At 71.9% G+C, this 55,973-nt stretch carries 53 protein-coding genes (2 of these 53 only partly in view); 24 read left to right on the top strand and 29 right to left on the bottom strand.

What is annotated here, in order from left to right; genetic code table 11:
• From ABZ826_RS11730 to ABZ826_RS11720, 3 genes are all read left to right on the top strand, one after another.
• Window positions 1-440: the 3' end of a helix-turn-helix domain-containing protein gene (locus ABZ826_RS11730; protein ID WP_361445934.1), read on the top strand. The gene continues 544 nt to the left of window position 1, outside the view; 440 of the gene's 984 nt are visible here — the last part of the coding sequence; the start codon falls outside the window, past its left edge; it ends in the stop codon at window positions 438-440.
• A 274-nt stretch (window positions 441-714) separates the two neighbouring features.
• On the top strand, window positions 715-966 hold the full coding sequence (locus ABZ826_RS11725) for a DUF6400 family protein (protein ID WP_361445931.1): 252 nt from the start codon (window positions 715-717) through the stop codon (window positions 964-966).
• Window positions 950-1,195 (top strand): hypothetical protein, encoded by a 246-nt coding sequence (locus tag ABZ826_RS11720; protein ID WP_351072496.1) that lies wholly within the window; start codon window positions 950-952, stop codon window positions 1,193-1,195. The genes ABZ826_RS11725 and ABZ826_RS11720 overlap by 17 nt, the downstream gene beginning before the upstream one ends.
• Window positions 1,196-1,275: 80 nt before the next feature.
• On the opposite strand, the gene ABZ826_RS11715 is transcribed toward ABZ826_RS11720, so the two are convergent.
• Window positions 1,276-2,325: a Zn-dependent alcohol dehydrogenase gene (locus ABZ826_RS11715; RefSeq protein ID WP_361445928.1), complete on the bottom strand. Its 1,050-nt coding sequence runs from the start codon at window positions 2,323-2,325 to the stop codon at window positions 1,276-1,278.
• 43 nt (window positions 2,326-2,368) lie between these two features.
• Window positions 2,369-3,283, bottom strand: a complete 915-nt coding sequence (locus tag ABZ826_RS11710; protein ID WP_361445925.1) for an SDR family oxidoreductase — start codon at window positions 3,281-3,283, stop codon at window positions 2,369-2,371.
• An 84-nt stretch (window positions 3,284-3,367) separates the two neighbouring features.
• Between ABZ826_RS11710 and ABZ826_RS11705 the strand changes: the two genes are divergently transcribed.
• Window positions 3,368-4,294, top strand: a complete 927-nt coding sequence (locus ABZ826_RS11705) for a cyclase family protein (RefSeq protein WP_361445922.1) — start codon at window positions 3,368-3,370, stop codon at window positions 4,292-4,294.
• Window positions 4,295-4,344: 50 nt separating this feature from the next.
• On the opposite strand, the gene ABZ826_RS11700 is transcribed toward ABZ826_RS11705, so the two are convergent.
• The 4 genes from ABZ826_RS11700 to ABZ826_RS11685 all read right to left on the bottom strand — a co-directional run bounded on the left by ABZ826_RS11700 (window position 4,345) and on the right by ABZ826_RS11685 (window position 8,740).
• A complete protein-coding gene (locus ABZ826_RS11700; RefSeq protein WP_361445919.1) occupies window positions 4,345-4,899 on the bottom strand; it encodes an ATP-binding protein in 555 nt (184 codons plus the stop codon).
• 517 nt (window positions 4,900-5,416) lie between these two features.
• Window positions 5,417-6,370, bottom strand: coding sequence for an acyl-CoA dehydrogenase family protein (locus ABZ826_RS11695; protein WP_361445916.1), 954 nt, complete (start codon window positions 6,368-6,370; stop codon window positions 5,417-5,419).
• 8 nt (window positions 6,371-6,378) lie between these two features.
• On the bottom strand, window positions 6,379-7,533 hold the full coding sequence (locus ABZ826_RS11690) for an acyl-CoA dehydrogenase (RefSeq protein WP_361445913.1): 1,155 nt from the start codon (window positions 7,531-7,533) through the stop codon (window positions 6,379-6,381).
• 7 nt (window positions 7,534-7,540) lie between these two features.
• Complete coding sequence (locus ABZ826_RS11685; protein WP_361445910.1) at window positions 7,541-8,740, bottom strand: amidohydrolase family protein; 1,200 nt, start codon at window positions 8,738-8,740, stop codon at window positions 7,541-7,543.
• A gap of 191 nt (window positions 8,741-8,931) precedes the next feature.
• Here ABZ826_RS11685 and ABZ826_RS11680 point away from each other — a divergent pair, with 191 nt between their 5' ends.
• Window positions 8,932-10,476, top strand: a complete 1,545-nt coding sequence (locus tag ABZ826_RS11680; protein WP_361445907.1) for an AMP-binding protein — start codon at window positions 8,932-8,934, stop codon at window positions 10,474-10,476.
• Window positions 10,477-10,678: 202 nt separating this feature from the next.
• Complete coding sequence (locus ABZ826_RS11675) at window positions 10,679-11,206, top strand: GNAT family protein (protein WP_361445904.1); 528 nt, start codon at window positions 10,679-10,681, stop codon at window positions 11,204-11,206.
• Between the two features lie 239 nt (window positions 11,207-11,445).
• Here ABZ826_RS11675 and ABZ826_RS11670 read toward each other — a convergent pair whose 3' ends face one another.
• Together ABZ826_RS11670 and ABZ826_RS11665 are read right to left on the bottom strand one after the other, a co-directional pair.
• Entirely contained in the window at window positions 11,446-11,967 is a 522-nt protein-coding gene (locus ABZ826_RS11670; RefSeq protein ID WP_361445901.1) for an EF-hand domain-containing protein, read from the bottom strand.
• 104 nt (window positions 11,968-12,071) lie between these two features.
• Window positions 12,072-12,446 (bottom strand): STAS domain-containing protein, encoded by a 375-nt coding sequence (locus ABZ826_RS11665; RefSeq protein ID WP_361445898.1) that lies wholly within the window; start codon window positions 12,444-12,446, stop codon window positions 12,072-12,074.
• A 279-nt stretch (window positions 12,447-12,725) separates the two neighbouring features.
• Between ABZ826_RS11665 and ABZ826_RS11660 the strand changes: the two genes are divergently transcribed.
• Window positions 12,726-13,307, top strand: coding sequence for a sigma-70 family RNA polymerase sigma factor (locus ABZ826_RS11660; RefSeq protein WP_361445895.1), 582 nt, complete (start codon window positions 12,726-12,728; stop codon window positions 13,305-13,307).
• Window positions 13,304-14,671, top strand: coding sequence for a zf-HC2 domain-containing protein (locus ABZ826_RS11655; protein ID WP_361445892.1), 1,368 nt, complete (start codon window positions 13,304-13,306; stop codon window positions 14,669-14,671). Before ABZ826_RS11660 ends, ABZ826_RS11655 begins: the two co-directional genes overlap by 4 nt.
• A gap of 57 nt (window positions 14,672-14,728) precedes the next feature.
• Here ABZ826_RS11655 and purU read toward each other — a convergent pair whose 3' ends face one another.
• Entirely contained in the window at window positions 14,729-15,607 is an 879-nt protein-coding gene (purU, locus tag ABZ826_RS11650; protein WP_361445889.1) for a formyltetrahydrofolate deformylase, read from the bottom strand.
• A gap of 28 nt (window positions 15,608-15,635) precedes the next feature.
• A complete protein-coding gene (locus ABZ826_RS11645; protein WP_361445887.1) occupies window positions 15,636-16,073 on the bottom strand; it encodes a hypothetical protein in 438 nt (145 codons plus the stop codon).
• Window positions 16,074-16,256: 183 nt separating this feature from the next.
• On the opposite strand from ABZ826_RS11645, the gene ABZ826_RS11640 reads away from it, so the two are divergent.
• Window positions 16,257-17,537, top strand: coding sequence for an ABC transporter substrate-binding protein (locus ABZ826_RS11640; RefSeq protein ID WP_361445885.1), 1,281 nt, complete (start codon window positions 16,257-16,259; stop codon window positions 17,535-17,537).
• A gap of 67 nt (window positions 17,538-17,604) precedes the next feature.
• Here ABZ826_RS11640 and ABZ826_RS11635 read toward each other — a convergent pair whose 3' ends face one another.
• Together ABZ826_RS11635 and ABZ826_RS11630 are read right to left on the bottom strand one after the other, a co-directional pair.
• A complete protein-coding gene (locus ABZ826_RS11635; protein ID WP_361445882.1) occupies window positions 17,605-19,059 on the bottom strand; it encodes a hypothetical protein in 1,455 nt (484 codons plus the stop codon).
• A 174-nt stretch (window positions 19,060-19,233) separates the two neighbouring features.
• Window positions 19,234-20,616, bottom strand: coding sequence for a transcriptional regulator (locus ABZ826_RS11630; protein WP_361445879.1), 1,383 nt, complete (start codon window positions 20,614-20,616; stop codon window positions 19,234-19,236).
• A 268-nt stretch (window positions 20,617-20,884) separates the two neighbouring features.
• Between ABZ826_RS11630 and ABZ826_RS11625 the strand changes: the two genes are divergently transcribed.
• The 3 genes from ABZ826_RS11625 (at window position 20,885) to ABZ826_RS11615 (ending at window position 24,138) form a co-directional block, all read left to right on the top strand.
• Window positions 20,885-21,604: a bifunctional DNA primase/polymerase gene (locus ABZ826_RS11625; protein ID WP_361445876.1), complete on the top strand. Its 720-nt coding sequence runs from the start codon at window positions 20,885-20,887 to the stop codon at window positions 21,602-21,604.
• Window positions 21,605-21,688: 84 nt separating this feature from the next.
• Window positions 21,689-22,498 carry an ABC transporter ATP-binding protein gene (locus ABZ826_RS11620; RefSeq protein WP_361446038.1) on the top strand — a complete coding sequence of 270 codons (810 nt, stop codon included), beginning with the start codon at window positions 21,689-21,691 and terminating at the stop codon, window positions 22,496-22,498.
• Entirely contained in the window at window positions 22,495-24,138 is a 1,644-nt protein-coding gene (locus ABZ826_RS11615; RefSeq protein WP_361445873.1) for a transporter, read from the top strand. The genes ABZ826_RS11620 and ABZ826_RS11615 overlap by 4 nt, the downstream gene beginning before the upstream one ends.
• 82 nt (window positions 24,139-24,220) lie before the next feature.
• Here the strand turns inward: ABZ826_RS11615 and ABZ826_RS11610 are convergent, their stop codons facing one another.
• Entirely contained in the window at window positions 24,221-25,114 is an 894-nt protein-coding gene (locus ABZ826_RS11610; protein ID WP_361446036.1) for an alpha/beta hydrolase, read from the bottom strand.
• Between the two features lie 728 nt (window positions 25,115-25,842).
• Window positions 25,843-26,535, bottom strand: coding sequence for a metal-dependent transcriptional regulator (locus ABZ826_RS11605; RefSeq protein ID WP_351072457.1), 693 nt, complete (start codon window positions 26,533-26,535; stop codon window positions 25,843-25,845).
• Window positions 26,536-26,730: 195 nt separating this feature from the next.
• On the opposite strand from ABZ826_RS11605, the gene ABZ826_RS11600 reads away from it, so the two are divergent.
• Entirely contained in the window at window positions 26,731-27,492 is a 762-nt protein-coding gene (locus ABZ826_RS11600) for an SIS domain-containing protein (RefSeq protein ID WP_361445869.1), read from the top strand.
• 165 nt (window positions 27,493-27,657) lie between these two features.
• Here the strand turns inward: ABZ826_RS11600 and ABZ826_RS11595 are convergent, their stop codons facing one another.
• Window positions 27,658-29,016 (bottom strand): PAS domain-containing protein, encoded by a 1,359-nt coding sequence (locus ABZ826_RS11595; RefSeq protein WP_361445866.1) that lies wholly within the window; start codon window positions 29,014-29,016, stop codon window positions 27,658-27,660.
• Between the two features lie 478 nt (window positions 29,017-29,494).
• Window positions 29,495-30,121, bottom strand: a complete 627-nt coding sequence (gene pdxH / locus ABZ826_RS11590; protein WP_361446034.1) for a pyridoxamine 5'-phosphate oxidase — start codon at window positions 30,119-30,121, stop codon at window positions 29,495-29,497.
• Window positions 30,122-30,341: 220 nt separating this feature from the next.
• On the opposite strand from pdxH, the gene ABZ826_RS11585 reads away from it, so the two are divergent.
• Entirely contained in the window at window positions 30,342-31,451 is a 1,110-nt protein-coding gene (locus tag ABZ826_RS11585; RefSeq protein ID WP_361445863.1) for a citrate synthase 2, read from the top strand.
• A gap of 60 nt (window positions 31,452-31,511) precedes the next feature.
• Here the strand turns inward: ABZ826_RS11585 and ABZ826_RS11580 are convergent, their stop codons facing one another.
• The 8 genes from ABZ826_RS11580 to ABZ826_RS11545 form a co-directional block, all read right to left on the bottom strand.
• A complete protein-coding gene (locus ABZ826_RS11580) occupies window positions 31,512-32,105 on the bottom strand; it encodes a TetR/AcrR family transcriptional regulator (RefSeq protein ID WP_361445860.1) in 594 nt (197 codons plus the stop codon).
• Window positions 32,093-32,839: an enoyl-CoA hydratase family protein gene (locus ABZ826_RS11575; protein ID WP_361445857.1), complete on the bottom strand. Its 747-nt coding sequence runs from the start codon at window positions 32,837-32,839 to the stop codon at window positions 32,093-32,095. Before ABZ826_RS11575 ends, ABZ826_RS11580 begins: the two co-directional genes overlap by 13 nt.
• Before the next feature lie 353 nt (window positions 32,840-33,192).
• The gene (locus ABZ826_RS11570; RefSeq protein ID WP_361445854.1) at window positions 33,193-34,353 is read right to left on the bottom strand and encodes an acyl-CoA dehydrogenase family protein; all 1,161 of its coding nucleotides are present in this window, start codon (window positions 34,351-34,353) and stop codon (window positions 33,193-33,195) included.
• Window positions 34,350-36,299 (bottom strand): biotin carboxylase N-terminal domain-containing protein, encoded by a 1,950-nt coding sequence (locus ABZ826_RS11565; RefSeq protein WP_361445851.1) that lies wholly within the window; start codon window positions 36,297-36,299, stop codon window positions 34,350-34,352. The genes ABZ826_RS11570 and ABZ826_RS11565 overlap by 4 nt, the downstream gene beginning before the upstream one ends.
• A 117-nt stretch (window positions 36,300-36,416) precedes the next feature.
• Window positions 36,417-38,015 carry a carboxyl transferase domain-containing protein gene (locus ABZ826_RS11560; RefSeq protein ID WP_361445848.1) on the bottom strand — a complete coding sequence of 533 codons (1,599 nt, stop codon included), beginning with the start codon at window positions 38,013-38,015 and terminating at the stop codon, window positions 36,417-36,419.
• A complete protein-coding gene (locus tag ABZ826_RS11555; RefSeq protein ID WP_361445845.1) occupies window positions 38,012-39,733 on the bottom strand; it encodes an acyclic terpene utilization AtuA family protein in 1,722 nt (573 codons plus the stop codon). Before ABZ826_RS11555 ends, ABZ826_RS11560 begins: the two co-directional genes overlap by 4 nt.
• Window positions 39,730-40,524: a TIGR03084 family metal-binding protein gene (locus ABZ826_RS11550; protein ID WP_361445842.1), complete on the bottom strand. Its 795-nt coding sequence runs from the start codon at window positions 40,522-40,524 to the stop codon at window positions 39,730-39,732. The genes ABZ826_RS11555 and ABZ826_RS11550 overlap by 4 nt, the downstream gene beginning before the upstream one ends.
• A 263-nt stretch (window positions 40,525-40,787) precedes the next feature.
• Window positions 40,788-41,384 carry a TetR family transcriptional regulator gene (locus ABZ826_RS11545; protein WP_361446032.1) on the bottom strand — a complete coding sequence of 199 codons (597 nt, stop codon included), beginning with the start codon at window positions 41,382-41,384 and terminating at the stop codon, window positions 40,788-40,790.
• 124 nt (window positions 41,385-41,508) lie between these two features.
• Between ABZ826_RS11545 and ABZ826_RS11540 the strand changes: the two genes are divergently transcribed.
• Together ABZ826_RS11540 and ABZ826_RS11535 are read left to right on the top strand one after the other, a co-directional pair.
• The gene (locus ABZ826_RS11540; protein ID WP_361445839.1) at window positions 41,509-42,285 is read left to right on the top strand and encodes an SDR family oxidoreductase; all 777 of its coding nucleotides are present in this window, start codon (window positions 41,509-41,511) and stop codon (window positions 42,283-42,285) included.
• Window positions 42,286-42,309: 24 nt separating this feature from the next.
• Window positions 42,310-42,738, top strand: coding sequence for an SRPBCC family protein (locus tag ABZ826_RS11535; RefSeq protein WP_361445836.1), 429 nt, complete (start codon window positions 42,310-42,312; stop codon window positions 42,736-42,738).
• Window positions 42,739-42,795: 57 nt separating this feature from the next.
• Here ABZ826_RS11535 and ABZ826_RS11530 read toward each other — a convergent pair whose 3' ends face one another.
• Both ABZ826_RS11530 and ABZ826_RS11525 read right to left on the bottom strand, forming a co-directional pair.
• Window positions 42,796-43,221 (bottom strand): hypothetical protein, encoded by a 426-nt coding sequence (locus tag ABZ826_RS11530; protein WP_361445833.1) that lies wholly within the window; start codon window positions 43,219-43,221, stop codon window positions 42,796-42,798.
• A gap of 131 nt (window positions 43,222-43,352) precedes the next feature.
• Window positions 43,353-44,330: an EamA family transporter gene (locus ABZ826_RS11525; protein ID WP_361445830.1), complete on the bottom strand. Its 978-nt coding sequence runs from the start codon at window positions 44,328-44,330 to the stop codon at window positions 43,353-43,355.
• Between the two features lie 171 nt (window positions 44,331-44,501).
• Between ABZ826_RS11525 and ABZ826_RS11520 the strand changes: the two genes are divergently transcribed.
• Complete coding sequence (locus ABZ826_RS11520) at window positions 44,502-45,437, top strand: LysR family transcriptional regulator (RefSeq protein ID WP_361445827.1); 936 nt, start codon at window positions 44,502-44,504, stop codon at window positions 45,435-45,437.
• A gap of 18 nt (window positions 45,438-45,455) precedes the next feature.
• Here the strand turns inward: ABZ826_RS11520 and ABZ826_RS11515 are convergent, their stop codons facing one another.
• Together ABZ826_RS11515 and ABZ826_RS11510 are read right to left on the bottom strand one after the other, a co-directional pair.
• Window positions 45,456-45,860: a RidA family protein gene (locus ABZ826_RS11515; RefSeq protein ID WP_361445824.1), complete on the bottom strand. Its 405-nt coding sequence runs from the start codon at window positions 45,858-45,860 to the stop codon at window positions 45,456-45,458.
• Window positions 45,861-45,927: 67 nt separating this feature from the next.
• Entirely contained in the window at window positions 45,928-48,762 is a 2,835-nt protein-coding gene (locus tag ABZ826_RS11510; protein WP_361445821.1) for an FAD-binding and (Fe-S)-binding domain-containing protein, read from the bottom strand.
• 278 nt (window positions 48,763-49,040) lie between these two features.
• On the opposite strand from ABZ826_RS11510, the gene ABZ826_RS11505 reads away from it, so the two are divergent.
• From ABZ826_RS11505 to serC, 7 genes are all read left to right on the top strand, one after another.
• A complete protein-coding gene (locus tag ABZ826_RS11505) occupies window positions 49,041-50,546 on the top strand; it encodes an ATP-binding protein (protein ID WP_361445818.1) in 1,506 nt (501 codons plus the stop codon).
• Entirely contained in the window at window positions 50,543-50,989 is a 447-nt protein-coding gene (locus ABZ826_RS11500) for a roadblock/LC7 domain-containing protein (RefSeq protein WP_361445815.1), read from the top strand. Before ABZ826_RS11505 ends, ABZ826_RS11500 begins: the two co-directional genes overlap by 4 nt.
• Window positions 50,986-51,348 carry a DUF742 domain-containing protein gene (locus ABZ826_RS11495; protein WP_266415876.1) on the top strand — a complete coding sequence of 121 codons (363 nt, stop codon included), beginning with the start codon at window positions 50,986-50,988 and terminating at the stop codon, window positions 51,346-51,348. The genes ABZ826_RS11500 and ABZ826_RS11495 overlap by 4 nt, the downstream gene beginning before the upstream one ends.
• Window positions 51,329-51,979, top strand: coding sequence for an ATP/GTP-binding protein (locus tag ABZ826_RS11490; protein ID WP_361445812.1), 651 nt, complete (start codon window positions 51,329-51,331; stop codon window positions 51,977-51,979). Before ABZ826_RS11495 ends, ABZ826_RS11490 begins: the two co-directional genes overlap by 20 nt.
• Window positions 51,976-53,244 carry a cytochrome P450 gene (locus ABZ826_RS11485; RefSeq protein ID WP_361445809.1) on the top strand — a complete coding sequence of 423 codons (1,269 nt, stop codon included), beginning with the start codon at window positions 51,976-51,978 and terminating at the stop codon, window positions 53,242-53,244. Before ABZ826_RS11490 ends, ABZ826_RS11485 begins: the two co-directional genes overlap by 4 nt.
• Window positions 53,241-54,449: a cytochrome P450 gene (locus ABZ826_RS11480; protein ID WP_361445806.1), complete on the top strand. Its 1,209-nt coding sequence runs from the start codon at window positions 53,241-53,243 to the stop codon at window positions 54,447-54,449. Before ABZ826_RS11485 ends, ABZ826_RS11480 begins: the two co-directional genes overlap by 4 nt.
• 120 nt (window positions 54,450-54,569) lie before the next feature.
• Window positions 54,570-55,688 (top strand): phosphoserine transaminase, encoded by a 1,119-nt coding sequence (gene serC, locus ABZ826_RS11475; protein ID WP_361445803.1) that lies wholly within the window; start codon window positions 54,570-54,572, stop codon window positions 55,686-55,688.
• 65 nt (window positions 55,689-55,753) lie between these two features.
• On the opposite strand, the gene ABZ826_RS11470 is transcribed toward serC, so the two are convergent.
• Window positions 55,754-55,973, bottom strand: the 3' portion of a protein-coding gene (locus tag ABZ826_RS11470) for a DUF4259 domain-containing protein (protein WP_361445800.1). It continues 191 nt past the right edge of the window; the window shows 220 of its 411 coding nt (coding positions 192-411); its start codon lies beyond the right edge, outside the window — the gene reads right to left on this strand; it ends in the stop codon at window positions 55,754-55,756.

Here is a 55,973-nt window from a genome sequence, read left to right as displayed (position 1 = left end):
GCGACCACGGCACCGCCGTCGCCAATGACGTCGCCCGCCGCACGGTCGTGCCCCCGCATCGGGACGGCGGGCAGGCCCAGTACATCCAGCGCCCCGTGCCCGAGGCGCAGTTCGCGACCACCACCTCGGCACGGGCGTGGGCGCTCGGCCGGCTGGAGCGCCCGATCCTGCTGCGCGACATGACGCAGCAGGAGTCGATGAGCGTGCGGACGTTCACCCGCCGGTTCCGGGAGGAGGTCGGGGTCAGTCCCGTGCAGTGGCTGACCCGGCAGCGGGTCGAGCGGGCCCGGCAGCTGCTGGAGTCGACGGACCTGTCGATCGACCAGGTGGCCAGGGACGCGGGCTTCGGGACGCCCACGTCGCTGCGGCAGCATCTGCAGGCGGCGCTGGGGGCGTCCCCCACGGTGTACCGGCGCACATTTCGCGCGGGGAAGGCCTGACCGGGCGCGCCGACCGTCCCCCTCCGCACAGCTCGGACCGCCCGCCCCACGCCCTGGACGACCCCATGAAGTACGTCACAGTGCCGCCCGTGGGCCGCGTCCGCCGTCGGGGCCCCGTCGCCGGCAACGCCCCACCCCCGCCGACCGATCCGAGGGTTCCTCCCTCCAGGGACCGGGGGCCGCTCCGCCCCAGAGCGACTTAGGTCACCCTTCCCTGCCACTGCTTCCGCCTGATAGGCATGTGAAGCACCACCGGCACTTCGGAAGTTTCGCCATGAATAAGGGAAATCCAGACAGCCTCATACCCTTCACCATCGATCTGACGTTCGAGGAAGCGCGGCGCCGGGCCGAGGTCGTGACCGCACTCGGGCCCGACTGGGACCCGATCGCCGCCCTCCAGGGCGAGGAAGAGGCGTACGCGCTCCTCTACTCGGGCCTGGACGCCGAACAGCAGCGCACCTACGACCTGCTGGTGGCGACCGGCGTCCTGCCGGGAAGGGGACCAGGTCGTGCGACTGCCCATTGATCCGCAGGCGGACGTGGCCCGACGCGCCTGGATGCCCTGCCCCGTCTGCGACGACGCCCGTCACTGCGAGAACTGCGCCGACCTCCGTACCTGCCGTGAGCACTGGCGCTACCTGATCTCCAACAACGGACCGGTCGTTCACCTCCAGTGTCCGCAGTGCACCCACATGTGGTCCGTGAACACGCGCCCCGACGTCACTCCGCGCGACAGCGGCGCCTTCGGCGACTGACCGACGACAACGCGGCCGGGCGCGGTGCCGGGAAACGCGAGCCCGGCGTGGTCCGAACGATGCCGGTTCGAAGACACGGCCTAGAACACCAGCACACCCCGCGCCACCCGGCCGTGGTGGGCGTCGTCCGCCGCCTTGGCGAAGTCCTCCACCGGGTAGGTCTCGGTGACGAGTTCGTCCAGCAGCAGCCTGCCCTCCCGGTACAGGTCCGCGTAGAGCGCGATGTCCCGCTGCGGGCGTGAGGAACCGTACCGGCAGCCCAGGATGGACTTGTCCAGGAACAACGACGAGACCAGGAACGACGCCTCGGCCGTCGCCGCGGGGACGCCCAGCAGGACCGCCTGACCGTGCCGGTCCAGCAGGTCGATCGCGGTACGGATCAGCTCCGTACGGCCCACACACTCGAAGACGTGGTCGGCGCCGCTCGGCAGGATCTCCCGCACGGCCTTCGCCGACGTCAGGAAGTGCGTCGCGCCGAACTGCCGCGCCATCGCCTCCTTCGCCGGGTTGGCGTCGACGGCGACGATCGTCAGGGCGCCCGCGATCCGGGCCCCCTGGATGACGTTGAGCCCGATGCCACCGGTGCCGATGACCACGACGGTGTCACCCCGGTCGACCTTCGCCCGGTTCAGTACGGCTCCGACTCCCGTCACCACCCCGCAGCCGATCAGCGCGGCCGAGGTGAGCGGCAGATCGGGGGGGATCTTCACCGCTTGCACGGCCTTGACCAGGGTCCGTTCGGCGAAGGCCGAGTTGGACGCGAACTGGTACAGCGGCTTTCCGCGCCGCGAGAAGGGCTGCCCCGGCATCCCGATCGCCTTGCGGCACATCGTCGGCCGGCCCCGGTCGCACTGCGCGCACGCCCCGCAGCTGGCCAGCGTGGACAGCGACACATGGTCGCCGGGCACCACATGGCCGACGCCCGCGCCGACCGCCGCCACCACGCCCGCGCCCTCGTGCCCGAGCACCACCGGCGACGGGAACGGGATCGTCCCGTCGATCACCGACAGGTCGCTGTGGCACAGCCCGGCCGCGGCCACCGCCACCAGCACCTCGCCGGGGCCCGGATCGTGTATCTCCAGATCGTCGACGACCTCGGTCCGCTTGCCGTCGAAGACGACGCCTCTCATCTCGGCTCCCTCGGTAGGCCGAGCACCCGCTCGGCGATGGTGTTCACGCGTTCGGTCGTGCCTTCGCCGCCGCCGCCGCGGCCATCTCCTCCAGCTGGGCCAGCATCGGCATCGGGTCCGTGCCCACCGTCCCCGGCAGGAAGTCGGCGATCCGCTCCGGGGTCCAGGCCCCGTCCGCGTACCCCGCCCGCAGCTCCCTCGGCTGGGCCCAGACCGCGATCTTCGGGCCGGCGATCGTGTAGACCTGGCCGGTGATCCTCTCCTTGCGGGCCCGTTCGCTGAGCAGGTAGACGACGAGCGCCGCCACGTCCTCCGGCTCGCCGATCTCCTTGAGTTCCATGGGCACATTGGCGGACATCCGGGTGCGGGCGACCGGGGCGACGGCGTTCGCCGTGACGCCGTACTTGTGCAGGCCGAGCGCCGCGCTCCGCACCAGCGAGATGATTCCGCCCTTCGCGGCGCTGTAGTTGGCCTGGGCGACGCTGCCCTGGTGGTTGCCGCTGGTGAAGCCGATCAGCGTGCCGCCGCCCTCCTGCTTGCGCATCACCGCCGACGCGGCCCTGAAGACGGTGAAGGTGCCCTTGAGGTGGGTGGCCACCACCGGATCCCACTCCTCCTCGGACATGTTGAACAGCATCCGTTCCCGCAGGATGCCGGCCACGCACACGACCCCGTCGATCCGCCCGTACCGTGCGAGGGCCGTGTCCACGATCCGCTGCCCGCCCGCCATCGTGGAGATGTCGTCGGCGACGGCCACCGCCTCGCCGCCCGCCGCCCCGATCTCCTTGACGACGGACTCGGCTATCTCGCTGCTCGGCTCGCCGCCCTCGATGGAGACGCCGTAGTCGTTGACGACGACTCTCGCCCCCTCGGCCGCCGCCGCGAGCGCGACCGCCCTCCCGATGCCGCGTCCGGCACCCGTCACGGCCACCACTTTGCCTGCCAAGAAGTTCCCCATGCCCGGCCCCTTCCCGCGGTTTCTGACGGACCGTTAGATTTTATGGGCCATCGGGTTCACGAACACAAGCCCCAGGAGGTACCCATGTCACTGCCTGCCGAGTTCCACGACATCGCCAAGCGGGTCAACAACTGGGGCCGTTGGGGCGCCGACGACGAGATCGGCACACTCAACCTGATCACCGACGCCGTCGTGCGGGAGGCCGCCGCCACCGTCCGCACGGGGCTGCGCGTCCCGCTCGCGCTTCCCCTCCAGCAGGACGGCGTCCAGAGCGGACTGATCCCCGGGCGGATCAATCCGCTGCACACCATGGTCCAGATCAACCAGGAGCTCTTCGGACCCGGCACCGTCGCCACCAGCGACGACACGGCGGTCCTGAGCCTGCAGACGGCCACCCACTGGGACGCCCTCACCCACGCCTCGCACTCGGGGAGGATCTACAACGGCCGCCCGGCCGACACGATCACCGCGCACGACGGCGCGCTGTTCAGCGGGATCGACAAGGCGCCGCACATCGTCTCGCGCGGGGTGCTGCTCGACGTGGCCCGCGCGCACGGCGTGGACCGGCTGCCCGGCGACCACGCCGTCACCCCCGAGGACCTGGACGCGGCCGAGGAACTGGCGGGAGTCCGGGTCCGGGCCGGCGACATCGTGCTCGTACGGACGGGGCAGGTGCGGGTGTACCTGGCGGGCGACAAGCAGGCGTACGGCTATCCGTCGCCCGGTCTCTCGATCCGGACGCCCGAGTGGTTCCGTGCGCGCGATGTGGCGGCGGTGGCCGATGACACCCTGACCTTCGAGATCTTCCCGCCCGAGATCGAGGACCTGTGGCTGGGCGTGCACGCGCTGGACCTGGTCGAAATGGGCATGCCGCAGGGCCAGAACTGGAACCTGGAAGGCTTGTCCACAGCCTGTGCGGAAGAGAAGCGGTACGGCTTCCTGCTCTCCGCGATGCCGGAGCCGTTCGTCGGTGCCACGGGCACCCCGGTCGCCCCGGTCGCCATCCTGTGAAGGGGTACGGGCCGGCGCCGGAACACGGCCCGGACCGACTGCTTTAACCTTTATGCACGATGCGTGACGGCGGGCGAGGGCTTGTAGGCCCCACGGTCCTCGTCATCCGCGCCCGGCGCGCCGTGGAGCCCTTGCACGCCATGGGACCCTTGGGTGCCGGGGACACCCGTGCCGCCCGGGTGCACCGGCACCGCCCGGACCGGCGGGACCTCCCGGTCGATCTCGCACCAGATGCGCTTCCCGGCGCCCTCCGGCTGCCAGCCCCAGCGGTCGGCGAGGCCGTCGACGAGCTCCAGGCCCCGGCCGCCGGTGTCCTCGCCCCGTGCGTGGCGCTGCTGCGGCGGGCGGCAGCTGGTGTCGGCCACCTCGACCCGTACGGTCCCGGCCGCGCCCGTCGAGCCGAACAGCATGCACAGCACGGCCGGACAGCCGGTGTGCACCACCGCGTTGGTGACCAGCTCCGAGATCAGCAGGATGAGCGTCTCGGCCAGCGGCTCGTCGTCCCTTATCCCGGATCCGACCAGTCTCGACCGCGCCCACCTGCGGGCCCGCCCGACCTCCGCGGGATCCGGCCCGACCTCCAGCTGAACCTGAAGCACCTGCACCGCTCACACCATCCAGACCGGCGGACACATCGCCTCGCGCCTCCTCAGGGTCACGGAACGTGATTCCCTTGCGAGACAGCATGGTTGACGTACAGTCACCGCAACAAGCGCTTCGGGCATATTCCAGCGCGAAGGAGTACGCGTGGTGCATACTGTGCGACGCACGTTGCGGGGAGTCGAACAGAGGCGCAGCGAGGCCGCGGGAGCCGTCTCCCGAGCAGGCCCGGCGCTTCTGCGTGGAATGCGACCAGGGCACCTCTTCCGGACCGGAGTCGCCGCACCGGCAACACCCGGATCACCCGGTTCCAGAACCTCTCGCATCCCACGGAGCGTACCCGAGCCCGGCGCCGACTCCACCCCGTGACGAATCACGCAAAGGACACAAGCCGACATCGACCCCGACCGACTGCACTGCGTAACTCCGCAGCGTGAGGCTCAGACACCGGCCTGTCACCTCCGCGCACCCGGCGTCAGCCCGTCGCCACGCCGCAGAAGCCTGCACGGAACCCGTCCGGCTTCAGCACAGGTCCGCCGCAAGCGCCTCCTCCGCCGCCGCCGCCGCGATCCACTGCCCGGACCGCAGCCACGCCCGCTTGAGGTGCAGATGAACGTCCGCCTCCCAGGTGAAGCCCATGCCGCCGTACACCTGGAGGCAGTCCCGCGCGTTGCGGACCGCCGCCTCGTCGGCGAGCAGTTTGGCGCCCGCGATCTCGGCCCGGTCCTCGGTCAGGGCCGCGGCGTAGACGGCGGCGCGGGCCAGTTCGGCGCGGACCAGCATCCCGGCGCACAGATGTTTGACCGCCTGGAAGGACCCGATCGGCGAACCGAACTGTTCACGTTCACCGGCGTGTTGGACGGCCATCTCGGTCGTGCGCGAGGCGCTGCCGAGTTGCTCGGCGGCGGCGAGCAGGGCGCCCTCCTCGCGCAGCCGCTCCCCGCCGGGCAGGGGCTCAGCCGGCCCGACCGGTCCGGTGACCCGCCACAGGGGCGTGAACGGGTCGAGCGACCGCACGGGCCGGGCGGACTCCCGTATCCGTGCGACGTCCCGCGCCGTCCCGCCGGTCAGCGCCCGCCCCTCCCCCGGCCCCAGGACCAGCAGTCCGTCCGCGTCCTCCAGGTGTCCCACCGGCTGCCCCGCGTCCAGCACGGCGACCACCGCCGCGCCCTCCGCCGCCCCCTTCACCGCGCCCGCGGCAAGGTGGGTGGCGATCAGTGGTCCCGGCAGCAGCGAGCGCCCCACCTCCTCGAAGAGAAGGACCGATTCGGGCAGCCCGAGCCCGACACCGCCCCGCGCCTCCGGCAGCCGCAGCGCGAAGAAGCCGGACTCGCCGAGCTCCCGCCACAGCGCCCGGTCGACGCCCGTGCCGCCGTCGAGAGCCGCCCGCATCCGGTCCCTGCCGAAACGCCCGGCCAGAATTTCCCGTATCCCCGCCCCGAGGGCCCGCTGGTCGTCCGAGAGCTGGAAGTCCATGAGTGGCGTCAGCGCCCCTTCGGCAGGCCGAGGATCCGCTCGGCGACGATGTTCCGCTGGATCTGCGAGGTGCCCGCGGCGATGGTGTACGAGAGCGAGGAGAGCCGGTCCAGGACCCACTCCCGGTCCAGGTCCCCGCTGTCCGCGCCGAGCACCTCGGCGGCCGCCTCGTACAGCTCCTGGCGGGCGTGCGAGTAGCGCAGTTTGAAGACCGAGCCGCCGGTGCCGGGGACGCCCCCGGTGCGCTGGGCCTCGCCGACGTTCCACTGGGTGAGCCGCCACAGCGCCCGGAATTCGGCGTTCAGCCTGCCCAGCCTGCGGCGCAGCACCGGGTCGTCCCAGCGCCCGTTCGTCCGCGCCTCGGCGGCCAGGGCGTCCAGCGTGCGACGGCAGGCGACGACCTCGCCCACGAACGCCGTACCGCGCTCGAAGGAAAGGGTGACCATGGTGACGCGCCAGCCGTCGTTCTCCGCGCCGACGCGGTGCGAGACCGGCACCCGCACCTCGTCGAGGAACATCTCGGCGAACTCGGTGGACCCGGCCAGGGTGCGCAACGGCCGGACGGTGACGCCGGGCGCGTCCATCTCCATCGCGAGCCAGCTGATGCCGCGGTGCTTGGGCGCCGCGGGGTCCGTCCGCACCAGCAGTTCGCACCAGTCGGCGACCTCCGCGTGCGAGGTCCAGATCTTGCTCCCGCTCACCACGTAGTGGTCGCCGTCGCGCACCGCCCGGGTCCGCAGCGAGGCGAGGTCCGAGCCCGCGTCGGGCTCGGAGAACCCCTGGCACCAGATCTCGTCGCCGCGCAGCACCGGCGGCAGCCAGCGCGCCCGCTGTCCGGCGGTGCCCTCGGCCGCGATCGTCGGCCCGGCGTGCAGCAGCCCGACGAAGTTGGCGCCGACGTACGGGGCGCCGGCCTTCTCCGTCTCCTCCAGGAAGATCAGGTGCTGGGTCGGGGTGGCGCCCCGCCCGCCCGCGTCGACGGGCCAGTGCAGGCCCGCGTAGCCCGCGTCGTACAGCATCCGCTGCCAGGCGGTGTCGTACGCGCGCCGCCCCGGCCAGTCGTCCGGGCCGGGCTTCGCGGGCAGGGTGGGCAGCACGGACGCCAGCCACTCGCGCAGCCGCGCCCGGAACTCCTCCTCGGCCTCCGTGTACGCGAGATCCATCGCGTGCCTACTTGTCCCGGTCCAGGTCCAGACCGAGCATCCGGATCGCGTTTCCGCGCATCAGTTTGTAGACGGTCTCGTCGTCCAGTCCCTTGACGTGGTCGAGGGCGACCTCCTTCGTGTGCGGGAAGGTCGAGTCGACGTGCGGGTAGTCGGTCTCGAAGGTGGCGTTGTCCCGTCCGACGACGTCGAGCGAGGCCACCCCGTGCTTGTCGCGGAAGAAGCAGCAGAACATCTGCCGGTAGTAGTACGTGGACGGCGGCTCGGGGATCAGGTCGCGCACCCCGCCCCAGGCCCGGTGCTCCTCCCAGACGTCGTCGGCGCGCTCCAGGGCGTACGGGATCCAGCCCATCTGGCCCTCGCTGTAGGCGAGCTTGAGCCGGGGGAACCGCACCAGGACGCCGCTGAACAGGAAGTCCATCATCGAGGCCATGGCGTTGTTGAAGGAGAGGCTGGCCTGGACGGCGGGCGGGGCGTCGGGGGAGGCCGCGGGCATCTGGGAGCTGGACCCGATGTGCATGTTGACGACCGTGCCGGTCTCCTGGCAGGCCGCGAAGAACGGATCCCAGTAACCGGTGTGGATCGACGGCAGGCCGAGGTACGTGGGGATCTCCGAGAAGGTCACCGCACGCACCCCGCGCGCCGCGTTCCGCCTGATCTCCGCCACCGCGAGGTCGATGTCCCAGAGCGGGATGATGCAGAGCGGGATGAGCCGGCCGCCGCTGTCGCCGCACCACTCCTCCACCATCCAGTCGTTGTAGGCGCGCACGCAGGCGAGGGCGACCTCCTTGTCCTGGGCCTCGGCGAACGTCTGGCCGCAGAAGCGCGGGAAGGTGGGGAAGCAGAGGCTCGCCTCGACGTGGTTGAGGTCCATGTCCTTGAGGCGCTCGGCCGGGTCCCAGCAGCCGGGCCGCATCTCGGCCCGGGTGATCCCCTCCAACGTCATGTCGTCGCGGTCGAAGCCGACGGCGGCGATGTTCCGCTTGTACGGGAACTTCAGGTCCTCGTAGATCCACCAGTCGGTGGGCGGCCCGTCCGGGTCCATCGTGATGACGTACTTGCCCCCGGTGTACGCCAGCTCGCCGATGCCCGCAGTGAGCGGCTGCGGGCCGCGCTCGCGGTATTGGGCGGGCAGCCAGGTCGAGAAGAGGTGCGGCGGCTCGATCACATGGTCGTCGACGCTGACGATCCGAGGCAGTTCCGTCATGGTGTCCCCTTCGGCGCACGCTTGAGGTCTTCCGGCCGTGGTTCCGACGGGCCGTGTCCGTACGGGTGTTTCTGATGGTCCGTCAGATCCACTTCGATCCTCAGGCTAGCTCCGCGCCTCTGGACCGACAAGGCGCAGCGCTCTACGCTCTGCGCACGATCTGACTGCCCGTCAGCTGTGAGGGGTTCGCCGTGAACGAGACCGCACACGCGCTGAGCGCATCGGGCACCTTCTGGGAGCTCGTCGAACGCCGGGCCGCCCTGACGCCGGACCGCCCGTTCCTGATCCAGGACGACCGCAGCCTCACCTTCGGTGAGCTGCGCGCCCGCGGCGAACGGGTCGCGGCCGGGCTGTGGGGCATGGGCGTCCGCCCCGGCGGGGTCGTCGCCTGGCAGCTGCCGACCCGTCTGGAGACGGTGCTGCTGTCCTTCGCACTGACCCGGATCGGGGCCGTGCAGTCGCCCGTCATCCCCTTCTACCGGGACCGCGAGGCGGGGTTCGCGGTGCGCGAGTCGAAGGCCGGCTTCTTCGCGGTGCCGGGCACCTGGCGCGGCTTCGACCACACGGCGATGGCGCACCGGCTGACGGCGGGGGCCGAGCACCCACCGCTGGTCTTCGAGGCGTACGCGTCGCTGCCGGACGGCGACCCGTCCGTGCTGCCTCCCCCGCCCTCCGACGGGACGGCGGTGCGCTGGATCTACTGGACCTCGGGCACCACCTCCGACCCGAAAGGGGTCCTGCACACCGACCGCAGCCTGATCGCGGGCGGATCCTGCCTGGCCCACGCGCTGCGCCTGTCGGCGGACGACATCGGCTCGGTGGCCTTCCCGTTCGCCCATGTCGGCGGGCCGGACTACGCGGTGATGCTGCTGCTGTACGGCTTCCCGGCGGTCCTCTTCGAACACTTCGCGATGCCGGACGCGCTGGAGGGCTACCGGCGCCACGGGGTGACGGTCGCGGGCGGGTCCACCGCGTTCTACTCGATGTTCCTGACCGAACAGCGCAGGACCCCGGACCGGAAGCTGATCCCCACCCTGCGGCTGCTGGCGGGCGGCGGTGCGCCGAAACCGCCGGAGCTCTACCACGCGGTGGTGCGGGAGATGGGCGTCCAGCTCACCCACGGGTACGGCATGACCGAGGTCCCCATGATCACGATGGGCGCCCCCGACGACACCGCGGAGCATCTCGCCGGTACGGAGGGGCGTCCGCCCAGGGGCATGGAGATACGCGTCACGGACGAGGACGGCAAGCCGCTGCCGCACGGCACGGAGGGCGAAGTACGGCTCCGCGGGGAGGTCGTCTGCGAGGGCTATCTGAGCCCGGAGGCGACGGCGGCGGCCTTCGACGCGGAGGGATTCCTGGTCACCGGTGATGTCGGCCGGGTCGAGCCGAGCGGGCATCTGGTGCTCACCGGGCGGCTCAAGGACATCATCATCCGCAAGGGCGAGAACATCTCCGCCAAGGAGATAGAGGACCTGCTGCACCGGCACCCGGACGTCGGGGACGTGGCGGTGATCGGGCTGCCGGACCCGGAGCGCGGCGAACGCGTCTGCGCGGTCGTGGAACAGCCCGCGGGCGCCGCGCCGCTGACCCTGCCGGGGATCACCGGCCATCTGCGGGCGGCGGGCCTCTCCGTGCACAAGCTGCCGGAACAGCTGGAGGTGGTGGCGGAGCTGCCGCGCAACGAGACGCTGCGGAAGGTGCTGAAGTACCGGCTGCGGGAGCGGTTCTCCTGACGGTATGCCCGGGGCGCGGCGCGGGCTGAGAGCCGCGCCAGGCCCCTTCTTGAGAAGGCCCGCCTGCGCCCGAGGTGCTGGCGCGGCCGCTCGCCCGGCTCGACACGAACACCCCCGGCCGATCTTGCCGCCCGGACAAGTGCCCGTGCCCATCTGCATAGGCTGGCCGTCTCATCCGACGCACCGCGACGAGGATCAGCCCATGCGCAGCAGCACCAGGATCCGCCTGATCGAGCCCACCGACGCCGCCCCGATCGCCGCGCATCGGGTGCGGGACTTCGAGGCTTTCCGGCCGTGGGAACCGGCCCAGCCGGCCGACTTCTTCACCCCGGAGGGCCAGGCGGAGCGGATCGACAGCCTGCTGGCCGGATACCGGGCCGGCGCGGTCTGGCCGGGCGTGGTGCTCGCCGACGACCAGGTGATCGGGCAGGTCACCGTCGGAGGCATCCTGCCGCAGCCGCACCTGCGCCGCGGCTCCGTCGGATACTGGATCGCCAGCGTCGCCCAGAATCAAGGGCACGCCGGGCACGCCGTCGGGCTTGCACTCCGGGTGATGACGGACGAACTCGGGTTGCACCGTGCCGAGGCGTCCACCGATCTGGAGAATCTGCCGTCGCAGCGGGTGCTGCGCCGCAACGGATTCAGCCCGTACGGCGTCGCGCACTCCTCGATCTTCCTCGACGGGAGCTGGCGGGACGGGCTGCTGTGGGAGCGGGTCCTCGGCGACTGACCAGGGGGACGTGGTTATCGGAGGTAGGTGCGCTGCCACTCGGCGATGGACATCGTCTGCGCAGCCTCGGCGAGCGCGAGAGCCGAGGGGGTCTTGAGCTTGGCCCTGGTGGAGTCCACCCACTCCTGCGCTGCCGGGTAACCCTGCTGAAGCTACTCCAGCCCCTGGATCATGCACCCACGGGAAGGGGCGGACGACCCAGGCCGCAGTCCCTGGCCCGAGGGCCAGGGAGCAGCACGTCACGCGTCCGGTTCGATCACGGTGAAGTAGGTGGCGAACGCCGCCACCACCCCGTCCTCGGTGATCCTGCCGTCCTGGTCCGCGTCCAGGCTCCGCGCCGCGAGATCCGCCGTCTCCGCGCTCGCGCCCAGCACCCGCAGGGCCCGCTCCACGCCGGGTACGGAGGCCGCGCCCGCACCGTCCGGGTCCGCCACGGCGAGCGCCGCGCGCAGGAAGGGGCGAGCGATCTCCGCGAAGCGCTCCGGGTTGTCGCGCAGCCGCTTCACGGCCCCGCCCACGAACTCCTCCCGGGTGACGCGCTGGTCCCCGTCGACGTCGGCGATGCCCGCCATGCCCTGCCAGAGGGCCTCGGCCCCGGTGTAGAGGGCCTGGCCCTTGTCACAGCGGGCCGTCGTACCGAATTCGGCGAGCAGACGGGCCGCGGCGGCACTGAAATCCGCGCGATCGATGTATCCGTTGCCGTCCTGGTCGAAGGCGGCGAAACGGAAGGCGATCTTGCGCTCATACTCTGCGCTGTCCATGCGGGGAGCGTACGACGCCGACCGGCGCCACGTGTCACTTACGCGCTCCGCCTCTGTGACAACCCGGTCTTCGACGCCGCGCCCCGCGCACCTCGCCCCACGTCTCAGGCCGGGAGCGGCTGGGCCTCGTCGTCGACGGCCGCGTACCGGTCGGGGTAGACCTCGAAGAGCCGGCGTACGCCGAGGGCGGCGAGCACCCGGTTGACGTGGGACCCCTCCTCCGCGCCGCGGGCCGGGAGGATCAGCCGCAGCCGGCCCCCGCAGGAACGCATCAGACGGCGGGAGGCGATCAGTACCCCGACGCCGCTGGAATCGCAGAACAGGACCTCGGACAGGTCGAGCACCACATCGTGGCGCCCCGCGGCGACCGCCTCGTGGACGGACTGGCGCACGGCGGGCGACGTGAGCAGATCCAGTTCGCCGCGTATGCGCAGCACGGTCCAGTCGTCCTGCACGGTCTCGGCCACTCTCAGTGTCACGCGACTGGGCCTCTCGTTCCGGGGGATTCCGACGATCCGGAAGTTTCCGTTCCTTCTCGCGGCTGCCCCCGCCGCGGACCCATGAAACACCGGGCCGCTCGACAGGACACAGCCGGGTTCGGGCAGAAATGATCGTTTCGGGCCCGCTTCCGCCGTCGCGGGATGCCGCATTCCTTATCATCCCGGGCCTTCTCGGGGGCGTACTTGCCGCAAAGGGCGTGCGTGGTCGGTGCCGCCGACTACATTCGGTGTGACGAGGGGAACAGGGCTGGGGGTCGCATGACGAAGAACGCACCACCCCGCTGGGACCGCAAGATGCAGCAGCGGCTGGCACGCGGTGAGGCGGCCGCTCTCGGCGAGCTCTACGACCGGTTCGCCTCCCTCGTGCACAGCCAGGCCCACCGGATGCTCGACGACGAGAGCGCCGCCGATCTCGTGACCCGCGAGGTCTTCGGTTACGTGCGGGAGAACCCGGACGCCTACGACCCGAAGCAGGGCTCGATGCGGTCCTGGGTGGCCCGGCTCACGCACCGCCAGTCGGTGCGCCGGCTCTGCGCGGAGGACGGCGCGCGAGGCGGTGAGGACGGGGCCGCGGCCCCCGCCGATCCGGAGGAGCGGGTGCGCCGGGCCACGGCCGCCGCCCGCGCCGACTACATCGTCGCGTCCATGCCCGCCCCGCTGCGGACCGCGCTGGAGCTCGCGTACGTTCAGCGCCGGGACTACCGGCAGACCGCGGCCGACCTCGGGGTCACCGAGGACGAGGCCCGCCGCAGGCTCCGGCTCGGACTGCAACTGCTCTCCACCGCGCACACCCGCCCGCTGGAGGGGTCGTCGCCACCCGGATACGGACGACAGCTGTGACCGGTGACGACGACGCGGACGGCCGTGCGGGCGAAGGGCGCGACGACGACGTGCGGGGCGCGCCGCGCATACCGGGACCGCGGGCCGCCGCGGACGACCTCGATCTCGACGCCCTGCCCCTGCCGCCGCCCGTGCCCCCGACCCCGCCCGGGGAATCTCGGCCGGCCCTGCAACCGACGACACCGGAACCGGAATCCGCCGTGGCACCACCGGACCCATCGGACCCGTCCGCCGCACCGGCTCCGGTGCTCTCCCATCGCGTCCTCAAGGCCCTCCTCGGCGCCTGGGCCCTGGCCGCCTGCTCGGCGGCGGAGACCGAGGCCGTCGAGGCGCATCTGACCGAGTGCGCGGCCTGTGCGGAGGAGGCCCTGCGGCTGCGCGACGCGGTCGGCCTGCTGCAGACCGACCGCACCCTGGATCTCGATCCGGCGTTGCGTTCCCGGGTGATCGAGACCTGTCTGAGCCGCCGCCCGGCCAGGATCCCGGTGCCGGACTGGGCCGCCCCGTACGACGCGGAGACCGCGCGGCTGGACGCGCTGCTGCGTGACATCGGCGGTTCGGAGTGGCACGCCCCGGTGCGGCTGAGGTGGTTCGAGGAGGAGCAGGAGGTCAGGCGCAAGACGACGGTCGCGGGCGTCATCGGCCATCTCATGGCCGTCGACGGGCTGGTCGGTTCCGCACTCGGTCTCGACGTACCGCTCGGCGAAGGCGTCATGGGCCGGGATGACGACTGGCCGCTCTCCCCCACCGCGCGCACGGAGAAGTACTGGTCCGCCGCCCGGCGGCCACCCACCCGCGCGATCCGCGAACCGTGGCGGGACCAGAGCCACACCCTCATCCGCACGGTGTCCTTCGCCGGTCGCGGCGTCGCCGAGCTCTCCGTCTCGTACGGGGACTTTGCCCTTCCGATGCACGACTCGCTGCTGGACCGGGCCTTCGAGTGCTGGGTGCACGGCGGTGACATCGCGCGGGCGGTGGACTATCCGTACGAAGCGCCGTCCGCCGCCCATCTCCACCGGATGGTCGACCTGGCGGCCCGGATCCTCCCGGCCGCCCTCGCCGAGCGTCGCAGATCCGGGCTCGCCGGGCCCGCCCGCCATCTGGTGCCGGCCGGTTCACCGGGCCGTTCGCTGCATCTGGAGATCGAGGGTTCGGGCGGTGGGGACTGGAACATCCCGCTGGATTCCCCGGCCGCGGTCGGCTCGCCCGCGCACACGGTGGCGCAGGTCGCGCTGGACGGCATCGAATTCTGTCAGCTCGTGGCCGGGCATGTGTCCCCGGTGGAGGCGGCGGCCGGCCAGGAGGGGGACCGTGAGGCAATCCGCGACGTGCTCTCCGCCGCGGCGTCCCTGAGCCGCCTCTAATACTGCAACCGCATGTGTTGCACTATTAGAGGAGCTTACAGCCGCGTCAGGAGGGCTTCAGGAGAAGATCACCGTACGGCGGCCGTTGAGCAGGATGCGGCGCTCCGCATGCCACTTCACCGCCCGCGCCAGCGCCCGGCACTCCACATCGCGGCCGATGGCGACCAGCTGGTCCGGCGTGACGTCGTGGCCCACCCGCTCGACCTCCTGCTCGATGATCGGCCCCTCGTCGAGGTCCGCGGTCACGTAGTGCGCCGTCGCACCGATCAGCTTCACACCACGGGCGTGCGCCTGATGGTACGGCTTGGCGCCCTTGAAGCTCGGCAGGAACGAGTGGTGGATGTTGATGATCCGGCCGCTCAGTTGCTTGCACAGATCGTCCGAGAGGACCTGCATGTAGCGGGCGAGGACGACCAGCTCGACGTTCTCCTCGCGGACCAGCTCCAGCACCTCCGCCTCCGCTTCGGCCTTGTTCTCCCTGGTCACCGGGATGTGCCGGAAGGGGATGTGGTACGAGGCGACGAGCTCGGCGAATTCCGTGTGGTTGGAGACGACGGCGGCGATCTCGATCGGCAGCGCCCCGATCCGGGAGCGGAACAGCAGGTCGTTGAGGCAGTGGCCGAATTTGCTGACCATCAGCACGATCCGCATCCGCTCCGAGGCGCGGTGGATCTGCCAGTCCATCCGGAAGGAGTCGCCGATCGCGGCGAAGCTGGCCCGCAGCTTCTCCACGGTGACTGGGCTGTCGGCGGAGAAGTGGACGCGCATGAAGAACAGACCCGTGTCGTGGTCGCCGAACTGCTGGCTGTCCTCGATGTTGCAGCCGGTCATGAAGAGATAACTCGACACGGCGTGCACGATGCCCTGTTTGTCCGGGCAGGAGAGCGTGAGGACGTACTGATCGGGGGCGGTCTCGGCAGGCTGCGGCGCGGTCATCTCCGTAGCGTGCCACACCGGACCGGCCTCAGGCCGACCTGGTCATGATGCGGAGCACGTCCAGGGAGCGCGGCGGGGTGTCCGGATCCTCGCCGTCGTTGGTGGCGAGCCGCACATGGGCCTCGCGTGCGGCCCGTACGGCCTCCGGCCAGCCGTGGTGTTCCAGATACGCCGAAACGGGTGCGTCCGCGCCGACCTGATGCATGATGCGCAGCACCCGGAGCACGGCCACGTCGACGAGGGCGGACTCGTTGGCGTCGCGGAAGATCGTCCCGACGTACTTCTCGGCGGACCAGTTGTCCAGCCAGGTGTCCTCGACCAGGCGGTACACGGCGTCGGTGACGTCGCCGTACCCCTCCAGGCCGGCCAGCCAGCACTCGTGGTGGAAGACGGGGTCGGAGAGCATGTGCAGCGCCGAGCGCACGTTGCTGCGCCAGCGCCACCAAGGCATGTCATTCAGCGGCATGCCGCCCATGGTGGAGGAGCGACGGCCGCGACGGGAAGTGTTCTCCGAACCTTGCTGCACGGTTGTCGATCGTACGTTCCCCTCCCGGCTCCCCGCACCGGCCCCTGTAATTCACCCGGATGTCACTGTGCGTTGCGCGGAGCACACAGCGGCGTTACCCCACGGGCGGAAACGTTCATGCCCATGACTGGACGGCGACGCCTCACTTCCCCCCGCCCCTACAAGTTCCTCACGAGTACGGCGGCGGTCGGGGCGTTGCTGGTCACCGGCTGCGGTGTGCTCCCTGGTGCGTCGGGGGACTCCAGGGAGCCCCTCACCGTGGTGACCTGGGCGCCCGGCGGCAGGAGCGGGCCGGACACGGTGAACATGGGGGGCATGACCGCCATGGCACGCGCGTACGCCCGCTGGGTCAACGGCGACGGCGGGCTCGACGGCCACAAGCTGCGCGTCGTCACCTGCGACGAGTCGGACACCTCCCTCGGTGCGGGGAACTGCGCCCGGCTGGCCGTCAAGGAGAAGGCGGCGGCGGTCGTCGGCTCGTACAGCAGGCACGGATCGTCCTTCATGGCGCCGCTGGAGAACGCCGGGATCCCGTACATCGGCGGTTACGGAGCCACGGACGAGGAGTTCAGCAGCTACAGCTCCTACCCCGTCAACGGCGGCCAGGCGGCGCTGCTCGCGGGCAACGCCCGTCAGTTGGCCCGCAACTGCGCACGGGTATCCGTGGTGCGGCCCGACACCCTGGGCGGCGACGGCCAGGCCTGGCTCCTCAACACCGGTCTCACCGAGGCCGGGCGGCCCCGGCCGGCCGACATCCGGGCGGCGGAGTCGGCGACCTCGTACGACGACGCCGCCGGACGGGCGCTCCAGGGGGCGGGGCCGGGCGACGGCTGTGTGACGGCCGTGCTCGGGGACCGCACGGAGACGTTCTTCGACTCCTTCCGCAGGCTCGAACCGTCGTACGGGAACGTACGGATCTCGTCCGTCCTCGGCAGTGTCGGGCAGCCGCTGATCGACAGCACCGGCGGCCGGAACAGTCCGTTCGAGGGGGCGTACCTCACCGGCTGGTACCCGGACTTGGGCGACGCCCGCTGGGACCGGATGCGGGAGGTGATCCGCAAGCACGCCTTCGGCGACAACCGGATCGACCCGGCCGACACGGGCGTCCAGACCACGTGGGTCGCATACACCGCGCTGAACGAGCTCGTGAAGGCGATCGACGCCCCGCGGATCACCGCCGGGAAGCTCGTCTCCGCCCTCAACCACGGCACCCCGGTCGACACCGGCGGCCTCACCCCGGTGCTGCGCTGGCGCTACGACGACATGATCGGCTCGTCGGCGTATCCACGGATCGTGAACAGCAAGGTGACGTTCCAGGTGGTGCGCAACGGACGGCTCGTCGCGGACAAGAAGGGGTTCGTGGACGTCTCGAAGACACTGTCGGACGCCAGCGCGAGGGGGTGAGACATCGGGGGCGGGGTTCCGCCCCGGTGGTCTCACCCCTTGATCTCCAAAGGGGCCGGACTCCCCGTCAGAGCTGGGTCGCCTCCCGCCGGGTCAGTCCGTACTTCGACGCGATCGAGTTCCACAGCCCCGACGCCTCCTGCTTCGCCTTGCTCGCCTCGCCGCTCTGGACGGTGGCCTGCTGCATCTCGGAGGTCGTACGGGCGTTGCCGTGCTTGCACACCTTCTTGCCGTGCTTGGCCTCTTCGGCCCACGCGGCGTAGTGGTCGTCGGCGGAAGCGGATGCCTGCCAGGCCTTGGTGAGGGAGGCGGTCAGCCGCTGGTGGTTCGGCAGCTTGTCGACGTTCAGCTCCTGGAGCCGGGTCACCAGATCACGGCGCTGCTGGGCGGCGCCCTTCAGATCGGTCACGGCCTGGTCCAGATCCTTGCAGTTCTTGGTCTTCCCGACGGCCCCGATGACGGCGGCACGGCTGTTGTTGCTGTCCGCCAGCAGCTTGTCGAGCGCCTCGGCCTGCGGCTGCGCCGGATCGGCCGCGGCCTGCTTGGAGGGCTGGTCGGCCGATGGGCTCGCGGCGGCCACCGGCTGCTTGTTGTCCTTCTCCTCGTCGCCGCCGCTCATCAGCGCACCCGCGCCGAGACCGACGACGGCACAGCCGGCGACGACCGCCGCGATGAGCGTGACGTGCGCCCGCTTCTTGCGCTCCCCGCCCCGCGCCTGCGGCCCCTCGTCCACGGGCTGGTACTGGGGCTGCGGAGCCTGTGGTGCCTGCGGGGCGTGGTGGGCGCCCTGGTACTGCTGCGTGGGATCGAGCCGGGGCATCTGCTGGGTGCCCGCGGGCTCGTCGCTGCGGAACAGGTTGTCGAACTCGGCGGGCGGCTGCCGGTCGCCGGGAGCACCGGGCCTGATGTCGTACGGGGCCCCACCGGGAACCGGCGGGATGAACTGGGTCGCCTCGGCGTCGCCGCCGGGCGCGGCCGGCAGCTGCTGGTACGGCTGCGGCTGCGGCGCTCCGTGGCTGAGGAACTGGGTGGCCTCCGCAGGGCTCTCCGGCGGCAGCCCGCCCGGCGGCGGCCCGGCGGGCACCGGCGCGATGTACTGGGTGGCCTCCGCGTTCCCGCCCATGCTCATGCCGGGCACGGCCTCCGGCGGCAGCGGCTGCGCATAAGACTGCTGGGGCTGCTGTGGCTGCATGGGGGGCAAGGGCTGGGCCTGCGGCTGCCCGTACGGCGGCGCCGGCTGCGCCTGGCCGTACTGGCCCTGGCCGTACTGGCCCTGCCCGTACTGACCCTGCCCGTACGGCCCCTGCCCCTGGGCCTGTGCCTGGGGGTGCGACGAGGCGTCCTGGTTGGCCGCCTGCGGCCCCCACGGCTGCCCCCACGGCCGGCCGCCCGCCGGGGCGCCCTGATCCGCGGGCCCCCCTGGTATCCAGGGCTCGCCGCCACCCGCGGGCAGCACGACACCTTCGTGCGCGGGCCGTACAGCAGGGAGCTGCTGCTCGTCACCCTGTCCGCTCTGCGTCACCGGGACTCCTACGTGTCAACCTACGGAATCGTCGGCTCACGCTATCGGGTGGTCATGGCCGTTTGCCAAGCGTGTGTTGTCGGTCACCGCCCCTTCACAAGAGCTGTAACACCCAGCACCCCCAGGACGCAGTTGAAGGGGCGCTCGGACACGGCTGTGCGGTACGGCCCGCGCTCACGCCGCCTGGAGCTCCAGCCGCGCGCCGAACTCCCGCACCGCCGACTCGTCCCCGTAGGGCATCAGCCGCTGCTGCAGATCGTCGAGATACTCCGCGCCCCGGCTGGAGCGCACCGATCCCAGCAGTTCCATCGCCCGGGTGCCCGTGTGGCAGGCCTGTTCGACCTCGCGCAGCTGGACCTGGGCCGCGGCGAGGAGCACCAGACCGATGCCGCGGCGGCGGGTCCGGGACTCCGGATGTCCGTCCAGGGACTCCTTCGCCCGGCGTGCGGCCGCCTCGGCCTGGCCGAGGTCGCGGTGGCAGTGCGCCAGTTCGTCGGCGAGATAGGCGTGGTCGAAGTGGGCGATCCAGTCGGGGTCGTCCCCGGTGTCCGGATCGGCGAGCTCCATGGCCGCCAGCGCCCGGCCCGTCACGGCCTGGCAGGTGCGGGCGTCGCCGAGCAGGGCGTGTCCGCGCGCTTCCGCCGCGTAGAACATCGCCTCCGCCCGCGGGGTGACCCGGCCGCGCGCGCCCTCCTGCGCGGCCCGCGCCAGCTGGGCGATCTCGCGCGGATTGCCGAGCTGCGCGGCGAGATGACTCATCGACGCGGCCAGTACGTAGCCTCCGTACGCCCGGTCGCCCGCCGCCTGGGCCAGGCGCAGCGCCTGGATGTAGTAGCGCTGGGCGAGCCCCGGCTGGCCGGTGTCGACCGCCATGTACCCGCCGAGTTCGGTGAGCCGTGCCACCGCCGCGAACAGCTGCCGGCCGACCGATTCGCGGTACGCCCCCGAGAGCAGCCCGGAGACCACGCTGTTCAGGTAGTGCACCAGGACCGGCCGCACATGTCCGCTGCCGAACCGGTGGTCGAGGTCGACCAGCGCGGTCGTCATCGCCCGGACCGCCGCCACGTCCGACATCCCGACGCGGGCCCCGGCACCCCGCGCCACCTGTGGGTCGGCGCTGGTGATCAGCCAGTCGCGGCTGGGCTCGACCAGCGCCGACGAGGCGACCGTCGATCCGGACAGGAAGTCCCGGCGGCCGACATCGCTGCGCCACAGCTCGCAGACCTGCTCGATCGCGCCGATCACGGTCGGGGCGAACTGCAGGCCGACGCCGGACGCCAGGTTCTTGCCGTTGGCCATGCCGATCTCGTCGATCGTGACCGTGCGGCCGAGCTTGCGGCCGAGCGCCTCGGCGATGATTCCCGGTGCCCTGCCGCGTGGTTGCTGTCCACGCAGCCAACGGGCCACGGAGGTCTTGTCGTACCGCAGGTCGAGCCCGCGCTCCGCGCCGACCATGTTGACGCGGCGGGCTAGGCCGGCGTTGGAGCATCCGGCTTCCTGAATGAGCGCCTGGAGCCGTTCGTTCGGCTGGCGGGCGACGAGAGGCCTGGCTGCCATGTTTCCCCCTGAGGCCGCAGTGATCGATGAGCGGATCACTGCCCGGCAATTACACGGAAAATGCGCACATTCATCGTGTTCGTCACGTCCGTCGTGTTCCTTGCCATTCATGTCGGCATATGACAGAGGCCGACCGTTCCGGAGCTACCCGTATGGGGCTACCCGCCCGGTCGGGCACCGCCTCACGCGCGCCCCCGCCCATGCATCCATGCGCCCCGCATGCCGGATCGGTCCGCCGTGGCCGCGCACGTCACGCCCGTAACCCCGGGTGGTGGCGGCAGTTGTGCTGTTCGTGGAAGAGCCCATCGGAGTCGAAGAGCCCAACGGAGTCACGGAAGCCGCGAAGGTCCCCGAACAGCGGGGCGGGGAACTGCTCGACGCCGCGGTCCGGTACGCGGAGGAACGGCACTGGGACGTGTGCCCCGGCACCTGGCTGAAGGCGGTGGCCGGGACCGAGGAGTGCTCGTGCGGTGACGCCGCCTGCACCTCCCCCGGCGCCCATCCCACCGGACCGGACTGGGCGAGTCGGTCGACCGGCAGCGGCGCCGCGGCCCGCCGGATGTGGTCCGAGCACCCGAGGGCGTCGATCCTGCTGCCCACCGGCCGTACCTTCGACGCGATCGAGGTACCGGAGGCCGCCGGCTTCCTCGCACTGGCCCGGCTGGAGCGGATGGGCCTGCCGCTCGGGCCCGTCACCCACACTCCGGACCGGCGGATGTTCTTCCTCGTCCTGCCCGGCGCGGCGGCCAAGGTGGACGAGCTCGTACGGAGGTTGGGCTGGCAGGCCGCCGCCATCGACCTCGTCGGCCGTGGTGACGGCCACTGTCTGACGGGACCGCCGAGCCGGGTCGGCGGGCGCGGTGCGGTGCAGTGGGCCCGCCGGCCCACCCCCGCCAACCGCTGGCTGCCGGACGCGGAGGAAATCATCGGCCCGCTCGCCTACGCCTGCGCAAGGGAGACCGCCGACGCGCGGGCACGCCCTTCGTAGGGAGTCCTTTCGTAGGGTGTCCCCATACACGGGGACGTCGAAAGGCAGTGCATCATGCGGGACCGGACAGACACCGACCGGGCCATGGGGGCGGGGGAAACGGCTGTGGCGGGCGAAGTGCCGGCGGTGCCGCCCGCCGTTCGCGTACAGGGACTGTGGAAGCGGTTCGGGGAACAGACCGCGGTCGCGGGGATCGATCTGGAGCTGCCCGCGGGCAAGTTCATCGGTCTGGTGGGGCCCAACGGCGCGGGCAAGACCACCACGCTGTCGATGGTCACCGGACTGCTCCGCCCCGACCAGGGGTTGATCGAGGTCGGCGGCCACGACGTGTGGCGCGACCCGGTCGAGGTGAAGTCCAGGATCGGCGTGCTCCCGGAAGGGCTGCGGCTCTTCGAACGCCTCTCGGGACGCGAACTCCTCGCGTACACCGGCAGGTTGCGCGGGCTGCCGGGCGCCGAGGTCGACAAGCGGGCCACCCAGCTCCTCGACGTGCTCGGTCTGGCGGACGCCCAGCACAAGCTGGTCGTCGACTACTCGACCGGCATGCGCAAGAAGATCGGGCTCGCGGCAGCGCTGCTGCACAACCCCGAAGTGCTCTTCCTGGACGAGCCGTTCGAGGGTGTCGACCCGGTGTCGGCGCAGACCATCCGCGAGGTGCTGGAGCGATACACCCGCTCGGGGGCGACCGTCGTCTTCTCCAGCCATGTGATGGAGCTCGTGGAGTCCCTCTGCGACTGGGTGGCCGTCATGGCCGCCGGCGCGATCCGGGCGCAGGGCACCCTGGCCCAGGTACGCGGCGAGGCGTCCTCGCTGCAGAACGCCTTCCTCGAACTCGTCGGCGCGAACTCCCGGACCACCGACGAGTCCCTGGACTGGCTGGGCGGCGACCGATGAGCGTGCTCGACACTCCCGCGGGGACCGTTCCCCGCCCGAGCGGCGGCGAGCGGCTCATCCCCGTCTTCGTACGGCTCAAGCTGGCCCTGCTGCGCAACGGGCTGCGGCAGTCGGCCGGTCGGCGGGCCGCGTACATCACCTCCATCGTCTTCACCCTGCTGATCGCCGCGAGCCAGCTGATCGGGCTGATCGCGCTGCGCGGGCACGCCCATGTCGGCTCCCTCGTCATCCTGATGACCGGGGTGCTGGCGGTCGGCTGGACCGTGATGCCGCTGTTCTTCCCCAGCGGTGACGAGACCCTCGACCCGAGCCGGCTGGTCATGCTGCCGCTGCGACCGCGCCCGCTGATCGCGGCGCTGCTGACGGCGTCACTGGTCGGGATCGGCCCGCTGTTCACGCTCTGCCTGGCGGCCGGCTCGGTGGTCGCGGTGGCACGCGGGGCGGGCGGCGCGGTCTTCGCCGTGGTGGCCGCACCGCTCACGCTGGTGCTGTGCGTGGCACTGACACGGGCCGTGGCCACGGCCAACACCCGGCTGCTGACATCACGCAAGGGCCGCGATCTCGCGGTGCTCAGCGGACTGGTGATCGCGGTCGGCTTCCAGGTCGTCAACTTCGGTGCGCAGCGACTCGGTCAGGCAGGCGGTCTCTCCGCGCTCGAACCGGCCGCGGACGTGGTGCGCTGGCTGCCGCCCGCCTCGGCGATCGGGGCGGTCGACTCCGCTTCGCAGGGCTCGTACGGGCGGGCCGCCGTCCAGCTGCTGCTGTCCGTGGCGGCGCTGTTCGCGCTGTTGTGGCTGTGGCAGCGGAGCCTGGTGAAGCTGATGACGGCCCCGGACGGCTCGACCCTCGCCGCCGCCGGGACGAGCCGCGAGAAGGCTGGCAAGGGCGGCTCCAGGCTCACCGCGCTGCTGCCCGCGGGGCGTACCGGAACGGTGATGGAGCGCAGCCTGCGGTACATCGCACGCGACCCGAAGACCAAGGCCGCCTGGGTCACGGCACTGGCGATCGGGCTGATCGTGCCGCTGCTCAACGCGATGCAGGGCACCGGCTCGATCTACTTCGCCTGCTTCGCCGCCGGAATGCTCGGCATCCAGATGTACAACCAGTTCGGGCAGGACACCTCCGCGTTCTGGATGGTCGCGATGACGATCTCCTCCACCCGGGACGCGTACCTCGAACTGCGGGCACGGGCGCTGGCGTTGCTGCTGATCACACTGCCGTACACGATCATGGTGACGGTGGTGACGGCGGCGATCCTCAGCGACTGGGGTGCGCTGCCGGGAGCCATGGGGCTGTCGTTCGCCCTGCTGGGCGCGATGCTGGCGACGGGCTCCGTGGCCTCGGCGAACTTCCCGTACTCCATCCCGCAGGAGGGGGCGTTCAAGAATGTGGCGCCGGGGCAGGCCGGACTCGCCTGGATCTCGATCTTCGGTGGCATGGTCGCCGCGTCGCTGCTCAGCGCGCCCATGATCACGGCGACGATCTGGCTGCACGCCGACGGTCTGGAGCAGTGGCTCTGGCTGCTGCTGCCCGCCGGGGCGGTGTACGGGGCGCTGATCTCCTATGCGGGGCTGCGGATCGCCGCTCCCCGCGCGGCGAAACGACTCCCGGAGATCCTGGCGGCGGTCAGCAAGGGCTGAGAACCGTCTGCGCAGAGCCTGCCCCCGGAGCGAGTACCAGGAACCGGGGGCAGGCCCTTGTCGTGGGATTCACCAGGCGCGTTTACGAGGAAACGGGCTCGCGGTCCTCCTGGGGATCCTCGGCGAACTGCTCCAGGAAGGGCTCGACCGCGGCGCGCCAGCCGTCCGGTTGGTCGTAGTGGACGAGATGACCGGCGTCGGCCACCTCCGCGTACTGCCCGCGCGGCAGTACGCGGACCATCTCCTGGGCCTCCGCCCGGCCGAGCTCGCCGTCGAGGCCGCGGAGCACCAGGGTCGGGCACCGGACCTGTGCCAGCTCCTCCCAGTGCGCGTCGAACACCCAGGTCGCGCGGGACTGGAGCATCTGGCGGCGGGAGAAGACGGGGCGCCAGCCGTCGGCCCGCTCGGCCATCACCTCGGCGAAGAACTCACCGCGGACCGGATTGGGCCGCTCCACCCAGGGGTCGTCCTCGCCGAACCACTTCCGCACGTCGGAGAGCGTCGCGAACGGCACCGGCCAGGACGTGAACCAGTCCTCCCACTCGCGCTGGGAGGCCGCGCCGAGCGCGGAGGCCCGCATGTCGCAGATGACCAGTGCCCGGACGAGATCGGGACGCTTCGCGGCGAGCTGCCAGGCGGTGAGCGCGCCCATCGCATGCCCGACGAGGGTGACGGGGGCGAGGCCGAGCTGTTCGATCGCCGTCTCGGCGTCGGCGATGTACGCGTCACGGGTGTACGGGCCTTCGGCCGGCTTCTCGCTGCGGCCGTGCCCGCGCTGGTCGAGGCCGACGGCGCGATGCCGCTCGGCGAGCCAGCGGATGGTCGGGGCCCAGTGCGAGGCCCGGCCCATCAGGCCATGGAGCAATAAGACCCCGGGGGCGCGATCACCCTCCGTACGCCCCTTGGGCGGGTCGGCGAACTCCCAGGCCGCAAGGCGTACGCCGTCGGTCCCGGTCACATCGATGCGCCGCACCATGTGTTCTGGCACCCCCTTCTGGTCCTCGATCACCGCTTGATCCCGCTCGATCACCGTGTGCTCGCGTCAGTCGGACCAGACTATCGAACGTCTATTCGAAAACCAGGTTCTGGCATCCAACACCCCTCGTTCGAGTGACCGGCCCCAAGGATTGAGGGCGGTCGCGGAGGGGAGATCTTCTCCGGGAGGCGGGCCACTCGGGGATGAGGGCCCGTGGGGATCGACCTCGAGAGCTCGGGGCTCCGGGTCGAAGCAGGGGAGGACAGGCCCCGGTGCCGCACGGCGCCGGGGCCCTTTGCCGTTCGGGAACCGGCCGGCACCAGGGCGCCGTCCCGGGCTGCGGCACCGGATCCACGGACGGACGGGCACGAGCCTCGGGCGGCCGGGACCGCTGCGGTCACCGTTCGATGCACGTGCCGGACATGCCAGTACGACGGGCGCATGCGCCTGCTCCCTCCCCGACCGCGCGACCAGCCGGCCGACACTCTCAGGTATGCCTCAGCCACAGCCTGGCACGCGATCCGTCCGGGCGCTGCACTTCCGGACGGAAAAAGAGAAAGCGGCCCCAGGGCCTCTCGTCGGGATCACACCGGGCCCGCGTGCCCCGGTGGCATCCGGCCAGCAGCCACCGCGGCGCGGCACCGATCACGCCGGGCCCGCGTGCGCCGGTGGCATCCGGTCAGCAGCTGTCGCCGCCGCGCCCGGCGGCGACGGCCGCGCGGCACACCTCAGCGCTTGGCCACGAACACATGCGAGGCGACCTCGGCGTCCAGCTCCGCCGCCTCACCGCTGCTGCCGACCAGTACGCCACCGGGCGACTGGGTCACGCTGACCACGGAGCCGGGCTGCACGCCCGCCCGCCGCAAGGTGTACATCAGCTGGGCGTCCGTCTGGATCGGCTCACCGATCCGGCGCACGACCACTGTCTTGCCCTCCGCGCCCGGGTCGAGCTCCGACAGGCTCACCATGCCCTCGTCGAGGAACGGGTCGGCCTCGGCCTTCTCGCCCAACTCCTCCAGCCCCGGGATCGGATTCCCGTACGGGGACTCCGTCGGGTGACGCAGCAGCTCCAGCACCCGCCGCTCCACCGCCTCGCTCATCACGTGCTCCCAGCGGCACGCCTCGGCGTGGACCTGCTCCCACTCCAGGCCGATCACATCGACGAGCAGGCACTCCGCGAGGCGGTGCTTGCGCATGACGCGGGTCGCCAGGCGGCGCCCCTCGTCGGTCAGCTCCAGGTGGCGGTCGCCCGCGACCTGCACCAGGCCGTCGCGCTCCATGCGTGCCACGGTCTGGCTGACCGTCGGACCGCTCTGGTCCAGCCGCTCCGCAATCCGGGCGCGCATCGGGACCACACCTTCCTCTTCGAGTTCGAGGATGGTGCGGAGATACATCTCCGTGGTGTCGATCAGTCCGGACATTCGTGCCCCTCGATGCTGTGACATGAAAAACGTCGTTCGCCCTGACCCAATTCTGACGCATACCGCTGACAACCGTGCCGTGCCGACCGGACACCGGGCGGTGGAGCGGCGTGGGCGGTATTGACAGGCCACTGGTCCAGACCGCAACGTGATCCGCGGCACGGACACCCCACCCCGCCGGAAAGGGCCTCCTCGATGAGCGACAGCAAGCTGGCCGGTCAGTTCTTCGACGCAGCGATCGGCCTGCTGGAGCGCGTGCGCGACGAGGAATCCGGCAACATCGCGGCCGCCGGTGCCGCGATCGCCGACACGGTCGCCGCGGGCGGCCGGCTCTTCGCCTTCGGTGCCGGGCACTCCTCCCTCGCCGCGCAGGACGTCGTCTACCGGGCGGGCGGACTCGCCCTGATGAACCTGCTGGCCGTGCCGGGGACGGTCGGAGTCGACGTCATGCCGGCCACCCTGGGCTCGGCGCTGGAACGGGTCGACGGGCTGGCGGCAGCGGTGCTCGACTCCAGCCCCGCCAAGGCGGGCGATGTCCTCGTGATCATCTCGCTCTCCGGGCGCAACGCGCTCCCCGTGGAGATGGCGATGAACGCGCGGGCGCTCGGTGTGAAGGTCATCGGCGTCACTTCGGTGGCGTACGCGGAGGGCACCCGGTCCCGGCACGGCTCGGGCGGCTTCCTGCGGGACCACTGCGACATCGTGCTCGACAGCAAGATCTCCATCGGCGACGCGGAACTGACCGTCGAAGGCATCGAGGCGCCGTTCGCACCCGCGTCGACGGTGGTCACCAGTGCGGTGATGCAGGCGATGATGGCCGCCGCCGCGGAGCAGCTCGTGGCACGGGGGATCGAGCCGCCGATGCTGCGTTCCGGGAACGTCGACGGCGGCCACGAATGGAACGGGCGCGTCATGACGGAGTACCGGGACCGGATCTTCTACCGCCACGGAGGCTGAGGCCCGACGGCCCCGGCTCCGGGAGCGGGCGTCCGGCTGCCGCGCCGCCCTCGTCGCCCGCCACCCCTCCCCCGACGCCCCGGCACCCGGTCGCCCGGCAACCGGTTGCGTCCTCGACCCGCCGTACGGACCGGGGGACGCCGGACCGGCCTGAAGGGCATGCCGTCACCTCGGCGGCGCCAGCACCTGCGCCAGGTCCACCGCTGCCGCGACCCGGGCCGCCACGCTCTCCGCGTACGCCGCGTCGGGCCGCTCGAAGGCGCTGCGGTGGGCGGAGCGCAGAAACGTCACCACACCCAGCGTGCGCCCCCTGCTCCGCAGTACCGCGCACAGCGCGTGCACCGAATCGCCCGGCCACTGCCGTTCGGCCGCCCACACCCCGGCCTCCTGCCCCGCCCCCGCGTCGGCCCGCACCGATCCCGTACGGTCCATCGCCTGAAGGGCCGGATGGCCCGCCGCGTACCGCAGCGGAATGCCGCCACCGGCCACCGGCAGGCACGGCCCCGGCTCACCGGACGGGGTCGCCGCCGCCCGTACCAGCCGCTCCCCCACCACGAGATCGACCAGCGCGTGATCGGCGAAACCCGCGAGCGCGTAGTCCAGATGGGACGTCGCCGCCTCCATCGGGTCCTCGCACTCGGACGCGGACCGGGAGGCCCGGTGCAACTGGTTCGAACGGAACCGCACCCGGTCCGCCTCCTGCGCCACCAGCTTCTCCGACGTCACGTCCTGGAACAGCCAGCCCACCCCCAACGGAACCGGCTCCTCCGTGAGCGGCGACGCCAGCCGCAGAAAGCCGCTGCGCCAACACCGCCGCCGGCCCCCCTCCGCCGTCCGAAGCGTCACCCACAACTCGGCGGGCGCCGGGGGCGCGCCCTCCGCGAGCACATGCTGCAGCGCGCCCTCCAGATCCTCGACGCCCTGCGCGATCAGTTCCCCCAGCGGGCGCCCCAGCAGCGTCGTACGGCCACCGCCCAGCGCCCGCGCCGCGTGCGCGTTGACGACCGTCGGCCGCAGATCGGCGTCCACGAGCACCACGCCCCACGACGCGTCCTCGAACAGCGCCTCGCTCAGCGCGATGGACCGCTCCAGATCGATCTGCGCGTGCACCTCGCCGAACGCGCAGTACACCCCGGCCGGTTTCCCGTCCGCGCCCCGGACCCCCGCCGACTGTGTCCGTACGAGCACCCGGCCGCCATCCTTGCGCAACAGTGCGAACTCGTGGACCCGGCGACCACCCCCGTCCATGGCCGCCATGAGCCGCGCCTGGACCTCCCCGGCGTCCGCCCGCCGCACCGCCCACCCGGCGAACCCCGGTCGGCCGACGGCCTCCTGTGCGGACCAGCCGAGAATCCGCTCCGCCTCGCGGTTCCAGTGGGTGATCGTGCCGTCCGCGTCGAACGCGCAGAGCGCGGTGTCCATCCCGTCGAGCAGCGCCGCGAGCAGCTCGGCCCCGGGCCCGGCCCCCGGACCCTCATCGGGCCCGAGAGCGTCGGTCGTTCCACTGCTTGTGGACGCACTCATCCCGTACCCCCCGCAGGACGCATCCGGCATTTCCGCACGTCAGACCATTGAACTCGAACGTGACCCCGGACACACCGACTTCCCGGAAATCGGCTTCCCCATCCGATGCGGGATCCGGCCCGCCAGGCAGCGTCGTCATCGCGACCCACGCCATGAGCGCAGGTTGCGGCCTCACCAGCACCGGGTACCGAGCGGCACCCTCGTGGGAACCGAGATACGCGAATAAATGGGTTGAGCCATTCTCCGAGGGTTCATAGGCTGCTGCCACACGCAGGAAAGGAGGTGATCCGAAAAGTGCAGTCTTATCGGATTCGTGAGGTGGCTGCGGGCTGACAGCCCGTCGTCGCACATCGTGCACCTCGGCAGGCTGTCTGCCGAAACCCAAGCAGTCACCGACCCGCAGGCTCGCCGGTAGATCCGGCCGGCTCCTCCGCAAGGAGGGACCAGAGCCTGCGGGTTTCTGCGTGTCCGGGGGCTTCTACGGGCACAGGCGCTCGACGCGCCAGCTCCCGCCCTCGCGTACGTACCTCAGCCGGTCGTGCAGCCGGTTCTCGTGTCCCTGCCAGAACTCGATCGTGTCGGGGACGACGCGGAAACCGCCCCAGTACGGGGGCGCGGGGACGTGTTCGCCCTCCGGGTAGCGGGCGGCGAGTTCCGCGTAACGTGCGATCAGCTCCTCGCGGGTGCCGATCACCGTCGACTGGGCGCTCGCCCAGGCGCCCAGCTGGGAGCCGTGGGGGCGGGTGCGGAAGTAGGCGACCGTCTCCTCCCGGCCGACGCGGGCCGCCGTGCCGGTGACGACGACCTGGCGGGCCATCGGGTGCCAGGGGAAGAGCAGCGAGACGTACGGGTTGGCGGTCAGTTCGCGGCCCTTGCGGGATTCGTAGTTGGTGAAGAAGACGAAGCCGCGTTCGTCGTACTTCTTCAGCAGCACCGTGCGTGAGGACGGCCGGCCCTCGGGGGTGGCGGTGGAGACCACCATGGCATTGGGCTCGTGGAGCACCCCGCCCACGGCCACCTGCCGGAACCAGTGGGCGAACTGCTGCATCGGGTCGGCGGCCAGCGTGTCCTCGGTGAAGGCCACGGAACGGTACTGCTCGCGCATCGCGGCCGGATCGGTGGTGGAATCGGAGGGGGAATCTGCGGTGGGCACGGGGTCATCCTGCCGCAGCGGCCGAGTCTGCCCGGCAAGGAGGGGCGTCAATCCGTCAGCGATGAATCGGGAAGCTGTGCCGGATGTCACGCTTCCCCGCGTCGTGGGAACCCGCCACTATCTTGGGCAGGCCACTGTGGCCTCCGTAGCGCCGCCGACCGAGGGAGCCGCCATGTCCGACTTCGTACCGGGACTAGAGGGAGTCATCGCCTTCGAGACGGAGATCGCCGAACCGGACAAGGAAGGCGGCGCGCTCCGTTACCGCGGTGTCGACATCGAGGATCTCGTCGGCCATGTGTCGTTCGGAAACGTCTGGGGGCTGCTGGTCGACGGGGCGTTCAACCCCGGTCTGCCGCCCGCCGAGCCGTTCCCGATCCCGGTGCACTCCGGTGACATCCGGGTCGATGTGCAGTCCGCGCTGGCCATGCTCGCGCCCGTGTGGGGCCTGAAGCCGCTGCTCGACATCGACGAGCGGACCGCGCGCAACGATCTGGCGCGGGCCGCCGTGATGGCACTGTCGTACGTCGCCCAGTCGGCGCGCGGGCAGGGGCTGCCGATGGTTCCGCAGAGCGAGATCGACAAGGCGCAGTCCGTGGTCGAGCGGTTCATGATCCGCTGGCGCGGCGAGCCGGATCCCAAGCACGTCAAGGCCGTCGACGCGTACTGGACATCGGCCGCCGAGCACGGCATGAACGCCTCCACGTTCACCGCCCGCGTCATCGCGTCGACCGGTGCCGATGTGGCGGCGGCGCTCTCGGGTGCGGTGGGTGCGATGTCGGGGCCGCTGCACGGCGGCGCGCCGTCCCGGGTGCTCGGCATGATCGAGGAGATCGAGCGGACCGGGGATGCCACCGCGTATGTGAAGAAGGCTCTGGACAAGGGTGAGCGGCTGATGGGCTTCGGGCACCGGGTCTACCGGGCCGAGGACCCTCGGGCGCGCGTTCTGCGGCGTACCGCCAAGGAGTTGGGTGCGCCGCGCTTCGAGGTGGCGCAGGCTCTGGAGAAGGCCGCGCTGGAGGAGTTGCACGCGCGGCGTCCCGACCGGGTGCTGGCGACGAACGTGGAGTTCTGGGCGGCGATCATGCTGGACTTCGCGGAGGTTCCGGCGCACATGTTCACGTCGATGTTCACGTGTGCGCGTACGGCGGGATGGTCGGCGCACATTCTGGAGCAGAAGCGGACGGGGCGGCTGGTGCGTCCTTCGGCGAGGTATGTCGGTCCGGGGTCGCGTGACCCCCGGGAGATCGAGGGGTACGAGCAGCTCGCGGATCTGGGGAACTGAGCCCTGGCGTGAGGCCCGGGGCCCAGCGCGCAGGTCCGTGCAGGTCCGCCGGGCCCCGGCTCAGCCGAGGGCCTCGTCCAGCAGGGCCGCCCACTGTGCCACGACCTTCCGGCGCCGGGCGGTGTCGTCGGTGAGGACATTGGCCAGGCCCAGGCCGCGGGCCATGTCGAGCAGGCCCTGGACGGATTCGCGCACGCCGGGCCGCGTCTCGTCGGCGGCCAGGAGTTCGACGGCGATGCGGTGGGTCTCGCGGCCCACGCGGGCTTCGAGTTCGGTGACGCGGGGGCGGAGTTGTTCCTCGTTGGAGGCGGCGACCCAGAGCTGGAGCGCGGCGCGGAAGAGCGGGCCCGTGTAGAGGTCGACGAGGGCGGCGACGACAGCCGTGCGGCCCTGGACGGGCAGGGCGCGCAGGGCGGCGGAGCGTTCTTCGGCGACGTATTCGACGGCCGCGGTGAACAGGTCCTCGCGGGTCGGGAAGTGGTGCTGGGCGGCGCCGCGCGAGACGCCCGCGCGTTCGGCGACGACGGAGACGGTGGAGCCCGCCCAGCCGTGTTCGGCGAGGCAGGCCACCGCGGCTTCGAGGAGCCCTCGGCGGGTGGCACGGCTGCGGTCCTGCTTGGGGGTCCGGTCGGTGGGGGGCGTCAAAACACCCATGCGGGGTCCCGTCGTTCGAGGAAGGCCGTCATTCCTTCCCGGGCCTCGGCGGAGGCGAAGAGGGCCGCCGAGCGGGCGATGAGGTCTTCGGCGTACTGGTCGAAACTCATCAGCACAGTAGCCGTGACCAGCTCCTTCGATGCCGCCAGCCCCTGGGGGGAGGCCCGGCGCAGTCCGTCGAGTACGGGTACGAGTGCCTGGTCGATGGTCTCGGCGGACCCGACGGCGATCGTGATCAGGGAGATCCGGGCCGCTTCGGTCGCGTCGAAGCGTTCGCCGGTGAGGTAGTAGCGGGCGGCGGCGCGCGGGTCGGTGCGGGGCAGCAGCGGCAGGGAGATGACGGCGGGGGCGAGGCCGAGCCGGGACTCGGTGAGGGCGAACGAGGCGTCGGGGCCTGCCACGGAGATGTCGCAGGCGCTGAGCAGCCCGAGGCCGCCGGCCCGTACGTGGCCGGTGACCCGGGCGACGACAGGTTTGGGCAGGGCGACGATCTGCCGCATCAGGGCGACGAAGGCCGCCGGGTCGGGCGGTCCGGTCAGGTCCGCGCCCGCGCAGAACGTGTTGCCGGTGTGGGTGAGGACGACGGCCCGCACGGTGTCGTCGGCCGCGCAGGCGTCCAGGGCGGCGGAGAGTTCGCGGACGAGTGCCGCAGAGAGTGCGTTGCGGTTGGCGGGCGAGTCGAGGGTGAGCGTGGTGATGCCCCGGTCGTGGGTGGGGCCGACGAGCGACGTCATACGGGTTCGTCTCCTTGTACCGGGCCGTCCCGTCGAGCGTGGCAGCAGGGAACAGAACAATCAAGCGCGCTTGCATGATTACAGGTCCCGCACGACACAGCGGTCCGCCCCCGGGGCGTGGGGGCGGACCCCTGCCGCGCGAGCCGCACTTCGGCCAAGGCGTCGACCTCGGCCTCCACCGCTTCCGACATCGCCTTCGTGCGGGCGGAGGTGAGAGCCAGGTGGCCTCGCTCCGGTCCGCGCGCGGATAGCGGCCGGTCGCACGAACATGTCCCGGAGTGACATGGACTCCGGGACACGTTCGTGTGTGAGCCTGCGCGCAGGCATTTCGACTGCCCGGCACCGGGCACCCGTCAGTACGACTTGGGCAGCCCCAGGGACTGGTGGGACACGTAGTTCAGGATCATTTCCCGGCTGACGGGTGCGATCCGGGCGACGCGGGCCGCCGTGATCAGGGACGCGAGGCCGTATTCGCGGGTGAGTCCGTTGCCGCCGAGGGTGTGCACGGCCTGGTCGACGGCCTTGACGCAGGCTTCGCCCGCCGCGTATTTCGCCATGTTGGCGGCCTCGCCGGCGCCGATGTCGTCGCCCTCGTCGTAGAGCCGGGCGGCCTTCTGCATCATCAGCCGGGCCAGTTCCAGCTCGATGTGGGCCTGGGCGAGGGGGTGGGCGATGGCCTGGTGGGAGCCGATGGGCTCCTTCCACACCTGGCGGGTCTTCGCGTACTCGACGGCGCGGGCGAGTGCGTAGCGGCCCATGCCGATGCCGAACGCGGCGGTCATGATGCGTTCGGGGTTGAGTCCGGCGAAGAGCTGGAGCAGTCCGGCGTCCTCCTCGCCGACCAGGGCCTCGGCGGGCAGCCGGACGTCGTCGAGGACCAGCTCGAACTGCTTCTCCGGGGCCTGGAGTTCCATGTCTATCCGTGAGCGCCCGAAGCCCGGGGCCTCGCGCGGGACGATGAAGAGGCAGGGCTTGAGCCTGCCGGACCTGGCGTCCTCGGTGCGGCCGACGACGAGGGTGGCGTCGGCGATGTCGACACCGGAGACGAAGACCTTGCGCCCGGTGAGCAGCCAGTCCTCGCCGTCCTTGCGGGCGGTGGTGGTGATGCGGTGGGAGTTGGAGCCCGCGTCGGGTTCGGTGATGCCGAAGGCCATGGTGAGGCTGCCGTCGGCGAGGCCGGGGAGCCACTGCCGCTTCTGGGCGTCGGTGCCGAAGCGGGCCAAGACGGTGCCGCAGATCGCCGGGGAGACGACCATCATCAGCAGCGGGCTGCCGGCCGCGCCCAACTCCTCCAGGACGATGGAGAGTTCGGCCATTCCGCTGCCTCCGCCGCCGTACTCCTCGGGGAGGTTCACGCCGAGGTAGCCGAGCTTGGCGGCTTCGGCCCACAGCTCGCGCGGGTGGGCCCCGTCGCGCACGACGGAGGTCATGTAGTCCCGCCCGTAGCGCTTTCCGAGGGCGGCGACGGCGGCGCGCAGGGCCTGGTGCTCTTCGGTTTCGAGGACGGTGCTCATTGCTTCGGTTCCTCCTGTACGTCTTGCACGACGGCGAGCAGGGCCCCGACCTCCACCTGGAGGCCGGGTGCGGCATGCAGTGCGGTGAGGACGCCGGAGGCGGGGGCGAGGATGCGGTGTTCCATCTTCATCGCCTCCAGCCAGATCAGGGGCGCTCCCGCTTCGACCGTCGCCCCGGCCGCGAGTCCGGCCGCGACGCGGACGACGGTGCCGGGCATGGGGGCGAGCAGGGAGCCGGGTTCGGTCCGGTCGGTGGGGTCGGTGAAGCGGGGCAGGGCGGTGAGGGTGTACGAGCCGGTGGCGGTGTCCACGTACGTCGTGTCCCCGTGGACGGTGAGGGCGAAGTGGCGGGTGAGGGGGCCGGTTTCGAGGGTGACGTGATCGGGGCGGGCGGTGACGACCCGTTCTCCGGTTTCGGGGACGGGGCCGGTGCGTGTGGTGCGGTACGCGGCCTGGAGTTCGGTGCCGTCGGGTTCGGCGCGGTAGCGCTTGACCCGGGGCTGCGAGGAGATGTTGCGCCAGGCCCCGAAGCGGGTGGGGCCGGGACCGGGGCCGTGCTGCCGGCCGGCGGCGTCGGCGAGGGCGGCGGCCAGGGCGGCGAGGCGCAGCTCCGCTCCGTCCGGGGCCGGGGTGAGGGTGTCCAGGTGGCGGTCGTAGAAGCCGGTGTCGAGGCGGGCGGCACGGAAGTCGGGGTGGCGCAGGGACCGCACGAGCAGGTCGCGGTTGGTGACCGGGCCGTGGACGCGGGCGCGTTCCAGGGCACGGGCGAGGAGGCGCACGGCCTCGGCGCGGGTGGGGGCGTGGGCGATGACCTTGGCGAGCATCGGGTCGTAGTGCACGCCGATGGTGTCGCCGCCGGTGTATCCGGTGTCGAGGCGCAGTCCGGGTTCGTCCGGCACCTCCAGGGTGAGCAGTGCTCCGGTCTGCGGCTGCCAGTCGCGGGTGGGGTCCTCGGCGTAGAGCCGGGCCTCGACGGCGTGCCCCCGCGGTTCGGGGGGCGCGGCGGCGGGCAGTGATTCGCCCTCCGCGACGCGCAGTTGCAGGGCCACCAGGTCGATCCCGAAGACCGCTTCGGTGACCGGGTGTTCGACCTGGAGGCGGGTGTTCATCTCCAGGAAGTACGGGCGTCCGTCGGCGGCGAGCAGGAACTCGACGGTGCCCGCGCCCCGGTAGCCGACCGCGCGGGCGGCGGCCACGGCCGCATCGTGCAGCCGGGTCCGCAGCGCGTCGTCGAGTCCGGGTGCGGGGGCCTCCTCGACGACCTTCTGATGACGTCGCTGGAGTGAGCAGTCGCGGGTGCCGAGCGCCCAGACCCCGCCGTGCTCGTCGGCCATGACCTGGACCTCGACGTGCCGGCCATGCTCCACGTACGGCTCCGCGAAGACCTCGCCGTCCCCGAACGCGGCGGCAGCCTCGGCGGATGCGGCGGTCAACTCGCCGGGAAGAGCGCTCAGTTCGCGTACGATCCGCATCCCTCGCCCGCCCCCGCCGACCGCCGCCTTCAGCAGCAGCGGCAGGTCGTCGGCGGTGGCCTTCGCCGTGTCGACGGGAGCGAGCAGCGGCACCCCGGCCGCCGCCATCAGTTCCTTGGCACGGGTCTTGGACGCCATCAGCTCGATCGCCTTGACCGGCGGCCCCACCCAGACGAGTCCGGCGTCCTGCACGGCGCGGGCGAATGCGGCGTTCTCCGAAAGGAATCCGTACCCGGGGTGGACGGCATCGGCGCCCGCCGCGAGCGCGGCGGATACGACGAGATCGCCGCGCAGATAGGTGTCGGACGGGGCGGCGCCCGGCAGCCGTACGGCGGAGTCCGCCTCCCGCACGTGGAGCGCGTCGGCGTCCGCGTCGGAGTACACGGCGACGGTGGCGATGCCCAGCGCACGGCAGGTGCGGAAGATCCGGCAGGCGATCTCGCCCCGGTTGGCCACCAGGAGCGATCGAATCATGGCTGGCATGAGAGAAAACTCTTTCCACTAGGACACCGCAACCATCAATTGAGGAACCCTCGCGGCGAGCAGCCGCCTCCGCGGGAGCGGCGGCGGTTCAGCCGCAAAAGGGCCGCCTCACATCCGGAAGATTCCGAAGCCGCCGCGGGCGCCTTCGACCGGGGCGGTGTGGATCGCGGACAGGCACATCCCGAGGACGGTCCTGGTGTCGCGCGGGTCGATGACCCCGTCGTCGTACAGCCGGCCGGACAGGAACATCGGCAGCGACTCGGACTCGATCTGCTGCTCGACCATGGCGCGCAGCCCGGCGTCCGCGTCGTCGTCGTAGGGCTGTCCCTTGGCGGCGGCGGAGGCGCGGGCGACGATGGACAGCACCCCGGCGAGCTGCTGCGGCCCCATGACGGCGGACTTGCTGCTGGGCCAGGCGAAGAGGAAGCGCGGGTCGTACGCCCGGCCGCACATGCCGTAGTGCCCGGCCCCGTACGAGGCGCCCATCAGCACGGACAGGTGCGGGACCCTGGAGTTCGACACCGCGTTGATCATCATCGCGCCGTGCTTGATGATGCCGCCCTGTTCGTACTCCTTGCCGACCATGTAGCCGGTGGTGTTGTGCAGGAAGAGCAGCGGGATGTCGCGCTGGTCGGCGAGCTGGATGAACTGGGCGGCCTTCTGCGACTCCTCGCTGAACAGCACCCCTTGCGCGTTGGCGACGATGCCGACGGGATAGCCGTGGAGGGCGGCCCATCCGGTCACCAGGCTGGTGCCGTAGAGCGGTTTGAACGCGTCGAAGTCGGAGCCGTCGACGAGCCGTGCGATGACCTCGCGCGGGTCGAAGGGCACCTTCAGGTCGCCGGGCACGATGCCGATCAGCTCGTCCTCGTCGTACTTCGGCGGTTCGGCGGGGCCCGGATCGGGGTGCGTCTTGCGCCAGTTGAGGCGGGCGACGATCCGGCGGGCCTGGCGCAGCGCGTCCTGCTCGTCGACGGCGAAGTGGTCGGCGAGCCCGGAGGTGCGGGCGTGCATCTCGGCGCCGCCGAGCGATTCGTCGTCGCTCTCCTCGCCGGTCGCCATCTTCACCAGGGGCGGTCCGCCGAGGAAGACCTTGGAGCGTTCCTTGATCATGACGGTATGGTCGGACATGCCGGGGACGTACGCCCCGCCGGCGGTCGAGTTCCCGAAGACGACGGCCACGGTCGGGATGCCGGCCGCCGACAGCCGGGTGATGTCGCGGAACAGCGCCCCGCCCGGGATGAAGATCTCCTTCTGCGACGGCAGATCGGCGCCTCCCGACTCGACGAGGCTGATGCAGGGCAGCCGGTTGGCGAAGGCGATCTCGTTCGCCCGCAGGGCCTTCTTCAGGGTCCAGGGGTTGGAGGCGCCGCCGCGTACGGTCGGGTCGTTGGCGGTGATCAGGCACTCCACGCCCGACACCACTCCGATCCCGGTGACGAGTGAGGCGCCGACCGCATAGTCGCTGCCCCAGGCGGCGAGCGGCGACAGTTCGAGGAACGGGGTGTCCTCGTCGACCAGGAGCTCGATCCGCTCGCGGGCGAGGAGCTTGCCGCGCGAGCGGTGCCGCGCGACGTACTTCTCACCGCCGCCCGCCTGTGCCCTGGTGTGCTCGACGGCCAGCTCGTCGAGTTTCGCCAGCATGGCCGCGCGATTCGCGACGTACTCGGGGCCCGCGGTGTCGAGCCCGGTGGACAGGACGGTCATGCGTTCACCTCCGGTGCGTGGACGGCTCGAAGCAGCGTCACGGGGATGGGCAGGTGCCGGGAGCGCAGCCACTCCCCCACCGCCTTGGCCTGCGGATCGAACCGGTGCTGGGCGGCGACCCCCTCGCCGAGCAGCCCGTGGACGACGAAGTTCAGGGCGCGGAGGTTCGGCAGGACATGGCGTACGACGGTGAGGGGGGCGGTCTCCGGCAGCAGCTCCTGGAACCGCTCGACGGTCAGTTCATGGGCCAGCCACCGCCAGGCTTCGTCGTCCACGGCCCATACCCCCACGTTGGCGTCCCCGCCCTTGTCCCCGCTGCGGGCGCCCGCGACCCGGCCGAGCGGGGCGGTGCGGGTGGGGCCGGCGGACGGCGGCAGGGGTTCGGGCAGGCGGGGCTCCCCGACGTCCCGAAGGAGCCGCGTGTGCACGGGGGGTTCCTGCCGCAGCCGCCGCCCGTCGGGGAGTACGGCGACATGCGGGACCTCGGCGGCCGGTACGTGGCGCGCCTCGAACACCCCGTACGGTGCGCCCTTGCCGGGCGGAGCGGTGACGTGGAAGCCGGGGTAGCCGGCGAGCGCGAGCTCGATCGCGGCGCCGGAGACCGCCCGTCCGACGGTCTCGGGGTCCTGGTCCCGGACGACGAGCCGGAGCAGGGCGCTCGCGGTCTCCTCGGTGGCGGCATCGGCCCGGTCGGTCCGCACCAACTCCCAGCTCACTTCGCCGGGTTGGCTGCCGGATCGGGTGAAGGCGTCCGCGAACTGGTCCCGCACCAGTTGCGCCTTGGCGTCGATATCGAGCCCGGTGAGCACGAAGACGACCTCGTTGCGCCAGCCGCCGATCCGGTTGAGGCCGGCCTTGAGGGTGGCCGGCGGGGCCTCGCCGCGCACGCCGGAGATCCGCACCCGGTCGGGGCCGTCCTGGGTCAGCGTCACGGTGTCGAGCCGGGCGGTGACGTCCGGACCGGCGTACCGGGCTCCGCCGGTCTCGTACAGCAACTGGGCAGTGACGGTGCCGACATCGACGACTCCGCCCGTGCGGTCGTGCTTGGTGATGACGGACGAACCGTCGGCATGGATCTCGGCGACGGGGAAGCCGGGCCGACGCACGTCGTGCGCGCGGAAGAACGAGTAGTTCCCCCCGGTGGCCTGGGTCCCGCACTCCAGTACGTGTCCGGCGACGACGGCCCCGGCGAGCGCGTCGTGGTCGTCGGGGCCCCAGCCGAAGTGGGCGGCGGCGGGGCCGGTGACGAGGGCGGCGTCGGTGACCCGACCGGTGACGACGACATCGGCGCCCGCGGTCAGACAGGCGGCGATGCCGGCGCCGCCGAGGTAGGCGTTGGCGGTGAGGAACCCCTCGGGTACGGGGAGGCTGTCGCCCTCCACATGGGCGACGCGCACGGGCAGGCCGACCTTCCGCGCCAACTCCCGTACGGCTTCGGCGAGTCCGGCCGGATTGAGCCCTCCGGCATTGGTCACGATCCGCACCCCGCGCTCGTGGGCGAGCCCGAGCCCCTCTTCGAGCTGGCGCAGGAAGGTGGTGGCGTACCCGCGAGCGGGGTCCTTGAGTCTGCTCCGGCCGAGGATGAGCATGGTCAGCTCGGCGAGGTAGTCGCCGGTGAGGACGTCCAGCGGCCCACCGGTGAGCATCTCGCGCACGGCGTCGAAGCGGTCTCCGTAGAACCCGGAGGCGTTGCCGATCCGCAGGACCCGCCCGGTCACTTCCCGCCTCCCCGGGGCGAGCGGCCGGGGCCGGGCGGCCCGGCGAACGCCTGGGCGATGTCGAGCCACCGGTCGGCATCGGGCCCGATGGCGCGGACGGCCAGGTCGTCGCGGTGGGCGCGCCGGGTGACGAGGAGACAGAAGTCGACCAGTGGTCCGCCGACGCGCTGTGGCGCGTCTTCGGCGCCGAACACGATCAACTCGCCGTCGGCTGCTTCCAGTTCGACCCGGAACTCCTCCTCGGGCGCCTCGATGCCCCGTACCAGGTAGGCGTAGTTTCTGGCCCGTACCCCGATCCGGGCGACGTGCCGCAGCCGGGCGGTGGGGGTCCGGGTGACCCCGAGGGCGTCGGCGACGTCCTGGCCGTGCGCCCAGGTCTCCATGATCCGGGCGGTCGCCATGGAGGCGACGCTCATCGGCGGCCCGTACCAGGGGATACGGGTCCCGGCCGGCGCCCCCCGCAGTACCGCCTCAAGCCGCTCCCGCCCGCCCCGCCACCGCGCGAGGAGCGCCGCAGGATCCAGCACGGCCAGCCCCTCAGCCCCCCGGTCGACAAAGGCCTCAGGAGCCTCCATCGCCTGGGCGGCCTCCCGGGCGAAGGCCTCCGCGTCGGTCGCGGCCAGCAGGGCGACCTCGTCGGTCCAGGTGAGATGGGCGATCTGGTGCGCGATGCTCCAGCCGGGGGCGGGGGTCGGCGCGGCCCACTGCCCTGCACTCAACTCCCGTACAAGTGCGTCGAGTTCCTGGCTCTCTTCGCACAGATCGCCGATCACGGCTGCGACATCGGGCACGGTGCGCTCCCCTCGGGGCAAGGCGGTGTGCCCAGGAGCATGGCAGCGGCCCCATAAACAAGCAAGCATGCTTGCATTATTTTCTGCCCCACCGGCGTCACGGCCTGGGGACGGGGCCGCCCACCCCACCACGGGCCACCGGCAGGCCGCCGCACGCCAGAGCCATGCCGCGACCGGGTCGCAACCGGGTCGTCCCGTGGTTCAACCGGCGACACCGGCGGATACCGGGTCGCCCCGTGGTTCAGCCGGTGGCACCGGCGGCATCAGATCTCGTCGACCTTCAGGAACTCCAGCGCCCGGACCGTCACCTCGGAGAGATCTCCGGCGTCCCGCTCGGCCCAGTGCTCCAACGCGACCGTCACCGCATCGATCACCACGGTCGCCAGCAGCCGGACTTCCAGGCTGTCCGCGGCGTTCCCCGTGCGGGCCGCCAGGACCGGCAGCAGCCGGTCCCGCATCGCCCGGCCGGCCGCCAGCCAGCGCATCCGGATGGCCGGAACCATGCTCATCACCCGGATCAGCCGACGATTGCGGCCGGTGCCCGCATGACGGCGGTCGATGGCCGTCGCGACGAAGGCGGCTGCGACCGCCGCCCCCAAGGGCTCATCCTCGGGCCGCGCCGCCAACTCGTCGACCAGATCGACGACACCTGCCACGAGCAGTGGCGTCAGCGCGTCCTCCTTGGCCGGGCAGTACCGGTAGAAGGTGCGCAGCGAGACCCCGGCAGCCTGCGCGATGGCCTCGACCGTCGTCGCTTCGTAGCCCCGCCCGGAGAACAACTCCGCCGCGGCCTCGGCGATCTCCAGCCGAGTTGCCTCGCGTCGCCGTTCGGTCAGCGAGGGGAGCCGTCCGCCCGTCATCGCCACGATCACCCTCCGCGCCTCGGATTTCCGCACCTGCCGCACTTCAGCATGTCACAAACAAGCGTTATGGCACATTGTGCCAGCTGGGCGTACGGTGGCGACGGCAACAAAGGAGCAGACCATGAGCCGTACCTATCTCGTCACCGGAGGAGCCTCCGGCATCGGCAAGGCCACCGTCGCCCATCTCCGCGCCCAGGGCCACACCGTCATCGGCGCCGACCTGAGAGGCGTCGACATCTCGGCCGACCTGTCCACGGCCGAGGGCCGTGCCGGGCTCCTCGACCAAGCCACCGAGCTGACCGGCGGGCGGCTGGACGCCGTCATCGCGTGCGCCGGACTCGCGCACTTCGACCCGCTGACCGTCAAGGTCAACTACTTCGGGGCGGTCGCCACACTTGAAGGGCTGCGTCCACTGCTGGCCGCCGGCACCGACCCGCGCGCCGTGGTCATCTCCTCGGTCGCCTCGGTGCACCCGAACGACGCCGCAGTCGTGGACGCGGCGCTCGCGGGGGACGAGGCCGCGGCCACAGCCGCCGCGCAGGCAGCCGTCGACCGTGGCGAGGGGCACCTCGTCTACGCCTCCTCCAAGGCGGCCATCGCCCGCTGGGTCCGGCGCACCGCGGCCGGCGACAGCTGGGCCGGTGCGGGTATCCCGCTCAACGCCATCGGTCCGGGCACCATCGTCACCCCGATGACGCAGGGGCTCCTCGACGAGGCCGACGGCCGCAAGCTCGTCGACGACAGCGTGCCGATGCCCTTGCACGGGCACGCCCGCGCGGAACAGGTCGCCCCTCTGCTGGCCTGGCTGACCTCCCCCGAGAACTCCCACGTCACCGGACAGGTCGTCTTCATCGACGGCGGAGCGGACGCCGTCCTGCGCGGCGACCGCACCTGGTGACCTCACGAACCGAGAAGAGCCCCCATGCACATGCTTCAGCGCTCAGCAGTGATCACCGCCACCCCCGACGAGGTGTGGCGGGTCATCGGTGACTTCGGCGGTCTCGCCGACTGGCACCCACAGGTCCCGCCCTCGACGATCGAGGACGACATGAGCACCGAACGCCCCGGCGCCGTCCGGGCGTTCGCGATCGACGGCAAGGTCCTGGCCCGCGAGCGGCTCCTCGCACTGGACGCCGGGACGCACTCGTACACCTACACCGTCATCGACCCCGTGCCGGCCGTCAGCGACTACGTGGCGACGCTCGCCGTCCATCCGCACGCCGACGGCGCCGAGGTGCGGTGGAGCGCGACGTACGAAAGCGCTGACGACGTGGTTCCTCAGGTCGAGTCGCTCTACGGCGACGGCACGTACGGCACCGGACTGACCGCGCTGGCGGCACGCTTCGCCTGACTCGACCCGCCCGGTCCGCCGGCCGGCGAGCCGGACCGGAACGGCCCCGGTGCGACGTCACTGCACATCGGTGCGGCCCAGCCAGGCCGGCCGGACCGGCACCCCGTCCGCGTATCGCTCCACCGGCGGAGACGAGGGCGACGGCGGTGACGACGGAGGCGGCGGCACCACGGCCGCCGGCTCCGGTTCGGCCGCGGGCGGGGGCGGTGCGGCGCTGTCGTCCAGCAGCTCCGCCACCGTGAACCGGGTGCTGAAGGACTGCCAGGCGCCGTCGATCACCACAAGGAAGCCGTCGCCCTCCCGGAAGAGACGGCGGCGCTTCGGGCTCCGGGGGTGCTCCGGCGTATGGTTCCGGGCCCGCCGCTCCAGCTCCACCAGGGCGTCTTGGCGGGTGCCCTCCAGGTGCGCCATCACGTATGCCTCCGTGTGCTTGCGCTCCCCCACCCCCACAGTCGTCTCCATGACCAGTCCCCAGGCCGCCATGTGCCCCGCCCCTTCCCGTTCGGATCAGAAGCAAGCCTAAGAGCCTGTCGGGCGGCCTGGTGGATACGGGTCGGCGCGTCGAGTGTCCGGGGCGGGTGGGCGTGGAGTGCGGTCACGGCGCGGGCGGGCCGTCAGGTGTGGTCGCGGCCCTTCCCGCTCCGCACCTGGCTGCGCACCGCCCCCATGCTCGCGCCGATGACCAGCGCGATGGCCAGGGCGTCCGTCGTGGAGAGGGCCTGGTCGAGGATGAGGAAGCCGGCGGTGGCCGCGATCGCCGGTTCGAGGCTCATCAGGATCGCGAAGGTGGGCGCGGGCAGGCGGCGCAGTGCCATGAGTTCGAGGGTGTACGGAAGGACCGAGCTCAGCAGCGCCACCACCGCGCCCAGCCCCAGCGTGGACGGGACCAGCAGTTTCGAGCCCGACTCCAGGATGCCAAGGGGCAGGGTCAGGAGCGCGGCGACCACCAGGGCCAGGGCCAGGCCGTCCGCCTGGGGGAAGCGGCGGCCGGTCCGGGCGCTGAAGATGATGTACGTCGCCCACATGACGCCCGCGCCCAGTGCGTACGCGGCGCCCACCGGATCGAGGCGGTCGAAGCCCCCGCCGCTCAGCAGCACCACGCCGCCCAGCGCGAGGCCCGCCCACACCACGTTGATCAGCCGGCGGGAGGCGACCACCGAGAGGGCGAGCGGACCCAGCACCTCCAGGGTGACGGCCGCGCCCAGCGGGATGCGGTCGGCGGCCTGGTAGAAGAGCGTGTTCATGCCGCCCATGGCCAGCCCGAACGCGAGGACCGTGCCCCAGTCGGCGCGCGTGTGGCCGCGCAGCTTCGGGCGGCAGACGGCCATCAGGACGAGCGCGGCCACGGCCAGCCGCAGGGTGACGACTCCGAGTGCGCCGGCCCGGGGCATCAGCAGGACCGCGACCGCGGAGCCGAACTGGACGGAGAGGCCGCCCGCGACCACCAGCGCGACCGGGGCGAGCGCCGCCCTCCGGCCCCCGGGGCGTGCGGGGCCTGCCGCGCCGCCCAGGGCGGACACCGCCTCCGGTACGGCGACGGCCGCGGCCTGCTCCGTGGCCGCGGCCGCTGCTGCACTGCGCTGGTCGTTCACCTGCGGTGTTCCTCCCGAGTCCGGAGCCCGACGCTTCCTGCGCGACGGTGCATTTCAATGTACTGCTCGATTGAAGATACTGCACTCTCGTCGCGCGGTACCTCCTCTTAAGGTAGGTACCTCCGCGTGGTGCGTGAAATGCCTGCTGGGCTCCCGTTATGCTCCCCGCGCATGAGCCTTGGACGCAGCGACGACGGCCCCGCCGGAAACCGGTCGGACCATGGCTCCGGCCGTGGCATCGAGGTCCGCCATCTGCGCGCCTTCCTCGCCGTCGCCGACGAGGGCAACGTCACCCGCGCCGCCTCCCGCCTCCGCCTCACCCAGCCGGCGGTCTCCCGCACGCTCGCCGCCCTGGAGCAGCGCCTCGGCATCCGGCTCGTCGACCGGTCCACCCACCATCTCGTCCTCACCCCCGAGGGAGTCGCCTTCCGGGACAGGGCCGCCGCCGCGGTCGCCGCATTCGACGCGGCGCTCGACCCCGGCGGGCTGCGCCACTGGCCCCTTCGGCTCGGGCACGCCTGGTCCGCGTTCGGGCCGTACACCACCCCGCTGCTCCGCCGCTGGCAGGAGCGGTACCCGCAGACTCCGCTCGAACTGCTGCGGATCGACGACCGCACCGCCGGGCTCACCCGAGGCGAGGTCGACGCCGCGCTGCTGCGGGGGCCCGTGGAGGCGCCGGGGCTCGTCACCGAGGTGCTCTTCGAGGAGGACCGGGTGGCGGCCGTCGCCGCCGACGGACCGCTCGCCGGGCACGCCGTGCTCGCTCTCGCCGATCTGGCGGGCAGCACCGTCGTCCTCAACACCGTCTCCGGCACGACCACCGTCGACCTGTGGCCGCCGGACACCCGGCCCGCCACGACCCTCACGGTCGCCAACACCGATGACTGGCTGACCGCCATCGCGGCGGGGCGCGGCGTCGGGGTGTCCGCCGCGTCCACCGCCGGCATGCACCCGCACCCCGGGGTCGCCTACCGCCCGCTCGTCGACGCCCCCACGGTCCCGGTCCTGCTCGCCCGGCGCGACGCCCCCGGCCATCCCGCCCTGCCGGAGCTCGCCGCGCTCACCCGCGAGATCGTGCGGGGCGACGCCCCGCACCGGCCCCGGTGAACAGGTACCGGATCCACGTCAGCGGGGCGTGCCGCTGCCCGGTACGACGGCCAGCGCGTCGATCTCGACCCGGAATCCGGGGTGGACCAGGCCGGCGACCCTCACCAGGGAGCAGGCGGGCGGGCGCCCGGCGTCCTGGTGCTCGTCACGCACCCGGCGAAAGGCCGGCAGGTCCGCGAGATCGGTCAGGTACACCGTCAGCTTGACCACATCGCGCAGACCGCATCCCGCCGCCGCCAGCGCGGTGGACAGGTTCGCGTAGACCTGACGCACCTGCGCCTCGGCGTCCTCGGCGCCCACCAGGTTTCCGTCGCGGTCCACCGGCACCTGGCCCGAGACGGCGACCATGGTCCCGGTGAACGTCACCGCGTGGCTGTATCCGTTGGTGGGCGGAGCCCCCTCGGGGCGTACGTGGTGTTCCACTGCTCCTCCTCGTGCCGGTGTCCATCGGGAAACCTGTGCCGGTGCCCGCCGGGAAAGTGTGCCGCCCTCACCCCTTTGGCGGCATCTCCGGCAGGCCCTGCGCCAGTACCTCCGCCAGGTGCCGCGCCCTCACGCCGCCCAGTTGCTCCAGCTGCGTCCGGCAGGAGAATCCGTCCGCCAGGACCTCCGTGCCGAGCTCCGCGGCGCGCACCGACGGCAGCAGCTGTTCCTCCGCGCAGGCCACCGACACCTCCCAATGGCCCCGCTCGAAGCCGAAGTTCCCGGCCAGCCCGCAACAGCCGCCGCTCAACTCGCCGGTCAGTCCGGCCCGTTCGCGCAGTCGGCGGTCGGCAGCGTCGCCCAGCACCGCGTGCTGATGGCAGTGCGTCTGCCCCACCACCGGGCGGTCCAGACGAGGCGGCCGCCAGTCCGGGGCGTACTCCTCCAGGTATTCCGCCAACGTCCGGACCGAGCCCGCGAGTTCGGCGGCGCGCGGGTCGTCGGGGAGCAGCTCGGGCAGATCGGTGCGCAGGGCTGCGGCGCAGCTCGGTTCGAGGACGACGAGCGGCTCGCCGAGCAGATCGCCCATCCGGTCCAGGCTGCGGCGCATGACCTTGCGGGCCTTGTCCAGCTGGCCCGTCGACACATGGGTGAGGCCGCAGCACACGCTCCGGCCGGGGTACAGGACGGTTCGGCCGGTCGACTCCAGGACCCGCACGGCGGCCCGCCCCACCTCCGGGGAGAGGCGGTCGGTGAAGGTGTCCGGCCAGACGGCCGCGACCTGGTTTCCCGACAGGACGACCGTTCCCCGGGGGCGGCGCCCGTGCGCCCACCGGGTGAACGTCTCGCGCGCCAGCACGGGAATCGTCCGCTGCGGCGCGATGCCCGCCAGCCGTTTCACCAGGGCCGCCACCGGGCGGATCCGGGCCAGCGCGTTCAGCGCGCCCGCGAACGGGGAGGCCAGCCGCAGCCACAGCGGCAGCCATCCCATCGCGTAGTGGGCGGCCGGGCGCAGCCGCCCCCGGTAGTGGTGGTGCAGGAACTCCGCCTTGTACGTGGCCATGTCGACGCCCACCGGACAGTCGCCGCGGCAGCCCTTGCAGGAGAGGCACAGGTCGAGCGCGTCCCGCACCTCCTCGCTCCGCCAGCCGTCCGTGATCACCTCGCCCGCGAGCATCTCGTGCAGCAGCCGGGCCCGGCCCCGGGTGGAGTGGGCCTCCTCGCCGGTCGCCCGGAACGACGGGCACATCACGCCCGCGCCCGCGGGCCCGGCCGTGCGGCACGCGGCGACGCCCACGCATCTGCGTACCGCGGCGGAGAAGTCGCCGCCGTCGTCCGGGTAGCCGAACACGACGTCCACCGGGCGCTTCGGCAGCACCTCGAACCTGAGGTTCTCGTCGAGCCGGGCCGGGCGGACGAGGATGCCGGGGTTCATGCCGCCGTCCGGGTCCCAGATGTCCTTGAACCGGGCGAAGAGGGCGACCAGCTCGTCCCCGTACATGCGCGGGAGCAGTTCGGCGCGGGCCTGGCCGTCACCGTGTTCCCCGCTCAGTGATCCGCCATGCGCGACAACCAGGTCCGCCAGTTCCCCGGAGAAGCGACGGAAACGGGCCACCCCCTCGGGGTTCAGCAGGTCGAAGTCGATCCGGACGTGGACGCAGCCGTCGCCGAAGTGTCCGTACGGGGTGCCGCGCAGCCCATGGGCGGCGAGCAGGGCGCGGAAGTCCCGGAGGTACGGGCCGAGGCGGGCGGGCGGTACGGCGCAGTCCTCCCAGCCGGGCCAGGCCTCCGTGCCGTCCGGCATCCGGGTGGCGGTGCCCGCCGCGTCCTCGCGGATGCGCCACAGGGCCCGTTGTCCGGCCGGGTCGGTGACGACGACGCCGTCCAGCGCGTCGGCCGCCCGCAGGACGCGCTCGGCGTGCGCCCGCGCCTCGGCCGGGGTGGCGCCGCCCGTCTCGACGAAGAGCCAGGCACCGCCGCGCGGCAGCCCGGCCGGGTGCCGTACGAGATCGGCGGCCATGCCCTCCACGGTCAGGGGGTGGTGGGGAAGCAGGCCGGAGGCGGCCTCGGCGGCGGCGGACTCGTCGGCGTAGGCGAGTACGGCGAGCGCGCGGGCCACCGGTGCCTCGACCAGTCGCACGGACGCCTCCGTCACCACGCCGAGCGTGCCCTCGCTGCCGCAGAAGGCGCGGGCGAGGTCGGTCCCGCGCTCGGGCAGGAGTGCGTCCAGGGCGTACCCGGAGATACGGCGCGGGAGCGCGGGGAATCCGGTGCGCAGGAGAGCGAGGTCGCCGCCGACGAGTTCGGGGAGTCCGACGAGCCCGGCGGGGAAGCCGGACCCACCGCCCCGGCCCAGCCGCAGGGTGTCGCCGCCGTAGCGGGTCACGGTCAGGGCGCGCACGTTGTCGGCCGTGGTGCCCCAGGCGACCGAGTGCGCGCCGCAGGAGTTGTTGCCGATCATGCCGCCCAGCGTGCAGCGGCTGTGTGTGGCGGGGTCGGGTCCGAAGGTGAGGCCGTGCGGAGCGGCGGCGGCGCGCAGATCGTCCAGGACCACGCCCGGCTGGACGACCGCGGTGCGGGACCCGGCGTCCAGTTCGACGATCTTGCGCAGATGGCGGGTGAGGTCGAGGACGACGCCGGTGCCGGTGGACTGCCCGGCGATGGAGGTGCCGCCGCCGCGCGGGACCACGGGCACCGCGTGCGCGCGGCAGACGGCGAGCGCGGCGGCGACGTCGTCGGCGTCGCACGGGGCGACGACGCCGAGCGGTACGCGGCGGTAGTTGGAGGCGTCCATCGTCGTCAACGCCCGTGCGGTGGGACCGAAATCGACCTCTCCGCGGACCGCGGAGCGCAGGGCCTGTGCGAGTTCGGCGCGTTCCGTGGGTTTCTGCTGTGCGGCCATGGGCTCAGGATGCCGTTGATCGGGCCACTCGGCCGCCCGAGGCCGCGCGATTCCCCTGAATACGTCAATACGTCGGAATACGTCGGACGCGTAGTCACATACGTAACAGAGATCGCCACAAGGGCTTCCCAAAGAGAGCGTCAATTCTCATATAGTGAACATAACTTGGCTGGAATTATCAGCTCCAGTTATCGCGTTCGCCTGCCCCGTACGAAGTGTCCCGATCCGCCCCGTCCGTCCCGCCCGCCCGTTCGTCCCGTCCGCCCCAAGGACTCCACTTGAGCCCCTCATCCCGGCCGACCGCACTGGCCCTGCTGATCTCACTGGCCGTCACCGGATCCCTGTGCGTGTGGGCGGTCGTCGCCGCCCCCGACTCGGTACGGCCCACGCCGGCCTGGGGGGCGGGCGCCGCCGCCGTGCTGCTGTCCGCGGCCGTGGCCACCGCCGTCCATGCCCGCGCCACCACGAACCGGCTGCGCGCCCGTCTCGCGGCGGAGACCCAGCGGTTCACCGGCGAGATCAGCCGGCTCGTGTCCGCCTCCGCGGCCGAGGGCCAGCGCTTCACCGCCGAGACCGCCCGGATCAAGGCCGCCGCAGAGGCCGAGACGGCGCGGATCACCGCGCAGGCCGTCGCCGAGACCGAACGGCTCACCGCGGAGGCCGAACGGCTCGGCGCCCGCGCGGCCCGCAGCGAAACCGAGCGTTCCGCCGCGATCGCCGCCTGTGCCAACGCCGCGGGCCGCATGCAGGCCCTGTCCACCAGCATGCTCGCGGACCTGCGCGAGATGGAGCACCGGCACTCCGCCGAGGACGTGCTCGGCGACCTGCTCCACCTGGACCACCGCACCGCCCAGGCCGGCCGCCTCGCCGACTCCATCGCCGTGCTGACCGGCGCCCGCTCCGGGCGGCGCTGGGCGAAGCCGATCGTGATGGAGTCGATCCTGCGCGGCGCGATGGGCCGGATCAGCGGCTATCAGCGCGTACGCCTCCACTCGACCAGCGATGTCGCGGTCGCCGGTCACGCGGCCGAGGGCGTCATGCACGCGCTCGCCGAACTCCTCGACAACGCGGCCAACTTCTCACCGCCCACGGCCGAGGTCCATGTGTACGTCGAGGAGGTGCCGGCCGGCATCGTCCTGACCGTCGAGGACAGCGGTCTGGTCATGAGCGATGTCCAGCTGCGTCGCGCCGAGCGCGCGGTGTCGGCCACGCACCAGGACCTGACGGGGCTCTCCGGCACCCGGCTCGGCCTCGCCGTCGTCGGCCGGCTGGCCCGCAAGCACGGTCTGACCGTGTCGTTCCGGCCGTCCGCGCGCGGCGGCACGGGCGCCCTGATGATGCTCCCGCAGGAACTCCTCACCCGTGCCTCGCTGAAGGTCCCGGCTGCCCCGGCCCCGGCGTCCGAGCCGACGGCGTCCCGGCCGACGGCCCAGCCCGTGTCCGAGCCGGAGCCCGCACACGAGACGGCCGCCGCGGCCGGCACCACCGGCGCGGCCGACCCCCGGCACCCGCAGGACCCGGTACCGGCAGACTCCCCCGCGCGCCCGGACTCCCCCGCGTCCGAGACCACCCGCAACCTCCCCCGGTTCGGCGAGAGCGGACTCCCCAAGCGCCCCCGCGGCCGCACCCTCGCCGCCGCCGAGGCCCGCACCAACGCCAACGGCACCGGCGCGACCCCGCCGCCCCGTACCGCCGACCCCAAGGAACAGGCAGCCCGCTTCAGCAGCTTCCGCCAGGCTGTCCGGCCCAATCCCCCGCACCCGGAAGAAGGCAACACCCGATGACCGCGACCACCGACGAGAAGCTCAACTGGCTGCTGGAGGGGCTCCTGGAGCGCACCCCCGGCACCCGTCATGCCCTCGTCCTGTCCAGGGACGGCCTCAAGCTGTGCCGTACCCCCGAGCTCTCCGTCGACCAGGCCGACCAGCTGGCCGCGATCTCGGCCGGCATCCAGAGCCTGTCGCACGGCGCGTCCGTCGAGTTCGGTGACGGCACCGGCGGCGTACGGTCCGCCATGGCCGAGTTCTACGGCGGCGTGCTGTTCATCGTCGAGGCGGGCGCGGGCGCCCATCTCGCGGTCGTCGCCTCCGACGAGGCCGACGTCGGTCTCATCGGGCACAACATGAGCGAGCTCGTCGAGCAGCTCGGCGAGCACCTGAGCGCGCCGCCGCGCTCCTCCTCGGCCCCCGAGACCGCAGCCGCCGTCGACGCGACAGCGAACGTATGACCCGCCGCCGCCCCGGCCGGGACGACGACCCGGACCGGCTGTACACCCTCACCGGTGGCCGCAGCCGGTCCGATTCGGACGCGTTCGACCTGGTGACACTGGTGGTCTCCGAGTGCGAGCCGACCCCCGGCATGCAGTCGGAGCACGTCACGATCCTGCGGATGTGCCAACTGCCCACCGCGGTCGTGGAGATCGCCGCGGGCCTCGGCCTGCCCGTCAGCATCGTCCGGATCATGCTGTCCGATCTGCTGGACACCGGCCGGATCAGCGCCCGCCACCCCCGTACCGCCCGTGTCGCGGACCGGCTCCCCGACCCCGACATCCTGGAACAGGTGCTCGTTGGACTCCGCAACCTCTGACCGTGCCGCCCTGCAGGCGACGGCCGACAACGGACTGAAGATCGTCGTCGTCGGCGGCTTCGGCGTCGGCAAGACCACCATGGTCCGCTCCGTCAGCGAGATCCGTCCGCTGAACACGGAAGAGACCATGACCAGCGCGGGCGAGGCCGTCGACCACCTCGACGGTGTGCAGTCGAAGACGTCCACGACCGTCGCCTTCGACTTCGGCCGGATCTCGCTCGACGAACGCTCGGTGCTGTACCTCTTCGGCGCCCCCGGCCAGGAACGGTTCTGGTTCCTGTGGGACCGGCTGTTCTCGGGCACGCTCGGCGCGGTCGTCCTCGTCGACACCCGCCGGCTCGCCGACTCCTGGTACGCGATCGACCGCCTGGAGCACCACGGCACGCCGTTCATCGTGGCGTGCAACGACTTCGGCGGCCCGCTCCACACCGAACAGCAGATACGGGAGGCGCTCGACCTCTCGGACGACATCCCCCTGGTGGAGTGCGACGCCCGGGACCGTTCGTCCAGCAAGTACGTACTGATCACACTGGTCGAGTACCTGCACGCCCTCTCGCAGGGCAAGGTCTCCACCCCGTCCGCCGCCCGTCCGGAGATCACGCCGGAGAAGACCCCGGAGCCCACCTCGTGACCCAGCCCCCGGCGCCGGCCTCCGGCTGCCCCGTGTCCCAGGGCCGCGAGCCGCTCTCCGGCCCACGGTTCCAGACCGAACCGACCCGGCTGTACCGGGAGATGCGCCGCGACCACGGGGCCGTGGCGCCCGTCGTCCTCGACGGCGACGTCCCCGCCTGGCTCGTGCTCGGCTACCGCGAACTCCACCAGGTCACCGCCGACCCGGTGCTGTTCAGCCGGGACTCCGACCTGTGGAACCAGTGGGAGCGCATCCCCGACGACTGGCCGCTGCTGCCGATGATCGGCCGCAAGCAGCCGTCGATCCTCTACACGGTCGGCCCCCGGCACACCGAGCGCGCCGCGATGATCAGCGACGCGCTGGAATCCGTCGACCCGTTCGCGCTGAAGCGGTACGCCGAGGAGTTCGCCGACGGACTCGTCGACCGGTTCTGCTCCACAGGACGCACCGAGATCATCGCCGACTACGCGATGCTGCTCCCCGCCCTCGTCCTGGCGAAGATCTACGGCTTCAGCGACACCGTCGGCGCGGCGCTCGTGGGCTCGATCAACGACATGATCGACGGCCGGGAGCGGGCGCTGGCCGGTCAGCAGCACCTCGCCTCGTCCATGATCCAGCTGCTGGTCGACAAGCACGCCGTGCCCGGCGACGACGTCGCCACGCGGATGCTCGCCGACCGGGGCGGATTCACCGACGAGGAGGTCGCCCAGGACCTGATGGTCATGATGGCCGCGGGCCACCAGCCGACCGCCGACTGGATCGGCAACTCGCTGCGGCTGATGCTCACCGACGACCGGTTCGCCGCCTCCCTCTCGGGTGGCCGGCACAGCGTCGCCGAGGCCATGAACGAGGTGCTCTGGGAGGACACCCCGACGCAGAACGTCGCGGGCCGCTGGGCCTCGCGCGACACCCACTTCGGCGGGCGCCACATCGAGGCGGGCGACCTGCTGCTGCTGGGCATCGCCGCCGCCAACTACGACCCGCAGGTCCGCACCGACGGCTCCGCGCTGACCGGCGGCAACAACGCGTTCCTCTCCTTCGGCCACGGCGAGCACCGCTGCCCGTTCCCCGCCCAGGAGACTGCCGAGGTCATCGCCCGCACCGGCATCGAGGTGCTGCTGGACCGGCTCCCGGACATCGACCTCGCCGTCCCCGCCGAACAGCTCACCCGCCGCCCGTCCCCGTGGCTGCGCGGACTGACGGACCTGCCGGTGACCTTCACCCCCACCCCAGCCCTCGGAACCGCCATCGGAGGCAAGAGATGACCCGGATCGCGCTCGACCCCTTCGTCACCGACCTCGACGGCGAGAGCGCCAGGCTGCGCGCGGCCGGCCCGCTCGCCGAGGTGGAACTGCCCGGCGGGGTGCACTGCTACGCGGTCACCCACCACGCTCAGGCCCGCCAGCTGCTCACCGACAGCCGGATCGTGAAGGACATCAACGTCTGGAGTGCCTGGCAGCGCGGCGAGATACCGATGGACTGGCCGCTGATCGGCCTCGCCAACCCGGGGCGCTCCATGCTCACGGTGGACGGCGCGGACCACCGCCGGCTGCGCACCCTGGTCGCACAGGCACTGACGGTGAAGCGGGTGGAGCGGCTGCGGGCCGGCATCGAGGCGCTGACCACGGCGAGCCTGGACCGGCTGGCCGCGCTGCCCGAGGGCGAGGCGGTCGACCTGAAGGCGGAGTTCGCGTATCCGCTGCCGATGAACGTGATCAGCGAACTGATGGGCGTGGACAGCGCGGACCACCCGCGGCTGAAGGAGCTCTTCGAGAAGTTCTTCTCGACGCAGACGCCGCCCCAGGAGGTCCCGCAGATGATGGCGGACCTCGGCGCGCTCTTCACGAAGATCGTCGACTCCAAGCGGGCCGAACCGGGCGACGACCTCACCAGCGCCCTGATCGCGGCCTCCGAGGACGGCGACCACCTCACCGACGAGGAGATCGTCAACACCCTGCAGCTGATCATCGCGGCCGGTCACGAGACCACGATCAGCCTGATCGTGAACGCGGTCGTCGCGCTCCAGACCCACCCCGAGCAGCGCAAGCAGGTGCTGAACGGTGAGGTGCCGTGGGAGAACGTGATCGAGGAGACCCTGCGCTGGAACACTCCCACGTCCCACGTCCTGATCCGGTTCGCCACGGAGGACGTCGAGGTCGGCGACAAGGTCCTGCCGAAGGGCGAGGCGCTGATCGTCTCCTTCGGCGCGCTGGGCCGCGACGAGGCGCAGCACGGCCCGACCGCCGGTGACTTCGACATCACCCGCTCCCCCAACCGCCACATCGCTTTCGGCCACGGTCCGCACGTCTGCCCGGGGTCGGCACTCTCCCGGCTGGAGGCGGGGGTGGCGCTGCCCGCGCTGTACGAGCGGTTCCCGGAGCTGAAGCTCGCCGTCCCCGCGTCCGAGCTGCGGAACAAGCCGATCGTCACCCAGAACGACCTCCACGAGCTGCCGGTGGAACTGGGCTGACCCCGCCACCCCGTCACGCGGTCCACGGACCGGCGCGCACACCGTCCACGCACCGGAGCGGGCGTCTCATCCGACGGACACGGTCCTTGACCGTGTCCGTGAGGTACTACGCTCCGGTTCGTGGCCGATATCCAGATTCCCGCTGACATCAAGCCCGCCGACGGACGCTTCGGCGCCGGTCCTTCCAAGGTGCGGACGGAGGCGCTCGACGCGCTGGCCGCCACCGGTACGTCTCTGCTCGGTACGTCCCACCGCCAGGCCCCGGTCAAGAACCTGGTCGGCGCGGTGCGTCAGGGTGTGCGCGACCTCTTCTCCCTCCCCGAGGGCTACGAGGTGATCCTGGGCAACGGCGGCTCGACCGCCTTCTGGGACATCGCGACGCACGGGCTCATCGAGACGAAGTCCCAGCACCTCAACTTCGGCGAGTTCTCGTCGAAGTTCGCGAAGGCCGCCAAGCTCGCCCCGTGGCTGGCCGACCCGACCGTGATCGCCTCCGACCCCGGCACCCACCCGGACCCGCGGGCCGAGGCGGGCGTCGACGTCTACGCCTTCACGCACAACGAGACCTCGACCGGTGTCGCCGCACCGGTCAAGCGCGTCGCGGGCGCCGACGAGGGCTCCCTGGTCCTGGTGGACGCCACCTCCGGCGCGGGCGGCCTGCCGGTCGACATCACCGAGTCGGACGTCTACTACTTCGCCCCGCAGAAGTCCTTCGCCTCCGACGGCGGTCTCTGGATCGGTGTCTTCTCCCCGGCGGCCCTGGAGCGCGCCGCGCGCATCCACGCGTCGGGCCGTCACATCCCGGAGTTCTTCAGCCTGCCCACGGCGATCGACAACTCCCTGAAGAACCAGACGTACAACACCCCGGCCCTCGCCACGCTCTTCCTCCTGAACGAGCAGCTGAACTGGCTGAACTCCCAGGGCGGCCTGGACTTCTCGGTCCGCCGCACGGCCACCTCGGCGCGGAACCTGTACGGCTGGGCCGAGGACTCCAAGTACGCGACCCCGTTCGTCTCCGACCCGGCGAAGCGCTCGCAGGTCATCGGCACGATCGACTTCGCGGACGAGATCGACGCCTCGGCCGTCGCCAAGGTGCTGCGCGCCAACGGCATCGTCGACACCGAGCCGTACCGCAAGCTGGGCCGCAACCAGCTGCGCGTGGCGATGTTCCCGGCGATCGACCCGGCGGACATCCAGGCGCTGACGGCCTGCATCGACTACGTGATCGAGAAGCTGTAACGAGCAGCTGTACATCTCCGAGGGGCCCCTGGTACGGATCCGTACCAGGGGCCCCTCGCCGTTCCTCACCCCGCCGCCTCTGCCAGGACCGCCCGGAGCCGGCCGATCCCTTCCTTCCACGGCTCCCCGTGCCCGCCCTCGATCCACAGCTCCAGCAGCTCGGACGGCTCGGTCACCACCCGGTCGAGAGCCTGAACCGCCAGGCCCCGCAGCTCCACGGGCAGCTCCGGAAGCGGCTCGTCCGGCCCGTACGCGGTCGTCACGGGTTCCCCACCCGGGCACTGC

The sequence above is a fragment of the Streptomyces sp. NPDC047515 genome, assembly GCF_040643055.1.
In the GTDB taxonomy this organism is placed as follows: domain Bacteria; phylum Actinomycetota; class Actinomycetes; order Streptomycetales; family Streptomycetaceae; genus Streptomyces.
This window is presented reverse-complemented; position numbering and strand designations above follow the sequence as displayed.

Excerpts from the sequence above, each read along its gene's own strand:
- ABZ826_RS11725 (WP_361445931.1), top strand. The coding sequence starts at position 715 with ATGAATAAGGGAAATCCAGACAGCCTCATACCCTTCACCATCGATCTG.
- ABZ826_RS11715 (WP_361445928.1), bottom strand. The coding sequence starts at position 2,325 with ATGAGAGGCGTCGTCTTCGACGGCAAGCGGACCGAGGTCGTCGACGAT.
- ABZ826_RS11710 (WP_361445925.1), bottom strand. The coding sequence starts at position 3,283 with ATGGGGAACTTCTTGGCAGGCAAAGTGGTGGCCGTGACGGGTGCCGGA.
- ABZ826_RS11705 (WP_361445922.1), top strand. The coding sequence starts at position 3,368 with ATGTCACTGCCTGCCGAGTTCCACGACATCGCCAAGCGGGTCAACAAC.
- ABZ826_RS11695 (WP_361445916.1), bottom strand. The coding sequence starts at position 6,370 with ATGGACTTCCAGCTCTCGGACGACCAGCGGGCCCTCGGGGCGGGGATA.
- ABZ826_RS11690 (WP_361445913.1), bottom strand. The coding sequence starts at position 7,533 with ATGGATCTCGCGTACACGGAGGCCGAGGAGGAGTTCCGGGCGCGGCTG.
- ABZ826_RS11685 (WP_361445910.1), bottom strand. The coding sequence starts at position 8,740 with ATGACGGAACTGCCTCGGATCGTCAGCGTCGACGACCATGTGATCGAG.
- ABZ826_RS11675 (WP_361445904.1), top strand. The coding sequence starts at position 10,679 with ATGCGCAGCAGCACCAGGATCCGCCTGATCGAGCCCACCGACGCCGCC.
- ABZ826_RS11670 (WP_361445901.1), bottom strand. The coding sequence starts at position 11,967 with ATGGACAGCGCAGAGTATGAGCGCAAGATCGCCTTCCGTTTCGCCGCC.
- ABZ826_RS11660 (WP_361445895.1), top strand. The coding sequence starts at position 12,726 with ATGACGAAGAACGCACCACCCCGCTGGGACCGCAAGATGCAGCAGCGG.
- purU (WP_361445889.1), bottom strand. The coding sequence starts at position 15,607 with ATGACCGCGCCGCAGCCTGCCGAGACCGCCCCCGATCAGTACGTCCTC.
- ABZ826_RS11645 (WP_361445887.1), bottom strand. The coding sequence starts at position 16,073 with ATGCCGCTGAATGACATGCCTTGGTGGCGCTGGCGCAGCAACGTGCGC.
- ABZ826_RS11640 (WP_361445885.1), top strand. The coding sequence starts at position 16,257 with ATGACTGGACGGCGACGCCTCACTTCCCCCCGCCCCTACAAGTTCCTC.
- ABZ826_RS11630 (WP_361445879.1), bottom strand. The coding sequence starts at position 20,616 with ATGGCAGCCAGGCCTCTCGTCGCCCGCCAGCCGAACGAACGGCTCCAG.
- ABZ826_RS11620 (WP_361446038.1), top strand. The coding sequence starts at position 21,689 with ATGGGGGCGGGGGAAACGGCTGTGGCGGGCGAAGTGCCGGCGGTGCCG.
- ABZ826_RS11615 (WP_361445873.1), top strand. The coding sequence starts at position 22,495 with ATGAGCGTGCTCGACACTCCCGCGGGGACCGTTCCCCGCCCGAGCGGC.
- ABZ826_RS11610 (WP_361446036.1), bottom strand. The coding sequence starts at position 25,114 with ATGGTGCGGCGCATCGATGTGACCGGGACCGACGGCGTACGCCTTGCG.
- ABZ826_RS11605 (WP_351072457.1), bottom strand. The coding sequence starts at position 26,535 with ATGTCCGGACTGATCGACACCACGGAGATGTATCTCCGCACCATCCTC.
- ABZ826_RS11600 (WP_361445869.1), top strand. The coding sequence starts at position 26,731 with ATGAGCGACAGCAAGCTGGCCGGTCAGTTCTTCGACGCAGCGATCGGC.
- ABZ826_RS11595 (WP_361445866.1), bottom strand. The coding sequence starts at position 29,016 with ATGAGTGCGTCCACAAGCAGTGGAACGACCGACGCTCTCGGGCCCGAT.
- pdxH (WP_361446034.1), bottom strand. The coding sequence starts at position 30,121 with ATGCGCGAGCAGTACCGTTCCGTGGCCTTCACCGAGGACACGCTGGCC.
- ABZ826_RS11585 (WP_361445863.1), top strand. The coding sequence starts at position 30,342 with ATGTCCGACTTCGTACCGGGACTAGAGGGAGTCATCGCCTTCGAGACG.
- ABZ826_RS11580 (WP_361445860.1), bottom strand. The coding sequence starts at position 32,105 with ATGGGTGTTTTGACGCCCCCCACCGACCGGACCCCCAAGCAGGACCGC.
- ABZ826_RS11575 (WP_361445857.1), bottom strand. The coding sequence starts at position 32,839 with ATGACGTCGCTCGTCGGCCCCACCCACGACCGGGGCATCACCACGCTC.
- ABZ826_RS11570 (WP_361445854.1), bottom strand. The coding sequence starts at position 34,353 with ATGAGCACCGTCCTCGAAACCGAAGAGCACCAGGCCCTGCGCGCCGCC.
- ABZ826_RS11565 (WP_361445851.1), bottom strand. The coding sequence starts at position 36,299 with ATGATTCGATCGCTCCTGGTGGCCAACCGGGGCGAGATCGCCTGCCGG.
- ABZ826_RS11560 (WP_361445848.1), bottom strand. The coding sequence starts at position 38,015 with ATGACCGTCCTGTCCACCGGGCTCGACACCGCGGGCCCCGAGTACGTC.
- ABZ826_RS11545 (WP_361446032.1), bottom strand. The coding sequence starts at position 41,384 with ATGACGGGCGGACGGCTCCCCTCGCTGACCGAACGGCGACGCGAGGCA.
- ABZ826_RS11540 (WP_361445839.1), top strand. The coding sequence starts at position 41,509 with ATGAGCCGTACCTATCTCGTCACCGGAGGAGCCTCCGGCATCGGCAAG.
- ABZ826_RS11535 (WP_361445836.1), top strand. The coding sequence starts at position 42,310 with ATGCACATGCTTCAGCGCTCAGCAGTGATCACCGCCACCCCCGACGAG.
- ABZ826_RS11530 (WP_361445833.1), bottom strand. The coding sequence starts at position 43,221 with ATGGCGGCCTGGGGACTGGTCATGGAGACGACTGTGGGGGTGGGGGAG.
- ABZ826_RS11520 (WP_361445827.1), top strand. The coding sequence starts at position 44,502 with ATGAGCCTTGGACGCAGCGACGACGGCCCCGCCGGAAACCGGTCGGAC.
- ABZ826_RS11510 (WP_361445821.1), bottom strand. The coding sequence starts at position 48,762 with ATGGCCGCACAGCAGAAACCCACGGAACGCGCCGAACTCGCACAGGCC.
- ABZ826_RS11500 (WP_361445815.1), top strand. The coding sequence starts at position 50,543 with ATGACCGCGACCACCGACGAGAAGCTCAACTGGCTGCTGGAGGGGCTC.
- ABZ826_RS11495 (WP_266415876.1), top strand. The coding sequence starts at position 50,986 with ATGACCCGCCGCCGCCCCGGCCGGGACGACGACCCGGACCGGCTGTAC.
- ABZ826_RS11480 (WP_361445806.1), top strand. The coding sequence starts at position 53,241 with ATGACCCGGATCGCGCTCGACCCCTTCGTCACCGACCTCGACGGCGAG.